Here is a 56,524-nt window from a genome sequence, read left to right on the forward strand (position 1 = left end):
CGGCCCGCCCACGTTCCGGCGCCCGCCGCCGCCCGGCTCACGCGCCGGAGAAGCCGCCCGCGAGCCGTTCGCGCAGGTGCCGCACGAGCGCGCGCACCGCGCTCGGCACGACCGGACTGTATGGGCGGATCGCGAAAATATGGTCGCCGAACGCGCCCGACGGCCGCCAGCCGTCGAGCAGCGCGACGAGCCGGCCGGCATCGAGATCGCGCCGCGCGCTGAAATCGGGCAGCAGCGCGATGCCGAGCCCGCCGAGCGCGGCCTCGCGCATCGCCTCGCTGTTGTTCGCCGCGAAACTGCCGCGCACCGGCACGCTCACGCGCTGGCGCCGGCGGCCGTCCGGCTCGAAGCTCCACGCGGCCGGCTCGTGCTCGCGCAGGTAGCACAGGCAGCTGTGATCGACGAGTTCGCTCGGGTGGCGCGGCGCGCCGCGCGTGTCGAGATAGTCGCGGCTCGCGACCAGCAGCGAACGCGTGTCGCACAGCTTCCATGCGACATGGGTCTGCGGCGCGGTGGTCGTATGGCGGATCGCGAGATCGAAGCCCTCCTGCGTCAGCGAATGCAGGCGGTCGGACAGGTCGAGCTCGATCTGTACGCCCGGATGCTGACGCAGGAAATCGGGCAGGTGCGGCACGATCTGCTGGCGCCCGAGCGCGACCGGCACCGTGAGGCGCAACAGCCCGCGCGGCTCGCCGGCGAGATCCTTCACGCGCGCGAAATGCTGGCCGATCGACTCGAACGCGTCGCGCGTGCTGTCGACGAGCGTCTGGCCCGCATCGGTGAGCCGCACGCTGCGCGTGGTGCGCCGCACGAGCGGCACGCCGGCCGCCTTTTCGAGATCGGCGATGCGCTGGCTCATCGCGGCCTTGCTGATGCCGAGCCGCTGCGCGGCAGCCGTGAAACTGCCGGCCGCGGCCAGCACCGTCAGCGAATGGATGTGCGGCCAGAGCGCCTGGACATTTTGCTGATTCATCCACTGATTATTCAGAATTCTGAACAGTGAATCAAGTTTCGCGGCCTTCTCCGGCCCTGCCGGTTTCCCTAGACTAGGTGCTGTTCCCCCTCATCCCCAGGAGACACGATGAATCAGGTTCCCGCGTACACGTCCGACGCCGACGTCGGCCACTATGTCGACGGCGCGCCCGTCGCCGGCCGCAGCGGCCGTTTCCAGGACGTCCTCAACCCGGCGCTCGGCCGCGCGGTGCGCCGCGTGGCGCTGGCCGACGGCAGCGAAGTGCAGCAGGCCGTCGCCTCCGCCCACGCCGCGTTCCCGGCCTGGGCCGCGACGCCGCCGATCCGCCGCGCGCGCGTGCTGCACCGCTTCCTGCAACTGATGAACGAGCACCGCGACACGCTCGCGGCGATCATCACCGCCGAACACGGCAAGGTGTTCTCGGACGCGCAGGGCGAAGTCGCGCGCGGCATCGACATCGTCGAATTCGCGTGCGGCGTGCCGCAACTGCTGAAGGGCGATTTCACCGACCAGGTCAGCACCGGCATCGACAACTGGACGATGCGTCAGCCGCTCGGCGTCGTCGCGGGCATCACGCCGTTCAACTTCCCGTGCATGGTGCCGTGCTGGATGTTCCCGGTCGCGATCGCGACGGGCAACACGTTCGTGCTGAAGCCGAGCGAGCGCGACCCGTCGGCCGCGCTGTTCATCGCCGACCTGCTCACGCAGGCCGGCCTGCCCGCCGGCGTGTTCAACGTCGTGCAGGGCGACAAGGGCGCGGTCGATGCGCTCCTCGATCATCCGGACGTGCAGGCCGTCAGCTTCGTCGGCTCGACGCCGATCGCGGCGTACGTGCAGCAGCGCGCGGTGCAGTCGGGCAAGCGCGTGCAGGCGCTCGGCGGCGCGAAGAACCACCTCGTCGTGATGCCCGACGCGAACATCGATCAGGCCGTCGACGCGCTGATCGGCGCCGCATACGGCTCCGCGGGCGAGCGCTGCATGGCGATCAGCATCGCGGTGCTGGTCGGCGACGTGGCCGACCGAATCGTGCCGGCCGTGGCCGAGCGCGCGCGCAAGCTGGTGATCGGCGACGGCATGTCGCCGGAAGTCGAGATGGGTCCGATCGTCACCGGCGAAGCGTTGAAGCGCATCGAAGGCTATATCGAGCAAGGCGTGAACGAAGGCGCGCAACTGGTGGTCGACGGGCGCGGGCTGCGCGTGCCGGGCCGCGAAGCCGGCTTCTTCACCGGCGGCACGCTGTTCGATCACGTGCGCCCCGACATGCGGATCTACAAGGAAGAGATCTTCGGGCCGGTGCTCGGCTGCGTGCGCGTGAAGGATTTCGGCGAGGCGGTCGACCTGATCAACGCGCACGAGTTCGGCAACGGCGTGTCGTGCTTCACGAGCGACGGCGGGATCGCACGCGAATTCGCGCGGCGCATCCAGGTGGGCATGGTCGGCATCAACGTGCCGATCCCGGTGCCGATGGCGTGGCACGGCTTCGGCGGCTGGAAGAAGAGCCTATTCGGCGACATGCACGCGTACGGCGAGGAAGGCGTGCGCTTCTACACGCGCCAGAAGTCGGTGATGCAGCGCTGGTCGTCGAGCATCGGCAAGGGCGCCGAATTCGCGATGCCGACCGCGAAGTAAGCCGGCCGGTGCGCCGCCCGTCTGCCGGTCAGGCGGGCGGCGCGCCGGCAGAAGCTTCGTCGCGTTCCTTGCGCCCGGCCCTTCTGGTGGCCAGCGCAAGCCCGTGATTGGCGGGAACGGCCCTAGCCGGCCTTCGTGCCGTGCGCGCCGTCGGCGGTCGGCATATAGGACAGCTCGAGCCGGTACGCGAGCGCGACGAACAGGCTCTGCGCGAGGCCCATCGTGGCCGTCAGCGCACGAAAGCCGAACGTTGCACTGTCCTGCACCATCAGCGTCACTTCCGCGTCCCGCGCGAGCGGGCTCATCCGGCTGTCGGTGATCGCGATCAGTCGCGCGCCGCGCTGCGCAGCCTGCTGCGCGACCTGCACGGTCTCGTCCGCATACGGCATGAACGAGATCGCGATCATCACGTCGCCCTCGCGCACCGACCGGATCTGGCCGAGATGCATGCTGCCGAGCGCGCTGAACAGGCCGATCCGCTTGTCGGTGTGCTGCAGCGCATAGTCGAGATACACGGCGATCGGAAACGCGCGCCGCGACCCGGCGATCCAGATCGCCTGCGTATCGGCGAGCAAATCCACGGCCTGCGCAAGCGCCTGCGAATCGAGCGTCTGCCGCAACTGCTGCATCCCGGCAATGCTGCCCTTGATGAATTCGTCGGCGATCTGTTCGGGCTGCAGGCTCGACGAGCCGGCCTCGATCACGTCGCGCAGCCGCAGGTTGTACGCGCGCCCCGGCGCGATCTGCTGCGCGAGCCCCTCGCGGAACAGCCGCTGCATCTCGGAGAAGCCGGAGAAGCCGAAGTGCTTCGCGAAGCGCACGACGGCCGACGGCTGGACGCCGCATGCCTCCGCGAGCGACTGGATGCCTTCCAGCCCAAGCTGGTCCCGATGCGTTTCCACGTGGCGCGCAATCACCTTCAGGCGATTGCTGAGGCCGTCGTACTCCTGCGTCAGGTGCTGCAGGAACTGCTCGACGGTGGCGGGAGGTTTCTCGGATGAACTCATCGGATAGCGCGAAGTTGACGGCCCCGATGCGCGCGCGATGCTGGCGCACGCGGCCCGGGGCTCGACTGGATACATGCATGAAGGGCGAATTTAATCACGTTTGCGGCCCGGCCCGCGCCGCCTGCTCGCTCCCACGCGCTCGATCATCACTTGCACACGCTCCACGGCACGACTGGAAGCGATTGTCCAACGGGCTCGCGGCGTCGTAAAGATTAGGGCGTCTACCGAGGCCGGCTGTCGCGACGAAGCCCGACGACGCATGGCGCCGCCCGCCTGCCCTCCCGTTCAACGATAGTCGACCCACACGCTGCCCGCATCGGCCGAACGCACGCAATTCTCGACCCAGCGCACGCCCTCGACGCCCGCGTGGACGTCCGGAAAGCGGATGGCCTTCAACGCCGCGGCGTCGCCGCGATCGGCCGCATCCATCGCGAGCGCGAAGCGCGCGTACAGGTTCGACCATGCCTCGAACAGCCCCTCCGGATGCCCGGCGCCGATCCGATCCTCGCGCAGCGCCCGCGGATGCAGATAGCCCATCCCGCGATCGAGCACCTGCGCGGGCTGCCCCTGGATTTCGTAGCGCAACTGGTTCGGATGCTCGTCCCACCATTCGATGCTGGCCTTCGAGCCGATCACGCGTACCTTCTGCCCGTGCATCGAGCCGGCGTTCACCGCGCTCGACCACACGTAGCCGATCGCCCCGGTGTCGTATTCCATGATCGTGAACGCGTTGTCCTCGAGCGGCGCGCGGCTCTTCACGAAGCTTTGCCGCGAACACATCAGCCGCCGGATCTTCAGTTCCGGCGCCATCACCTCGGAGATGTACAGCGGATGCGTGCCGATGTCGCCGAGCACGTAGCTCGGGCCCGCGAATGTCGGATCGACGCGCCAGCGCGCGGCCGCGCTCGCGGCCTCGACGCCTTCGCTGTGGAAGCCGTGCGCGAACTGCATCTGCACGATGCGGATCTCGCCGAGGTCGCCGCGCGCGATCATCTCGCGCGCCTGCTCGATCATCTGGTGTCCCGAGTAGCCGTACGCGACGCCGACGACCCGGTTCTTCTCGATCGACAGCCGCTGCAGCGCCTCGGCCTCTTCGGTCGTGAAGCACAGCGGCTTCTCGCAGACGACGTGCAGCCCCGCGTTCAGCGCGGCGCGGCAGATCTCGAAGTGCGTGTTGTTCGGCGTCGCGATCGACACCGCGCGGATGCCGTCCGGGCGACGCGCTTCGGCGTCGAACATCGTCGCGTAATCGGGATAGCAGCGCTCGGCCGCGACGCCGAGCTTCACGCCGAACTGGCGGCCGCGTTCGGGATCGAGGTCGAATGCGCCGGCAAGCAGCTGGAAGCTGCCGTCGCGCAGCGCGGCCGACCGGTGGCTGTAACCGATCTGGCTGCCGAGCCCGCCGCCGACCATGCCCCAGCGAATCGAATGTCCAAGCAGAATCTGTCCGTCAATCATGATGGTGGTGTTCCCGGTGCGTGTTCAGGATGTCATGCAAAACCGGCCGACGCGAGAAACGCGCGGCTCGCGGCGACGTCGCGCAGGCTCGTGCCGGCGTTGCGCGGGTCGCGCTCCTGCTCGATCGTGATGGCGCCCGCGTAGCCGATGTCGTCGAGCGCCTGGCGGATCGCGCGGTAGTCGAGCACGCCGGTTCCGATCGGGCACATCACGCCGCGCGCGCATGCGGCGAAAAACGCGATGTGCTCGCCCATCACCGCGTCGTACACGGCCGCGTCGATATCCTTGAAATGGACGTAGTCGAGACGCGCCGCATGGCGGCGCAGCCACGTTTCGGGATCCATGCCCGAGTAATGCAGGTGGCCGGTGTCGAGACACAGGCCCGCCGTATCGGCCGGAACATCGGCCACGATCCGGTCGATCTCGTCCGAGAACTCGATGTAGCCGCCCGCATGCGGATGAATCACCGCGCGCACGCCGAACTCGTCGCGCGCGATCGTCGCGATCTGCCGGATATGGTCGACCATCCGCGCCCAGCGCTCGTCGGACAGCCGCGGCGCGCGATCGCCGTGACCGGCCGCGTAATCGCGTTCCTCGTGGCCCCAGTCCATCACGACCAGGTACGGCGCCGCGTAGCGCTGGCCGTCCTGCGTCGGCGGCGTCGGCAGCCGCGTGATCAGCGCGCAGATGTCGCGCGTCTGGCGCAGCAGGTTCGGCAGGTTCTCCGGCGACACGAGATCGTCGAAGATCGTGCCGGCCGTGATGCTCAGGCGGTGCCGCTCGAGCTCGGCGCTCACCACGTCGGGCTCGAGCGGGATGTAGCCGTACGGCCCGAGCTCGATGCCCGAGTAGCCGGCCTGCGCGGCCTCGGCAAGCACGTGCCGCCACGGCGGCAGGTGCGGGTTCTTCACGTCGTCGACGCCCCAGCAGCACGGCGCGCAGCCAATCTTCATCGTCATGTCGGTCGGTCCGGTAAGCGACGAGCAGCCGCGGGTCAGCCGCGATAGAACGCGGGACGGTCGGCCATCGCGATCGGTTCGACCGCGCCGCTCTTCTGCGCCCGCACGCATGCGTCGGCCGCGACCGCCGCTGCGTAGCCGTCCCATGCGGACGGCCCGGTCAGCCCGCCCTGCCGCACGCCGTCGATGAACGCCTGCAGTTCGACGTCGTACGACGCGATGAAGCGCTCCTTCCAGTCGGTCATGATCTCGATCGACTGCCGCGCCGCGTGCTTGATCCCGACGGCCGGCGGATCCGGCAGCTTCGCGATGCCCTGCTCGCCCACCACTTCGCACTGGATGTCGTAGCCGTACTGGCAGTTCACGAAAATCTCGACGTCGATGCGCACGCCGCTCGCGGTTTCGAGCAGCACGATCTGCGGATCGGCGAGGTGTGCCGACGCGTGGCGCGTCTTCCTCGGATAGACGACCTGCGCGCTCGCATAGTCCTCGCCGAGCAGCCAGCGCAACACGTCGAGTTCGTGGATCAGCGTATCGGTGATCGCCATGTCGGTCGTGTAGCGCTCGCCGACCGACTGGTTGCGGTGCGCGCAGTGCAGCATCAGCGGCGCACCGATTGCGCCGCTGTCGATCACGCGCTTGAGCGCACGATAGCCTTCGTCGTACGGCCGCATGAAGCCGACCTGCACGAGCCGCTTGCCGTGCGCGACTTCGGCTTCGACGATCCGCATACAGCCGTCGGCCGTGACGGCCAGCGGCTTCTCGCAGAACACCGGCTTGCCGTGCGCGATCGCATCGAGCACGAACGCTTCGTGCGTCGGCCCCCACGACGTGACGAGCACGGCCTGCACGTCGGCGGCCGCGACCACTTCGTGGCCATCGCCGTAGACCTCGGCGTCGAGCCCGTATTTCGTCACCGCGTCGCGCGCCTGCCGCGGATCGATGTCGTTGACGGCCACGACGCGCGCGCCGGACAGCGTGCGGGTCAGTCTGCGGATGTGGTCCTGGCCGATCGCGCCGCAGCCGATCACGCCGATTTGCAAGGTCATGCAGGTGTCTCCAGTGGTTCGTTCATCAGCGGCGCGGCCCGTGCCGCGCCGGTCATCAATCGGTCAGCGCGCGGCGCGATCGAAATGGCGATCGACGTAGCGCTGGATGGTGTCGCGCATGTAGCGCGACGAGGCTTCCGCGCGGTCCTCCCACGCGAACACGCACGACGACATCACGCCGTCGAAGCCGGCCGCGCCGAGCGCGCGGAAAAACACGTCCCAGTCGATCTCGCCCTGCCCGATGTCGAGATGCTGGTGCACGCGGATCTGGTTCGAGCCCGGCGGGTTCACGATGTAGCGCAACTGGCTGCTCTTGCGGTGGTCGAACGTGTCGGCCACGCGCACGTGCGCGAGAATCGGTGCGGCCTGCGCGATCATCGCGGCCATGTCGTCGCCGTAGTAGAACGTGTGCGGCGCGATGTACGACAGCTTCAGTGCGGGCGAACCGAGATTCGTGACGATGTCGATCGCCGGTTGCAGCTGCTCGATCCAGCCCTCCGGATGCGGCTCGACCGACAGCACGATGCGTTCGCGCTCGAGGATCGGCAGCAGCACGTCCATCGAGCGGAACCACGCGGCTTCGCACAGCTCCTTCGGGTTGGCGCCCGGCCGCTCGCCGACCGAACGCTCGGGCGACGCGCCGCGCCCGAACTCGGACACCATCAACGGGCACTCCATCTCGACCGCGACCTCGATCGCCTTCTGCCAGCAGCGCACGGCCCATTGCCGCTCGTCCTCGAACGGGCTCGCCCAGCGGTACATCGGCTGCAGCGACGCGAGACCGACGCCGCTCGCGCGCATCGCCTGGCGGAACGCGGCCATGCGTGCGGAGGTCGCGCGCGGCATCACCCACCAGTCGAGAAAATCGCTGCGCGGCGACAGCTCGATCTGGTCGTAGCCGAGTTCGGCGACCGCGTGCGGCAGCCGGTCGAGCGGCAGGTGGCGAATCATGTAGGGATCCAGAGCGATCTTCATCTTCTTCCCGGACGGTTCCACGGCTTCGGCAGTGTCGAAATCGGTCAGCGGCGCGACTTCTTGTTGCGGTACTGGTCGGCGATCACGGCCGCGACGATGATCGCGCCCTTCACCATCTCCTGGTAATACGCATCGATGCGGATGAACGTGAAGCCCGACGTCATCACGCCGAGGATCAGCACGCCGATCACGGTGCCCGTCACGCGCCCGAGGCCGCCCGACAGCGACGTGCCGCCGATCACGACGGCCGCGATCGCATCGAGCTCGTACATCACGCCCATGCCCGACTGGCCGGAAATCGCGCGCGCGGCCGTCACGGTGCCGGCGATCCCGCTCAGGAGGCCCGCAATCGCATAGACGAAGATCAGGTGCCGCGTGACGTTGATGCCCGACACGACGGCCGCGTGGCGGTTCGCGCCGATCGCATAGGTGTATTTGCCGAAGCGCGTGTAGCGCAGCACGACGTGGAAGATCGCGGCGACCACGAGAAAGATGATCACCGGATTGGCGCCCGCGCCGATCGCCGCGAACGGGTCGGTCAGCATCGACACCGGCATCCCGTTGGTGAACCACTTCGCGAAGCCGCGCGCGGCGACCATCGTGCCGAGCGTCGCGATGAACGGCGGGATGCCCGTCATCGCGATCAGCGTGCCGTTCAGCAGGCCGACCAGCAGCCCGACGCACACGCCGGCCAGCACCGGCCAGATGATCGGCAGGTCGGTGAGATGCGGAAACACCGCGCGCGGAAAGTCGGACACCTGCGCGAGGCTCGCCGACACGACGGCGGCCGCTGCGACCACGGACCCCGACGACAGGTCGATCCCGCTGGTGATGATCACGAGGTTCACGCCGACCGCGATGATGCCGATCACGGCCATCTGCAGCACGATGATCTCGAGCCGCTCGGCATTGAACAGGAAGCTCTGGCCGACGACGATCCAGCCGACGATCTCGAAGAACAGGCTGATGCCGACCAGCACGAGGAAGATGCTCAGTTCCGGCGGCCACTTCGTATGCCGCGACTTGAGCGTCATGGTCTGCGCATCCGCGACCGGGTTCAGGTTGCCCATTTCAGTTGTCTCCAATCTTGTTGCGGCTCAGCGCGACGCGAGATCCATGATGCGGACCTGGTCGGCGTCCTTGCGATCGACGATGCCGGTCATGCGCCCTTCGTGCATCACCATCACGCGATCGCTCATCCCCAGCACTTCCGGCATTTCCGACGAGATCATCAGCACCGCGACGCCCTTGCCGGCAAGCGCGCTGACGAGCCGGTGGATCTCGGCCTTCGCGCCGACGTCGATGCCGCGCGTCGGTTCGTCGAGGATCAGGATGCGCGGCTGCGTGAGCAGCCAGCGGCCGATCAGCACCTTCTGCTGGTTGCCGCCCGACAGGTTCTGGATTTCCTCGTGCAGCCCGGGCGACTTCACGCGCAGCATCCGGCTCATTTCCTCGCAGTCGCGCTTCAACTGCGCCTGCTGCACGAAATTGAACTTCACGTAGCGGCGGCTCAGCACCGCCGCCTCCATGTTCGCGAGCAGGTCGAGATTCAGGAAGCAGCCGGAATCCTTGCGGTCCTCGGTGAGGAACGCCATCCCGTGCTTCATCGCCTGCGCGGGCGTCGCGATCCGCACCGGCTTGCCGTCGATGCGGATCTCGCCCGACGTGGCCGGCACGACGCCGAACAGCGCCTCCGCGACGTTCGAGCGCCCCGAGCCGACGAGGCCCGCGACGCCGAGGATCTCGCCCGCGCGCAGCTCGAAGCTCACGTCGCGGAACACGCCGTCGACGCAGAGATCCTTCACCGACAGCACGACGTCGCCGATCGGCACGTCCTCCTTCGGGAACATCTGCGTGATCTCGCGCCCGACCATCATGCGGATGATGTCGTCGCGGGTGACGTCGCTCGACGCATGCGTGCCGATGTACTTGCCGTCGCGGAACACCGAGAACTCGTCGGCGATCTCGAACAGCTCGTTCATCTTGTGCGTGATGTAGACGATGCCCTTGCCCTGCTCGCGCAGCTGGCGAATGATCCGGAACAGGTGCGTGACTTCCTTGTCGGTCAGCGCGGAGGTCGGTTCGTCCATGATCAGCACGTCCGAGTCGAACGACACGGCCTTCGCGATCTCGACCATCTGGCGGCTCGCGACCGTCAGCGTGCGCACGTCGGTTTCCGGATCGATGTCGATCGACAGCCGCTCGAACAGCGCGGCCGTGCGGCGGCGCAGCTCGGCGTGATCGATCAGGCCGAAGCGGTTCTTCGGTTCGCGGCGGATCCAGATGTTCTCCGCGACCGTCATGTACGGCATCAGGTTGAGCTCCTGATGGATCATCGCGATGCCGCGGTCGAGCGCATCGAGCGGGCCGTTCAGCACGACCGGTTCGCCGTTGATCAGGATTTCGCCCTGGTCGGGCGTGTAGACGCCCGCGATGATCTTCATCAGCGTGGACTTGCCGGCGCCGTTCTCGCCCATCAGCGCATGAACGGTGCCGCGGCGCACGCGGAACTGCACGCCGTCGAGCGCGACGACGCCGGGAAAGGACTTGCCGACGCCGCGCACCTCGAGCACGCAGTCGGCCGCGGAAGGAGGCGGCGAACCGGACGAGCCGGCCGCCCCGGACGAAGCGGCCGGCGCGTCGCCGCCGGCCATCGGGCGCGCGATCCTGGCTGTAAACATGGACGTTCCTCGACAAGTCGCGCGCGAACCCGGCCGTGCCGGGCCCGCGCAGTTCAACGGGACAACCGGTCAGTGCTTCGCGTACTGGTTCATGTTGTCGGGCGTCACGAGCTCGAACGGCACGTTCACGTAGCGGTCGACCGGCTGCTTCTTCGCAAGCTTGAGCGCCGCGGCCACCGCCTGCGCGCCCTGCCCGGACGCGTTCTGGTACACGGACACCTTCAACTCGCCGGCCTTCATCGCAGCAAGCCCGTCCGGCGTCGCGTCGATGCCGGCGACGACCGTCTTCGGCGTCAGCTTGCGCGCGGCCTTCAGCGCGTTGATCGCGCCGATCGCCATTTCGTCGTTGTTCGACACGATCGCGTCGAACCTGGTCCCGGAGCTCAGCCAGTTCATCGTGATGTCCTGGCCCTGCGTGCGGCTCCACTTGCCTTCGCGCTTGTCGACGATCTTCATGCCCGCGCAATCCTTGGTCGCGATCACGTCCTCGATGTCCTTGGTGCGGGCGCGCGCCGATTCGTTGGACAGCTCGCCCATCAGCACGAGGATGTCGCCCTTGCCGCCGAGCAGCTTGCACACCTGGCGCGCCTGCAGCGTGCCCGACTGCTTTTCGTCGGATGCGACGACCGCGACGCCGGCCGGCAGCTTGTCGAAATCGACCGGCTTGCGGTTGACGTAGACGAGCGGGATCTTCGCCGCGGTCACCATCTTCGTGATCTTCGGCGTCGCGTCGGTATCGACCGCGTTCACGATGATCGCGTCGACCTTCTGCGCGATCATGTTCTGGACCTGGCTCAACTGCTTGCCGACGTCATTGCCGCCGTCCTCGATCTGCACCGTCGCGCCGTCCTTCTTCGCGGAATCGGCGATGCTGTTGCGCAGGATGGTCAGGAACGTGTCGTCGAACGATGCCATCGTCACGCCGATCTTTTCGGCATGCGCGAGCGGCGCAGCCAGGATCGCGGCGGCCGCGACGGCCATCAGCTTGGTCTTCATGATCAATCTGTCTCCTCATCTCCGGGGGCGGAAGACGGCGCGTTGCGCGCCGCCGGGCCGAGTCCCGTCTGGTCCGATCGGGACTGAAGCATCCGGATGAAACTGTAGATCACTTCCTCGAAAATTTGGAAATTTATTTCTACGTGATTTCACCTAGGGAACTGGATTTCCAAAAAGTCTAGACTGCGTCCGTAGCCCGAATCCTGACGGCAGGCAGCCTCGCGTCGTGCAGCATCCGCTGCCGATAGCCGCCCCGGATTCGGTCCCCTAATCTGCCGGCAGCGCCGAACGCCGGCCGCGAGCGTGACACGTGATATGAGCCTGCTGAACTTTCCGAGTGACCGTCCCATCGATCTCGCCTGCCTCGGCCGCGTGGCCGTGGATCTCTATGCGCAGCAGTACGGCAGCCGCCTCGAAGACGCGCGCAGCTTCCAGATGTATCTCGGCGGCTCGTCGGGCAACGTCGCGTTCGGCGTCGCGCGGCTCGGGCTGAAGACCGCGATGATTTCGCGCGTCGGCGACGAGCAGATGGGCCGCTTCCTGCGCGAGACGCTCGAGCGCGAAGGCTGCGACACGAGCCAGTTGCAGACCGATCGCGAGCGCCTCACCGCGCTGGTGCTGCTCGGGCTGAAGGATCGCGATACGTTCCCGCTGCTGTTCGTGCGCGAGAACTGCGCGGACATGGCCGTGCGCGCCGACGAGATCAGCGAGGACTTCATCGCCGGTTGCCGCGCGCTGGCGATCACCGGCACGCATCTGTCGACGCCGGGCACGCGCGAGGCGTCGCTGACGGCGTTGGCGTATGCGCGCCGGCACGGTGCCGTGCGCATCCTGGACATCGACTACCGGCCGGTGCTGTGGGGGCTGACAGCACGCGGCGCCGGCGAGAACCGCTACGTACCCGACGCGCAGGTGACGCGGCAACTGCAGCAGGTGCTCGGCGAATTCGACCTGCTGGTCGGCACCGAGGAGGAATTCCTGATCGCGGGCGGCGTGCCGCACGACCTGATCGCGTCGTTGCAGGCGGTGCGCGCGATCACGACCGCGACGCTGGTGGTCAAGCGCGGCGCGCTCGGCTGCTGCGTGATCGAAGGCGACGTTCCCGTGCGCATCGACGATGCGCCGACCTTCGTCGGCGAGCGCGTCGAGGTGCTCAACGTGCTCGGCGCGGGCGACGCGTTCCTGTCGGGCCTGCTGTCGGGGCTGCTGCGCGGGCGCGACTGGGCCGAATCGACGCGCATCGCGAACGCGTGCGGCGCGATCGTCGTGTCGCGTCATGCATGCTCGGCCGCGATGCCGACCCCGGCCGAACTCGCGCATTGGTTCGACGGCAGCCGCAATCCGGCGGTCGATGCCGACCGCACGCTCGCGCACCTGCATCGCGTGACGGTGCCGCGCCGCGAATGGGACGACCTGTGCGTGATGGCGTTCGACCATCGCAGCCAGTTCTACGAACTCGCGGTGCAGGCCGGCGCGGACGAAGCGCGGATCAAGACGTTGAAGCGCCTGCTCGTGCGCGCGGTCGAACAGGTCGAACGCGATCGCGGCATCGCCGGCCACGTCGGCGTGCTGATCGATGGCGGCGCGTACGGCAGCGACGCGCTCGCGTCGGCCACCGGCCGCGGCTGGTGGGTCGGGCGCCCGGTCGAGCTGCCGGGCTCGCGGCCGCTGCGGTTCGACGAGACGCGCTCGGTCGGCTCGTCGCTCACGCACTGGCCGACCGAACAGGTCGTGAAGTGCCTCGTTCACTATCACCCCGACGACCATGTCGACCTGCGCGTCGAGCAGGAGCAGCGCGTGCTGGAACTGTGGGAAGCCACGCGGGCGAGCGGCAACGAGCTGCTGCTGGAAATGATTCCGCCGCGCGCGGTCACGCCGGCCGGCACCGAGGACGACGCGGTGCTGCGCACGGTCGCGCGCTTCTACAATCTCGGCGTGAAGCCCGAATGGTGGAAGCTCACGCCGTTGAGCGCCGACGGCTGGGCGCGGCTCGCCGCGCTGATCGCGGAGCGCGATCCGCACTGCCGCGGCGCGGTGATCCTCGGGCTGAACCAGCCGCTGCAATACCTCGTCGACAGCTTCCGCTCGGCGACCGACCCGATCGTCAAGGGCTTCATGGTCGGGCGCACGCTGTGGGCCGATGCGTCGCTGAACTGGTTCGCGGGCCGGATCGACGACCAGGCGCTGATCGACGAAGTGGCCGGCAACTTCGCGCAACTGGTCGACGCGTGGCTGGGCCGGCGGGCCGCCGCGCGCGCCGCGGCGGCAGCCTGATGCCCGTGTTCGTGACGACCATCCGACTTCTCTCTATCGACCGACGATGACCACTACCGTAAGACTGACCGTCAGCCAGGCGCTCGTGCGCTACCTGGCCGCCCTGCGCGCCGAAGTCGTCCAGCCTGACGGCCGCACCGAGATCCTGCCGTACTGCGGCGGCGTGTTCGCGATCTTCGGCCACGGCAACGTGGCCGGGCTCGGCGAGGCGCTGCATGCCGAGAAGGACCGGCTGCCGACGTTTCGCGCGCACAACGAGCAAGGGATGGCCAATGCGGCCGTCGCGTTCGCGAAAGCGAATTTCCGCCAGCGGATGATGGCCGCGACGTCGAGCATCGGCCCCGGCGCGACCAACATGCTCACCTCTGCCGCGCTCGCGCACGTCGGCCGCTTGCCGCTGCTGCTGCTGCCCGGCGACGTGTTCGTGTCGCGGCTGCCCGACCCGGTACTGCAGCAGGTCGAGGATTTCGAACAGGGCGACGTCAGCGCGAACGACTGTTTCCGGCCCGTGACGCGCTACTTCGACCGCATCACGTCGCCCGAGCAACTGCTCGTCGCGCTGCCGCGCGCGATCCAGGTGATGACCGATCCCGCGCAGTGCGGCCCCGTGTGCCTCGCGCTGCCGCAGGACGTGCAGACCTTCGCGTACGACTGGCCCGAGGATTTCTTCGCGCCGCCGGTGATCCGGATGCGCCGGCCGCCGGCCGACGCGCTCGAACTCGCCGATGCGCTCGACGTGCTGAAGGCCGCGAAGAAGCCGCTGATCGTCGCCGGCGGCGGCGTGCTGTACAGCCAGGCGTGGGACGCGCTGCGCGCGTTCGCCGACATGCACGGCGTGCCCGTGGCCGAATCGCAGGCCGGCAAGGGCAGCCTCGCGTGGGACCACCCGCTGAACCTCGGATCGATCGGCGTGACGGGCTCCCCCGCCGCCAACCGCGCGGCCGCGCAGGCCGACGTCGTGTTCGCGGTCGGCACGCGGCTGCAGGATTTCACGACCGGCTCGCACGCGCTCTACGGCGACGCGACGCTGCTGAGCCTGAACGTGCAGCCGTTCGACGCGGGCAAGAAACGCGGCCGGCAACTGGTTGCCGATGCGCGTACGGGCCTCGGCCAGTTGTCGGCCGCGCTGGCCGGCTGGCGTGCCGACGCGGCGTGGACGGCCGCCAACCGCGACCAGGCCGCCGCATGGAACGCGCGCGTGACGGAGCTGACCATACGGATTCCGAAGGACACGCTGCCGTACGACGCGGACGTGATCGGCGCGGTGCGCGACTCCGCGGCCGATGCGGGGCGCGACAGCGCGCGCGACGATCTCGTCGTCTGCGCGGCCGGCACGCTGCCGGCCGAACTGCACAAGCTGTGGCGCAGCGGCGTGCCGGGCAACTACCACATGGACTATGCGTATTCGTGCATGGGCTACGAGGTCGCGGGCGGCCTCGGCGCGAAGCTTGCACGCCCCGAGCGCGAAGTGATCGTGATCGTCGGCGACGGCTCGTACATGATGCTCAACGCGGAGCTCGCGACCTCCGTGATGCTCGGCCGCAAGCTGATCGTCGTGATCCTCGACAACCGCGGCTACGGCTGCATCGAGCGGTTGCAACTCAATTGCGGCGGCGCGAGCTTCAACAACATGCTCGACGACTGCGTGCCCGAGGGCGGCGAACGCTCGACGATCGACTTCGCGATGCATGCGCGCGCGATGGGTGCGGACGCCGTGCACGTGGGCGACATCGGCGAGCTGCGCCGCGAAATGAAACGCGCGCGTGCGGCGACGAAGAGCCAGGTGCTCGTGATCGACACCACGCACCGTCGCACCACCGACGACGGCGGCGCATGGTGGGAAGTCGCGGTGCCGCAGGTATCCGAACGCGCCGGTGTCGAGGACGCACACCGCGCGTATCTCGATGCGAAAACCCGGCAGCGGCGCTGATTGCGCACGCTGCGCCACGAACACGCCTGCCCCACATCATCCGAATCAAGGAAGCAAGTCATGAGCTGGAACGTCCGCATCGGTATCAATCCCCTGTCGTGGATGAACGACGACCTGCCGTCGCTCGGCGGCGAGACGCCGCTCGAGACGGCGCTGAAGGAAGGCGCCGAAATCGGCTATGCGGGCTTCGAGCTCGGCAACAAGTTTCCGAAAACGGGCCCCGAACTGAAGGCGAAGCTCGCCGAATTCGGGCTCGTGTGCGTGTCGGGCTGGTATTCGGGCTTCCTCGCGGAAGTCGCGCCGGGCATGACCGACGCCGATGCCGTCGCGGCGGAAATCGAGCGCTGCCGCGCGCACATGACGAAGCTGCAATTCAACGACGTGACGGTCGTCGTGTACGGCGAATGCGCGGGCACGATCCAGGGCAGCATCGACACGCCGGTCGCGAAGCGGCCGCGTTTCGTCGACGACGACGCCTGGCGGCGCTACGCCGCGCGCCTCGACGCGTTCGGCGCGCATCTGCTCGATACCTACGGGATCCGGCTCGCCTACCATCACCACATGGGCGCGTACGTCGAATCGCCGGACGACGTCGACCGGCTGATGGCGCTGACCGATCCCGCCAAGGTGTTCCTGCTGTTCGACACCGGCCACGCGTATTTCGGCGGCGCGGCCGACCCGGTGACGCTGCTGAAGAAGCACGTATCGCGCGTGGCGCACGTGCATTGCAAGGACGTGCGGCCGCAGGTCGTCAACCGGGCGCGCAACGACGGCTGGAGCTTCCTGAACGGCGTGATCAACGGCACCTTCACGGTGCCGGGCGACGGCGCACTCGACTACGACGCGACGCTGCGCACGCTGAAGGACGCCGGCTACGAAGGCTGGCTCGTCGTCGAGGCCGAGCAGGATCCGGCCGTCGCGCCGAGCTATGCGTATGCGAAGAAGGGCTATGAATCGCTGCGCGCGATCGTCGACCGGTTAAGCGCGTGAGCATGTGCGCAAACGCCCGAGCGCGCCGCCCTATCCTATTGCGGAGACCCATTTCATGACGATTTCTCCCCTGCTGGTCAAGGCATCCGCCGACCGCGAAATCTGCAACGTCACGCCCGAATCGGCCGGCTGGAAACACGTCGGCTTTCGCGCGCTGCGCCTGAAGGCCGGCGACACCGAGACGCTCGACACGGGCACGCGCGAACTGTGCGTCGTCGTGCTGACGGGCACGGTGCGCGCGGAGGTCGACGGCGAAACCTACGACGCGCTCGGCAAGCGCGACAGCGTGTTCGAGGACATGTCGCCGGACGCGCTGTACGTGCCAGGCGGCAAGCGTGTCACGCTGATCGCGACGCGCGATGCGGAAGTCGCGCTGTGCACCGCGCCGTACGTGAGCGGCGACAAGCCCGTGCGGCGCCTCGACGGCGAACGGATGCGCCGCTCGGCGCGCGGGCAAGGCACCAACACGCGCTACGTATGCGACATCCTGATGGGCGACAACCCGGCGGCCGAGCGCCTCCTCGTCGTCGAAGTCGTCACGCCGGCCAGCCATTCGAGCAGCTATCCGCCGCACAAGCACGACCGCGACGCGGCGCCCGACGAAACCTCGCTCGAGGAAACCTATTACCACCGGATCGATCCGCCGCAGGGCTTCGCGTTCCAGCGCGTGTACACCGACGACCGCAGCCTCGACGAGGCGTGCGCGGTCGAGAATCACGACGTCGTGATGGTGCCGCGCGGCTACCACCCGGTGGTCGCTCCGCACGGCTACAACCTGTACTACCTGAACGTGATGGCCGGGCCGAGCCGCGCGTGGGCGTTCAAGAACGATCCCGCGCACGAGTGGATGCTCGATGCGGCGCCGAAACGGTGAAGGCCGAGCGCATTGCCGCAGCCCCGCCTCTTCGATCGGCAGCGCGCCATCGCGGCGCCCGCATGTTCATTCGAGGCGGAACGCGAACGGAATCCGCACGGGCCGCAGCGTGTCGACGCTCACGCCGGCAAGTCCCGTTCGACCTCGTGCCAGCAGCGTATCGTCACGATAAACCTCTTGCTGGAATGCGATCCGAACGCGCGTGAGTTCGGTGAGCGTCGTCCTGATCGTCAACGATTCGTCGTGACGCGCCGGCGACAGAAACTCCGTCTCGATGCGACAGACGATGAGTCCGATGTGTTGCTCGGCCATCATGTTCGCGAGGTCGATACCGTTCGCGCGATACCATTCCGTCCTCGCCTGATCGAAATAGCGCAGATAGTTCGCGTGATAGACGACCCCGCCGAGGTCGACATCGGCGAACGGCACGCGGGTCGAAACGTGATGGACGCGATAGGCAGGGACGGAATGCATGTCGGGACCTCCAGGAAAGAAATCGACAGACCGTGAAAATACGATATGACGGCACGCAGGCTATTACATGCGCGCGCCTTATGCGCTCGTCATGACAAGCGTCGCATTGACGCCCCCGAAACCGAAGCTGTTCGTCATCACGGTCGTCAGCTTCCGCGGCGTGGTCGCCGTGACGATATCGAATCCGCACGCGCCATCGTCGAGTCGTTCGATGTTGACGCTTGGCGCAATGAACCCACCGTCCATCATCAGCAGCGCGTAAATAAATTCGTGCACGCCGGCAGCGCCTTGCGCGTGGCCGGTCATCGACTTGGTCGACGACAGCGGTGGAACCGCGTCGCCGAACACGTTGCGGATCGCATGCAGTTCGCGGATATCGCCGGCCGGCGTGGACGTGCCATGCGTGTTCAGATAGTCGATCGGCAGATCGACGTTGCGCAATGCCAGCCGCATGCTGCGCTCCGCGCCTTCACCGGAGGGCACGATCATGTCGACGCCGTCGGTCGTCGCGCCGTAGCCGATCACTTCCCCATATACGGGCGCCCCGCGCTCGAGTGCATGATTCATTTCCTCGACCACCACGATCCCCGCGCCGCCGGAGATCACGAGCCCGTCACGGTCCATGTCGTAGGGGCGGGACGCCCGCTCCGGCGTATCGTTGAAGCGGGTCGATAACGCACCGATCGCGTCGTACTGGCAAGCGATTTCCCAACCCAGCTCTTCGGCGCCACCGGCGAACACGATGTCCTGAGTGTCGGCCCGAATCAGCTCGACGGCATGGCCGATGCACTGCGCCGAGGCGGCGCAGGCGCCACAGATCGCGTAGCTGACGCCACGCACGCCGAATGCAACGGCAAGGCAGGCGGCGTGCAAGGACGGCATCGAATGAATGAGGTCATATGCACCGACGCCGCGCAGGCCGCGCGTGCGCATCGCGTCGACTGCGTGCACGTGGCCGAGCGGCACGCCGCACGCGTTGCCGACGACGACGCCCGTGCGCTCGTTCGATACCAGCCGCGGCGGCAGCCGCGCGTCGTCGATCGCTTGCTGCATGCACGCGAAAGCCTGTAGCGCGGATGGGGTCATCAATTTCAGGTGGCGGCGGTCGACGCGGTCCGCGGACGGCATCTCGGTGGGGGCCCATACATGGCTGCGCAATCCGGCATCCCTGAGCAATTCGGAAAACACGACGGCGCTGCGGCCGGCACGCAACGCGTCACGCACGGTCCGAACATCGCTACCGATGCTCGATGCGACGCCGATTCCCGTAATGACCGCACGTCTCATGTTCCGCTTCCCCCGAAAACGAACCATGCCAGCGTCGACGGCATGCAGCGGCGCACCCCGGCGACCGCTCATTTCGATCAGCCGAGGGTGCGCCTACCGCCGCATCCGAATGTACCGGGTCAGGCAACCCGGGTTGGGCACCGAAGAATTAAATATCGCATTCCGTTATTGCGCAAGCATGAACAAGCACGCGATATCACACCGGCGCCGAAGGCAAGCAAAAGCAAAAGCAAAAGCAAAACCGTAATCGCAATACGAACGCCGCGGCCTCGGTTTAGTTCAACCCGCCGCTCACGACGAGATGCTCGCCGGTCATCCAGCGCGCATCGTCCGAGGCGAGGAACACGGCGACCGACGCGATGTCGTTCGGCTCGCCGAGGCGGCCCAGCGGCGTCTGGCCGAGCACCTGCGCTTCGAGATCGGAACCGATGATGCCCGCGCTGTGCGTGCCTTCGGTCACGACCATCCCCGGGTTGATCGCGTTCACGCGGATCTTGCGCGGGCCGAGTTCGAGCGCGAGCACACCGGTGATCGCGTCGACCGCGCCCTTCGTGCCGCTGTACACGGCGCTGGCGGGCGGCGTGATGCTGGTCACCACCGAGCTGATGTTGATGATGCTCGCGCCTTCGCCGAGATGCTTGACCGCCGCCTGCGTCGTCAGCAGCACGCCGAACACGTTCGTGTCGAACTGCCGGCGGTAGTGTTCCTCGGTGATCGCTTCGATCGGCGCGAATTCGTACACGCCGGAGTTGTTGACGAGTACGTCGAGACGACCGTACGTTTCGATGGCGGTATCGACGATGCGCTGCGCATCGGCGGCCTTCGACACGTCGCCGCCGACCGCGACCGCGCGGCCGCCCGCTTCCGTGATCGCGCTCACGACCGCGTCCGCGCCCGCCTTGCTGCTCGCGTAGTTGACGACGACCGATGCACCTTCGTCGGCCAGTGCCTTCGCGATTGCCGCGCCGATGCCCTTCGATGCGCCCGTGACGATCGCTACCTTGCCTGCCAGCTTGCTCATGATTTCATTCCTCTGTTCGAAGACCTTCGATGGATGGCGCCGGTTGCCGCGACGATGCGTCGATGCGTTTCAATGGCGACCGGCCTGACTGGCAATGTAAGGTGCGGCACCGCAGCGATAAAGCGGCTCGAAGCGAATTGACTGGCGGAGTTTGCCGAACAATCGAGCGGGCGTCGTCAGCCGGCGCTCAGCCAGGCGTGCGCGACCTCGCCGCCGAGGCCGTCGAGCCCGCCGTCGTAGACGATCCGTCCGCGCCCCATTACCGCCGCGCGTCGCGCGAGCCGCGGCGCAAGCTGCAGCCGCTGCTCGATCAGCACGATCGAAACGCCGTCGGCCTGCAGCGCGGCGAGGCACGCGCCGACTTCGTCGACCGCGAGCGGCGCGAGCCCTTCGGCCGGTTCGTCGACGATCAGCACGCGCGGCCGGCCGGCGAGTGCGCGCACCAGCGCGAGCACCTGCTGCTCGCCGCCCGACAGCCGCCCGGCTTTCACGTCCGCGCGCGCGGCCAGCAGTGGAAAACGGTCGAACAGGCGGTCGAGCGCCGAGCGTTCGGTTGCGCCGCTTGCGCCGCGCAAACCGAGCCGCAGGTTGTCGCGCACGGTCAGCAGCGGGAACACGTCGCGGCTTTCAGCCACGTAAGCGACGCCGCGCCGCGCGATCTCGAACGTGCGCGCGCCCACGCATTCGGCGCCGGCGATGCGCACCGAGCCGGCGGTACGCACGAGCCCCATCACGGCCTTCGCGAGCGTGGAGCGCCCCGAGCCGTTGCGCCCGAGCAGCGCGAGCGTCTCGCCCGGCGCGAGCGCGAGATCGACGCCGTCGAGCACGGGCCGTATCCCGTACCACGCGCGCAGCCCGCGAATGTCGAGCACGGCGCTCATGCCGCGCCCTCGCCCAGATAGGCGGCCCGCACGCGCGGATCGGCGCGGATCGCGTCGGGCGCGCCGGTCGCGACCACCGTGCCACGCACGAGCACCGTGATGCGTTCGGCGAAACCGAACACCGCATCCATGTCGTGCTCGATCATCAGCACGGTGCGGCCCTGCGTCGTCGCGCGGATCAGCGCGATCATCCGCGCCGCCTGCGCGCGGCTCATACCGGCCGTCGGCTCGTCGAGCAGCAGCGTACGCGCACCGCTCGCCAGCGCGATGCCGAGATCGAGCGCGCGCTGCTCCGCATAGCTCAGCTCGGCGGCCGGCGTGTCGCGTCGCGCGTCGAGCCCGATGTCGTGCAGCACGCGCGCCGCCGCGACATCGACCGACGCCGATTCGCGCAGCCGGTTCCACCAGCGCCGCCGTTCGGCCGGCGCATGCAGTGCCGCGCAGCGCAGGTTGTCGAACACGGTCAGGCGCGCGAACGCACTCGTCTGCTGGAAACTGCGGCCGATGCCGAGCCGGCTCGCGACGACCGGCCCGCGCCCGCGCAGCTCGACGCCGTGCAGCACGACGCGCCCACGCGTCGGCCGCGTCGCCCCGGCGATCACGCCGAACAGCGTCGACTTGCCCGCGCCGTTCGGCCCGATCAGCGCGTGGCGCTCGCCGGCCGCGATGCTCAAGTCGACACCGTCGAGCACCGTCTGCGCGCCGAAGCGCTGCACGACGCCGTGAAGCGCGATCGCGTTGCCGTTCATCGCGCGTCCTCCGGCGTGGCCGCCGCCGCGCGATGCCCGAGCCGCGCGCGCCAGCTCCACAGCAGCGTGCCGATGCCGGCCGCCGAGCACGCGACGGCCCAGCCGGCCGGCGTATCGGCGTCGATGCCCCATGCGCCGAACGCGAGGCCCGTGCCGTCGTCCTGCGCGAAGCGCCACGCATAGCCGAGCTCGGCCGCGCAGACGATCGCGACGCCCCAGAACGCGCACGCGCCGACACCGCACAGCGCGCGCCACCGCTCGACCGCCGGCGCGCCGCGCCTGAGCGCATGCGCGAGCGCCCGGGCAATGCCCGCGATCCCGCCGGGCGCGGCCACGACGATCGCGACGAACAGCACGCCGAGATACAGCGCCCACGCACGCGACACGCCCGCGACGACGACACTCAGCGCGGTCAGCACGGCCGCGCCGGCCGCGGGCCCGAAGAACGCGCCGGTGCCGCCGATCACCGCGGCGATCAGCACGGTCGCCGAGCGCGCCATCGACACGCTGTCGGGTGTCGCGATCTCGACGTCGATCAGCGTCAGCGTACCGGCGACGCCCGCGAAGAACGATGCGCAGGTGACCATCGCGAGCCGCACGCGGCGCGGATCGGTGCCGAGCGCGGCGACCCGCTCGGGGTTGTCGCGCACCGCGTTCGCGAGCCGCGCCAGCGGCGTGCGCGTCAGCGCATGCATGGCCCATGCCGACACGACGCACCACGCGGCGATCAACGCATACGCATGCGCCGGCGCGCCGAAATGCCCGTTGCCCCACGACGCGCCGCTCGCACGGTCGATCGGCACGCCGCCGAGGCCGCCGAACCACGCGGGCACGCTCCACGCGGCGGCCGCGACGCATTCGCCGAGCCCGAGCGTGATCATCGCGAACGCGGTGCCGGAACGACGCGTCGCCAGCAGCCCGGCAACGAACCCGAAGCCCGCGCCGGCCACGCCGCCGACGAGCGGCAACAGCGGCAGCGGCGCGCCGATGCGGTTGAACCAGTGGGCGGCCGCGAACGCGCCGAGGCCCGCGAATGCCGCATGCCCGAACGACAGCAGCCCGGTCGTGCCGAGCTGCAGGTTGTACGACAGCGCGAGCACGACGAGCGCGGCCGTCTGCGCGAGATAGCCCAGCACCGCGCCATGCGGCCACAGCCAAGCGGGCAGCGCGACGCACGCGACGAACGGCGCCCAGCGCGCGAGGCCGGCGAGCGCGCGACTACGCATCGGCACGCTCGCCGAACAGCCCGCGCGGCCGCGCGACCAGGACCGCGACGAGCAGCAGGTACGGCACCAGCGGCGCCAGTTGCGCGATCGACACCGCGGCGACGCTGTCGGGCAGCGCGATGCCCGTCCATTGCGCGAGGTCGCGCAGCGACGTGTCGCTCGCGGCCGCGAAGGTCTGCGCGAAACCGACCGCGAGCGACGCGACGAACGCGCCGCCGAGCGAGCCCAGGCCGCCGATCACGACGACCGCGAACACGACCGACCCGACCGTCTCGGCGAGCGCGGGTTCGATCACCGCGAGCGGCGCGCCGATCACGCCGGCCAGCGCCGCGAGCGCGGTCCCCGCGCCGAACAGCGCCGTCATCACACGCGGCACGTCGTAGCCGAGCGCCTCGACGGCCGCGCGATGCGTGAGCGCCGCGCGCACGACGAGCCCGATGCGCGATGCACGCAGCAGCCCGCCGAGCGCGACCAGCATCGTCGCGGACATCGCCATCATGAACAGCCGGTAACGCGGCAATGCGAGACCGAACACGCTCGCGGGCGCGCCGTCGAACAGCGGCGGCACGGGCGCCGGCAGCGGCGCGAGGCCCCACGCGAGTTTCGCGCCCTCGCCGATCAGGTACGCGAGACCGAAGGTCAGCAGCAGTTCGCTCGTATGGCCGCGCGCCTGCACGCGGCGCAGCAGCGCGCGTTCGCAGCCGGCGCCGAGCAGCCCGACCGCGAGCGGCGCGAGCACGAGCGCGGGCCAGAAGCCCGCCCAGGCCGCGATGCTGTAGCCGACATACGCACCGAGCATGTAGAAGCTCGCATGCGCGAAGTTGAGCACGCCCTGCACGCTGAAGATCAGCGTGAGGCCGGCCGACAGCATGAACAGCAGCAAGCCGTAGCTGAGACCGTTGAAGGCCTGGAGCGCGAACGCGTGCACCGCGTACCGTCAGGCGGCGAGCGGTTCGAGCGCGGCGCGCAGCGCGTCGGGCAGCGGCAGCGGGCGGCGCGTGCCGCGATCGACGTACACATGCACGAAATGCCCCTGCGCGGCGGGCGATGCATCGCCCTGTGCGAACAGCCCGACTTCATAGCGCACGCTCGACGTGCCGAGCTTCACGACGCGCAGGCCCGCGTCGACCGATTGCGGAAACACGAGCGGCGCGAAGTAGTTGCACTGCGTCTCGACGACCAGCCCGATCGTCTGCCCATGCTCGACGTCGAGCACGCCCGCGCGGATCAGATACTCGTTCACGACGGTGTCGAAGTAGCTGTAGTAGACGACGTTGTTCACGTGCCCGTAGACGTCGTTGTCCATCCAGCGGGTCGTGATCGGCAGGAAGTGGCGATAGGCGTCGCGCGGACGCGGCTGCGGCTTGTCGGACATGGCGATGGCGGTCAGGACGATGGAAGCGAAGGGAACGACGGGAACAACGAGGACGACGCGTGACGGTCGCACGACGCGGCGCGCCGGCCGGCAACGAAGCGCCGCGTCGCGATCGCGCGCGCCACGGCGGATGACACGCTGCGGGCAGGCCGGCCCGTCACTGCCCCGGCCGGTCGACGAATTCGAAATCGAGGCCGCGCGCGCGCATCCAGTCGGCGAGTGCGACGCCCGTGCCGGCGCGCCACGGGCGCAGCAGCGGCGGATCGATGAGCTTGTATTCGAGCAGCTCCTGCGACAGCGACACCGTGCCCGACGCCCGCACGTGATACGCGATGATCAGTTCGTTCTTGCGCATGAACTCGTACACGCCGACGAGCGATACGTGCTCGGCCTTCAGCGCGGTTTCCTCGAATACCTCGCGCGCGATGCCGTCCTCGGGCGTCTCGCCGTTTTCGAGGAAACCGGTGATCAGCGCGAACATCCCTTCGGGCCAGGCCGCGTTGCGCGCGAGCAGGATCTTGCCGTCGAGTTCGACGATCGCGGCGACGACGGGCAGCGGGTTGTTCCAGTGCACGTAGCCGCAGGTGTCGTCGGGGCAGGCCTGGCGAATGCGGCCGCCCTCATGGTCGGGATCGGCACGCTCGGTCAGCGGGCTCGCGCAGCGCGGGCAAAAGCGGTAGTCGGCGGTGGTCATCGATGGAAGTCTGGCGAGCGCCGGACGGCCGACTGCCGGCTGCCCGCGCACCCGCTCGGCGCGGGAAAGGCTTCATTCTAGCGAGTTTGCCCGCGCCCGATACGATCCGGCCCCACCGGCGTCAGGACGACCGGCGAGCGTGTGCGGCGGTCGCCGCGAAGCCGCCGGCGCCGATCAGCAGCGCGGCCACCGCGACCCACAGCGCGGGCGTAAACGACCCGAAGCGAGCGGCCAGCGGCGCCGCGACGAGCGGCCCGAGTATCTGCCCGACGCCGTAGGACGCAGTCGCATAGCCCATCAGCCCGGCCGCACGCTCGCCGTGCAGGCGCCGTGCCTCGCGCATCGCGAACAGCGTGATCGCGGTGAACGGCAGGCCGAGCAGCGCGCTGCCGATCGAGAAACCGGCCGCGTTCGGCCACACGATTCCGGCCGCGATGCCGAGCGCCTGCGTCGCGCAGCCGGCCGCGAGCAGCAGCCGGTTGTCCCAGTGCCCGGGCAGCCGCGCGGCGGTGATCGCGCCGACGATCAGCGCCGCGCCGAACATCGGCCAGAAGAGGTCGGGCCACGGTGAACCGGCCGGCATTGCGGCGCGCGCGATCACCGGCAGGAACGTCGCGGTGATGATGTAGCCGAAGCCCGGTGCGCCGTACAGCACGACGAGCCAAGCGGCGTCCGCGCGATGGCGGCGCGTGCCGGCCCGCGCCGCCGGCGTGGCGGGTGCGCCACTGCCCGCATGCGGTGCGGCGGGCGGCGGCGCTGCCTGCGCGTGCGCCGAGGCCGGCGCCGCACCGAACGTGCGCCAGATCGCGACCGACAGGACGGCCGACAACGCCGCGAAACCGAGCCAGCCCACCGCCGCACGCTGGCCCGCCAGCGCACTGCCGATCAACCCCGTCATGACGATGCCGACGCCCGGCCCCGCGTAGATCACCCCGCTCCATTCGGGCGCGATCAACTCGGCCAGGCGCCGCAATCCCCATTGCGACATGAACACGAATGTCCATGCGCTGACGACGCCCGCGACGAAACGCACGACGAGCCACGCCGGCAGCCAGTGGCCGACGCCCATCGCGGCGGTCAGCAACACGGTCGCGACGAACCCGAAACGCACCATCCGCGCGGGCGCGACGCGCAGCGCCGCGCAACTGACCGCGCCGACGAAGTAGCCCGCGTAGTTTGCCGACGCGAGCCAGCCGCCTGCTTTCAGGCCGATCGAGCCGTCCGCGAGCATCAGCGGCAACAGCGGCGTGAACGCGAAACGGCCGACACCGAGCACGATGGCCAGGCCGATCATGCAGGCGAGCGCGGCCGCGCGGGCACGGCGGTCGGCCTGGTCGGACGAAAGCACGCGGGCGGTCGGAGCATCGAAGCGGGACATGGCGGCATGGGCCGACGCGTCGCGCGCCGGCCGGATCGGGAATCGGAATGCGTCCATCCTAGCTTGACCAAACGTTCTTGAAAAATGAATAATTGAGAATCGACTCATCCCCTGGAGAGAATCATGGACCTGGCGGCGCTGGCGATCTTCCGGGCGGTCGTGCGCGAGAACGGCGTCACGCGCGCGGCGGCCAAGCTCAATCGCGTGCAGTCGAACGTCACGACGCGCATCAAGCAGCTGGAGGAAGAACTCGGCGCGGCGCTGTTCGTGCGCGACGGCCGCCGGCTCGTGTTGACGCCGGCCGGGCATACGCTGCTGCCGTATGCGGAGCGCCTGCTCGCGCTCGCCGACGAGGCGCGCGACGCGGTGCGCGAGGACACGCCGCGCGGCCGGCTGCGGCTCGGCACGATGGAAAGCACGGCGGCGAGCCGGCTGCCGACCATCCTCGCGCGCTACCACCACGCATGGCCCGACGTATCGCTCGAACTGCTGACGGGCACGACGGGCTGTCTGATCGACCGCGTGCGCGACTTCGAAATCGACGCCGCGCTGTTCGCGCGCCCGCCCGAGCCGGACACGCTGCCCGACACGTTCGAGACGGTGCCGATCTTCCGCGAGGATCTCGTGCTGCTCACCCCGCGCGGCCATCCGCCGGTGCGCACGCCGCGCGACGTGCTCCTGCCGACGCTGATCGCGTTCGAGCGCGGCTGCACGTATCGCAAGTACGTCGAGCGGTGGTACGCGGCGCACGGCGTGAAGCCGGCGCGCGTGCTCGAGCTCGGCTCGTATCACGCGATCGTCGCGTGCGTCGCGGCCGGCGCGGGCATCGCGGTCGCGCCGCGTTCGGTGCTCGATCTGCAGCCCGAGAGCGGCAACATCACCGCGCACACGATTCCCGAACTGGAAGGCATCGACACGCTGCTCGCGTGGCGGCAGGGTTATGCGTCGGCGGCGCTCGCCGCGCTGCGCGATGCGCTCACCGACGCCGTGCGGCAGCCTGGCGACGCAACGGAGCCGGCCGCGACCGTGCCGGCCTGATCCGGACGTGCACGTCGCCGCATCGAGCGACGTGCACGTCCGGCACAAACAAAACGACCCGACCGGCGCCTGCCGATCGGGTCGTTTTTCGATTCACGCGATGCCGTCGGTGCGACGACATCGCATCGGTCGTGCAACGATCAGAGCCGTTCCTCGACCCAGCCCTTCACGCCGGCCAGCGCGCCCGGCAGGTTCGCCGGGTCGGTGCCGCCTGCCTGCGCCATGTCCGGACGGCCGCCGCCCTTGCCGCCGACCTGCTGCGCGACGAAGTTCACGAGTTCGCCGGCCTTGACCTTCTTGCTTGCATCCGGCGTGACGCCCGCGATCAGGCTGACCTTGCCGCCTTCGACGGCCGCCAGCACGATCGCCGCGCTCTTGAGCTTGTCCTTCAGCTTGTCGACCGTTTCGCGCAGCGTCTTCGCGTCGGCGCCGTCGAGCGTCGCGGCCAGCACGTACACGCCGCCGATTTCGACGGCCTGCTGTGCGAGCTCGTCGCCCTGGCTCGATGCGAGCTTCGACTTCAGCGCGCCCAGCTCCTTCTCGAGCGACTTCACCTGGTCCTGCACCTGCGCGATGCGCTGCGTCAGCTCCGACGGCTGCGCCTTCAGCGCCGCTGCCGCTTCGTTCATACGCGCGTCGAGCTCCTGCACGTAGCGCACCGCGTTGTCGCCGGTGATCGCCTCGACGCGGCGGATGCCGGCCGCGACGCCGCCTTCGACGACGATCTTGAACAGGCCGATGTCGCCGGTGCGGTGCACGTGCGTGCCGCCGCACAGTTCGCGCGAGAAGCCGAGGTCGAGCACGCGCACTTCATCGCCGTACTTCTCGCCGAACAGCGCCATCGCGCCGCCCTTCACCGCTTCGTCGTACGGCATCACGCGCACGATGCCCGGCGCGTTCGCGAGGATTTCGTTGTTGACGATCTGCTCGACGCGACGGATTTCGTCGTCGGTCATCGGCGCATTGTGCGCGAAGTCGAAACGGGTCTTGTCGGCATCGACGAGCGACCCCTTCTGCTGCACGTGCGCGCCGAGCACTTCACGCAGCGCCTTGTGCATCAGGTGGGTGGCCGAGTGGTTGCGCTGCGTGCGGGCGCGGCGATGCGCGTCGATTTCCGCGCGCAGCACGTCGCCGACCTTGAGCGTGCCCTGCTCCAGCGTGCCGTGGTGGCCGACCACGTCGGCCTGCACCTTCAGCGTGTCGGCCACCGCGAAGCGCGTCGCGGCGTTCGCGAGCACGCCCTGGTCGCCGACCTGGCCGCCCGATTCCGCGTAGAACGGCGTGTGGTCGAGCACGACGACCGCATCCTGGCCGGCCTTCACTTCGTTGACGGCCGAACCGTCGACGTACAGCGCGACGACCTTCGCGTCGTCGAACGCGATTTCCTCGTAACCGTGGAACGTGGTCTTCGCGCCCGAGTATTCGAGGCCCTGCGTCGCCTTGAACTTGCCGGCCGCGCGCGCCTGCTCGCGCTGGCGCGCCATCGCGTCGTCGAATGCCGGCTCGTCGACCGTCATCCCGCGCTCGCGGCACACGTCGGCCGTCAGATCCAGCGGGAAGCCGTAGGTGTCGTGCAGCTTGAACGCGAGTTCGCCGTCGAGCACCTTGCCGCCCTTCGCGTCGACGTCGGCCAGTGCGGCTTCGAGGATCGACATGCCGTGCTCGATCGTTTCGAAGAAGCGCTCCTCTTCCTGGCGCAGCACGTCGGTCACGCGCTGTTCGGCTTCCTTCAGCTCCGGATAGGCCGTGCCCATCTCGGCGACGAGGTCGGCCACCAGCTTGTGGAAGAACGCGCCCTTGCGGCCCAGCTTGTAGCCGTGGCGGATCGCGCGGCGCACGATCCGGCGCAGCACGTAGCCGCGGCCTTCGTTGCCGGGGATCACGCCGTCGACGATCAGGAACGAGCACGCGCGGATGTGATCGGCGATCACCTTCAGCGAGTTGTTCGTGAGGTCGCTGATCTCGGTCACGCGCGCGGCGGCCTTGATCAGGTTCTGGAACAGGTCGATCTCGTAGTTGCTGTGCACGTGCTGCAGCACCGCGGCCAGGCGCTCGAGGCCCATGCCGGTGTCGACCGACTGCTTCGGCAGGCGCGTCATGTTGCCCTGCGCGTCGCGGTTGAACTGCATGAACACGAGGTTCCAGATCTCGATGTAGCGGTCGCCGTCTTCTTCGGGCGACCCCGGCGGGCCGCCCCACACGTCCGGGCCGTGGTCGTAGAAGATTTCGGTACACGGGCCGCACGGGCCGGTGTCGCCCATCGTCCAGAAGTTGTCCGATGCGTAGCGCGCGCCCTTGTTGTCACCGATCCGGATGATCCGCTCGGTCGGCACGCCGACTTCCTTCGCCCAGATGTCGTACGCTTCGTCGTCTTCCTGGTAGACGGTGACCCACAGCTTGTCCTTCGGCAACTGATAGACCGTGGTCAACAGCTCCCACGCGAACTTGATCGCGTCGTGCTTGAAGTAGTCGCCGAACGAGAAGTTGCCGAGCATCTCGAAGAACGTGTGGTGGCGCGCCGTGTAGCCGACGTTCTCGAGATCGTTGTGCTTGCCGCCCGCGCGCACGCTGCGCTGCGCCGTGGTGGCGCGCGAGTACGGGCGCGGATCCGTGCCGAGGAAGACGTCCTTGAACTGGACCATGCCCGAGTTCGTGAACATCAGCGTGGGGTCGTTACCGGGCACGAGGCTCGACGAGCGGACGATCGTGTGGCCCTTCGATTCGAAGAATTTGAGGAATTTCTCGCGGATTTCGGCAGCTTTCATGGCGTGCGGGGACAGTCTGGCAAAGACGGCTTCAAACGCCGGCGCCCCAGGCGGGGCGCGCGGCGGCATGGATTCGGAAACGATCGATTATACGATACAGACCGCCCGCCCAAGCGGCAGCGGCCCGCTGCGCCGGACGACCCGCCTGGGCCACCGGCACGGCCGATTCGCCTTAAGATGCTCGGCATGCCAATCGGCCGTGCCCGGCCGGGCAGGCCAGCGATGAAAGGAGACGATTCGACGATGGGTGCCCTGAGCCATATCCGCGTGCTGGACCTCACCCGCGTGCTCGCGGGTCCGTGGTGCGCGCAGACCCTTGCCGATTTCGGCGCGGACGTGATCAAGGTCGAGCGCCCGGGCGCCGGCGACGACACGCGCCACTGGGGGCCGCCGTACCTGAAGGACGCGGACGGCGCGGACACCGCCGAGGCCGCGTACTACCTCGCGGCGAACCGCAACAAGCGCTCGGTGACGATCGACATCGCGACGCCGGAGGGCCAGCAAATCGTGCGCGAGCTCGCCGCGCAAAGCGACGTCGTGCTCGAGAACTACAAGGTCGGCCAGTTGAAGAAATACGGGCTCGACTACGACTCGCTGCGCGCGGTGAAGCCCGATCTCGTCTACTGCTCGGTCACCGGCTTCGGCCAGACCGGCCCGTATGCCCATCGCGCGGGCTACGACTTCATCGTGCAGGGGATCGGCGGCTTCATGAGCATCACCGGCGAACGCGACGGCGAGCCGGGCGGCGGCCCGCAGAAGGCCGGCGTCGCGATCGCCGATCTCGCGACCGGCCTCTATTCGACCGTCGCCGTGCTCGCCGCGCTCGCGCACCGCGACCGCACGGGCGAAGGCCAGTACATCGACATGGCGCTGCTCGACGTGCAGGTCGCGCTGCTCGCGAACATGAACACCAACTTTCTCGCGAGCGGCAAGCCGCCGGTGCGCTGGGGCAACGCGCATCCGAACATCGTGCCGTACCAGACGTTCCAGACGAGCGACGGCTGGATCATCGTCGCGGTCGGCAACGACGGGCAGTTCCGCAAGTTCGTCGAGGCCGGCGGGCGGCCCGAGCTGGCCGACGACGAGCGCTTCGCGACGAACCCGTCGCGCGTGCGTCACCGCGACACGCTGGTGCCGATCCTCGCGGAGATGGTGAAGGCGCGCGACAAGGCCGACTGGATCGGCGCGCTCGAGGCGGCCGGCGTGCCGTGCGGGCCGATCAACGATCTCGACGAGGTGTTCGACAACGAGCAGGTGGTCGCGCGCGGGATGCAGGTGTCGCTGCCGCACCCGTGCGGCGCGGACGTAAAGCTCGTGCGCAACCCGATCCGGATGAGCGCGACCCCGCCCGACGCGCGCACGGCCCCGCCGCTGCTCGGCGCGCAGACGGACGACGTGCTGCGCGACATGCTCGGCTACGACGATGTGCGGATCGCGGCGTTGAAGGCGAAGCAGGCGATTTGAGCGGCGCGGCGGCGGGCCGGAACGGGGGCGCCCGCCGTCCGGTCAGCGCCGGGCCAGCGTATCGCAGCCGCCGGCCAGCGCCGCAAGCGCCGCGCGCAATGGCGAACGCACGACTGCCGCGTAACCACCGTGCCCGGCCGACAGACTGTCGACGGTGAGGGCGACCGCGTCCGAATCCGCCGCGGCCAGGAAGACGAGCGACGGCGGCGGCTCGGCCGCGATGCGATCACGGATGTCCAGCCGCCCGATTTGCCGCGGAAATTCGCGCGCGAGATCGGCCAGATCGACCTGTCGTTGCGCGACGATCGTCGAAAGGGGCCCAAGATGCGCGGCCAGATCCGCCGACGCCACGCATTGCCGGGGGGCACGACCGTCAGCATAAGTCACCTGCACGGCGAACCGCGCCGCGGGCTGTGAGCGCTGCGCGGTCAGTGTCAGCGCGGCGGTCGTATAGGTCAGCGACATCACCTCGTCGGGCAGCACGCTGAGCAAGTCGGTGCCGGGATCGATCCGGATGGGGCTGTCGGTCCAGTCGGCGAGACTGCGCCAGCCGAAGCCGGCGAGCACACCGACCAGCATCGCCAGACACGGGATGGCGAATCGCGTTGCCGATGCGATCTTCACGATACCTGCACCACGGTTCCCATCGGGGCCCAGTCGTACAGTCGTTTCGCATCGGCCTCGGCCAGGCGTACGCAGCCGTGCGATCCGAACCAGTCGCTGACGGTATTGCGCGCCATTCTCACAAGCGACAGCGGCATCGGCCCGTGGTACTGATGAAGCGCTTTGCCGTCTCCCGTGAAGAACATTGCGTGATCCATTTGCACGTTATAGGCACGACTGCGATAAGTCGGGTATTTCCGCATGATGCGGAAGGCACCACGATCGGTCGGATGCTCACTGTCTCCAGTCACACAATCGAAGCGGAACACCCTCGCTGCCCCCTCAAACGCCTCCACGCTCTGACCTGAGAGGTCGACGACGATTCTTTTCGCCGCCGACGATTTTTTTCCACCGACCTGCTGATTCCGCCTTGAGCCGCTCGACATGGCCCCCTCCTTCCGATCGAATTGAACCGGCCGTCACTGTACCGGCCTGACCGATCAAAAAGTCATGGGGTTCGTCACACAATGCAGTCGGTTGCGCGTCGCGCCCAAGCCAATCGTACGGGCAGCAAGGCGCACGTCGCGCCGCGACGCACCGCATGAAATTCGCACTTGGTTAAAAAAGGTGTCCGATTCGGTGAACCACGACCGGCAGTCAGTCCGTCGTCTCCATCGCCTGGAGCCAGCCGCGCGCTTGCGGCCAGTCGCCGAGCCCGCTGTCCGCGTTGATGTGGCCGCGCGGGCCGAGGTCATGGAACGTGCTGCCCCACGCGCGCGCGCAGCCGCGCGCGAATGCGATCGAGCCGTACGGATCGTCGCTGCTTGCGACGACGCAGGTCGGAAACGGCAGCCGCTCGTGCGGCACGGGCCCGAAGCCGTGCGCGTCGGCGGGAAACGCCGGCCCGGCGGGATCGGGCAACGCGACCAGCAGCGCGCCGCGCACTTTCGCGAGCGCGGCCGGCCGCGCGTAGCGGGTCGCCCACCACGCGGCGGTCAGCGTACCGAGGCTGTGGCCGGCGATCAGCACCGGCCCGCGCGCGGCTTCGACCGCCCGGTCGAGCGCGAGACACCAGCCGTTGCGGAATGCCCGCTCCCAGTCGGGCATCGCCACGCGCACGAAGCGCGCGTCGGCGCGCTCCCAGCGGCTTTGCCAGTGGAACGGACCGGAGTTGCCGTAGCCCGGCAGCACGAATACGAGGGGGTCGCTCATGAAAGGATTCGTCGACGAATGAAGTCGTTATGTGGCGTCGACGAAGTGTCGCACACCCGTTCCTCCCTGATGCTGCCTGTCGAAAAATGGAAGGGGTGTGCGGGCGGGCCGTCACGCGTACGCAACGGCATCACGCCCGGCCGGCGATCGCGCGAGCACACCGAGGCCCGCGCACGCCGGCGTGAATCAGCGTACGCCTGCGCCGACCAGGCCGCCTGCCGCCGCGCCGGCGACCGTGCCGACCGGCCCGCCCGTGATCAGGTAGCCGAGTGCGCCGCCCGCGGCCGCGCCGATACCGGCATTGCGCTGCGTATGCGTCATCGCGCATGCGCCGAGTTGCGAGAGAGCCGCGACGATCACCGCGGTACGAACGAGAAAAGTGGTCTTCTTCATCATGATTATTGGCTTCCTCCCGCCACGCAAAAATTGCGAATGGCGGCATTGAATCGGTAAAGCCATCATAGGAAAAGCCGAACGGCGCCGGCAATCCGATTTACGTCGTGTTACAGCCGACACACACTCGATATATTGCGGTACGCATCGCGAACGCACGCCGCCCGACCGGCAGGCCGCGCGGGACGGACCCCGGTCAGGTAGAATTACAGGATTAAACCGGCGCGACGCGCCGACACAACCCTGACGCCAACCGCATGAGCACCGAACGCAACGACGCCCCCGCGGCTTCCAATTTCATCCGCAACATCATCGACGACGACAACCGCACCGGCAAATGGGGCGGCCGCGTCGAGACGCGCTTCCCGCCCGAGCCGAACGGCTATCTGCACATCGGTCACGCGAAGAGCATCTGCCTGAACTTCAGCGTCGCGCGCGACTACGGCGGCGTGTGCCACCTGCGCTTCGACGACACGAACCCGGAAAAGGAAAGCGTCGAATACGTCGACTCGATCGTCGACGCGGTGCGCTGGCTCGGTTTCGACTGGCGCAAGGACGCGGTCGATCATCAGTATTTCGCGAGCGACTACTACGACAAGCTGTACGAATTCGCCGAGTTGCTGATCCAGCGCGGCAAGGCGTACGTCGACAGCCAGAGCGCCGACGAAATGCGCGCGAACCGCGGCTCGCTGACCGAAGGCGGCAAGCCGTCGCCGTTCCGCGACCGCTCGCCCGAGGAAAACCTCGACCTGTTCCGCCGCATGAAGGCCGGCGAGTTCAAGGAAGGCGAGCACGTGCTGCGCGCGAAGATCGACATGGCTTCGCCGAACATGAACATGCGCGACCCGGTGATCTACCGGATCCGCTACGCGCACCACTACCGCACCGGCGACGCATGGTGCGTGTATCCGATGTACGACTACACGCACTGCATCTCGGATGCGCTCGAAGGCATCACGCATTCGCTGTGCACGCTCGAGTTCGAGGATCACCGCCCGCTGTACGACTGGGTGCTGAACGAGCTCGCGGAAGCCGGCGTGTTCACGCGCCCGCTGCCGCAACAGATCGAATTCTCGCGGCTGAACCTCACGTACGCGATCACCAGCAAGCGCAAGCTGCTGCAGCTCGTCACCGAAGGCCACGTCGACGGCTGGGACGACCCGCGCATGCCGACAATCGTCGGCATTCGCCGCCGCGGTTTCACGCCGGAGAGCATTCGCCTGTTCTGCGAGCGGATCGGCGTGACGAAGATCGATTCGTGGATCGACATGAGCATCTTCGAAGGCGCGCTGCGCGACGACCTCGACGAGAAGGCCGCGCGTACGGTCGCGGTGCTCGATCCGCTGAAGCTCGTGATCGACAACTATCCGGAAGACCTCGAGGAAGCCTGCACGGCGCCCGTGCATCCGCATCATCCGGACCGCGGCGTGCGCACGTTCCCGATCTCGCGCGAACTGTGGATCGAGCGCGAGGATTTCGTCGAGAATCCGCCGAAGGGCTATTTCCGCCTGTTCCCGGGCAACAAGGTGCGCCTGCGCTATGGCTACGTGATCGAGTGCACGGGCTTCGACAAGGACGCCGACGGCAACGTGACGGCCGTGCACTGCAATTACTTCCCGGACAGCAAGTCGGGCACCGAAGGCGCGAACACGTACAAGGTCAAGGGCAACATCCACTGGGTCAGCGCGAAGCACGCGCAGCCGGCCGAAGTGCGGATCTACGATCGCCTGTTCAAGGAGCCGCACCCGGACGCGGGCGGCGCGAACTTCCTCGAAGCGCTGAACCCCGATTCGAAGAAGATCGTGCAGGCGTACGTCGAGCCGGGCAACGGCGACGTCGCGCCGGAAACGCGCCTGCAGTTCGAGCGCCACGGCTACTTCGTTGCAGACCGTGTCGATTCGAAGCCGGGCCAACCGGTGTTCAACCGGATCGTCGGGCTGCGCGACAGCTGGGGCAAGCCGGCCTGACGGCCCCTGCTCCGCGCGGGCGGCGTGCGGCTTCGCGAGCCGCCGCTGCCTGCCCATGAAAAAAACCGGCTCCAGGGCCGGTTTTTTTCATGGACGTGCGCCGAACGACGACAGGCGGCAGCGCAAGCCGCAACGCCCGTTCACGCGCCCGACAGCCGCCGATGCAGCTCCACCAGCGACAGCTTCGTGCGAAACAGTCGCGCGAGACTGCGGCTCGCATAGGTGTCGATGTCGCCCGGCACGGTCCAGCGGTACGCATCCATCTCGGGAATCATCGAGCCGTCGCGACGGCTCGGAAACAGCGACGTACACGTGCAGTGCGCGGGATCGATCTCGCCTTCGGCCACCTGCACCGCGAACAGGTGCAGATCCTTGTCGTGCCGGTATGCGAAGCGGCCTAGATCGAGCAACCGTGCCGGCGCGAACTCGATGCCGGTTTCCTCGAGCAGTTCGCGCAGCGCGGCGTCAGTCGGCGTCTCGCCCGGTTCGCCCTGCCCCTTCGGGATGTCCCAGTGCGTGGTGTCCGTCGCGTGCGCGAGAAACACGCGGCCGGCCGCATCGAGGATCACGACGCCGCACGACACCGTGCGCGGCGCGTCGCCCCGCTTCGTCATGCGCGTGCTCAGCGCTTCTGCAGCTGCCACTTGCCCGCGGCCGTCTTGCAGTAGACGGGCTTGAGCGTCATCGTCTGGCCCTTCGCGGTGATTTCGGTCGCGACTTCGCGGCAGGTCTTGCCGTCCGTATCGGTCGTGCTCGGCGTGAGCTTCGCGTCGATCTGCGTGCCGCGGCCGCTGCTCTGCCACGTCGTGGTTTCGCCGTCCTTGCCTTCGTCGCGCGCCTGCACGACCGCCTTGGAGAGCGACGCGCGGTCGGTCTTGCTGAAATAGCTGATCGGCGTGTCGTTCAGGAAGTTCAGGTTGTTCTGTGCATGGGCGGGCAGCATCGCGGCTGCACACGCGGCGCCGGCCAGCACACGCGTGACGAAGGAAAGGGATGCACGCATCGACATGTTTTTCTCCTTGGATGTTCGATCGAACGGTGCGGCGCATGCCGGCAAACCGGGGCCGGCCCTCCGGCACGCGCCACGCCCGTCAGCGAGCGAGCATAGCATGCGTGCCGCAAGGGCCGTCGTCTAGCGCGCGGCCGACGTTGCCGCCGGTTGATATCCGTCGGTCAGCGTGCCGAGGAACGCGATGACGTCCTTGATCTCGGCCGCGTTCAGCGCCGGCTGCTCGCCGCGCTTGCGGTCGAACGGCGGCTCGCGGTTGATGTTCGGCCAGTAGCGCTTCGGTAAATCGTCGTAGATCTGCACCTTGCCGTGCACGACCGGGTAGAACTTCTCCGGATGGATGTCGCGTTCGACGTAGAAGCGCATCACGTCCTCGAGCGAGTGATACACGCCGTTGTGAAAGAACGTCTTGCGCAACGCGACGTTGCGCAGCGACGGCGTGCGGAACAGCCCGCAGAATTCGTCGCGCCCCTTCAGGTCGGTGCGTTCGGGGCCGCATGCGCCGAGATCGTGGAAGCGCGGATCGCGATTGACAGGCAGCGCGCGGTTGCGCGGCACCGCGATCGCGATCAGCCCGAAATCGCTGAACTGCGGCGGCCCGCCTTCGAGCGTGCGCTGGCTGATGTGGCAGCTCGCGCAGTTGCCCTTCTTCTCGTCGTTGAACAACTGCAGCCCGTGCAACTCCGCGGGTGTGAGCTGCGCGTGGCCGGCCAGATACGCGTCGTATTTGCTCGTGTACGGATCGAACAGCGCGGGCTGCTGCTGGAATGCATCGAGCGCGCGCAGCACCGCACCGAACGTCGCCTGGTCGTCGCCGAGCACCTGGTCGCCGAAGGCCTTGCGGAATGCGTCGACATACGGGGCGGCGCGAACCGCCTTCGCGACCCGCGCGGGCGAACTGCTCATCTCGAACGGCGACGTGAGCGGAATGCGCGCCTGCGCATCGCGCGTATCGACGCGACCGTCCCAGGTCAGCCCGCCGGTCGGACCCGCGTCGATGCTTTCGTCACCTTCGTCCGGCGAATCGTGGAAGTGCTCGCTGAACGGCGGGATGCCGCGCAGATACTTCAGCGACGGTACCGCGCGAAAGCCGGTCCGGTGCATGTCGTCGCCGCCCAGCTGCACCGACAGCGCGTTCGGCGGCCCGAACGCATGCTCGGCGCTATGGCACGACGCGCAAGCGAGCTTGCCGGACCCGGACAGCGACGGATCGAAGAACAGCTGCTTGCCGAGTGCCGTCATCTGCTTCACGCCCTCGAACACCTGCGCGCGCGTCTGCGGCTGGCCGGCCGGCGCGACCGCCGGAGCAGCCGGGGTAGCCGGAGCGGCCTGAGCCGCCGGTACGACGGACGCGGCCGACGCGTTCGTGCCGGGCCGCGCATCGCAACCGGCGAGCGCCGCGAGCGCGCCGGCCACTGCGAGCGCCGCCACGGCGGGGATCAGCGATCGCGCGGACGCGAAGGATTTCAGAAGGGTGTGCATCGTCGTTGTTCTAGTAGCGGTGGGCAATCGGCCGGAGCTTATGTCAGTTCCGTGACCGTTGAATGACGTTCGACCGACAGTCAATTGAAAGCGCCCCTACACCCGGCTGTCAAATCGGTTCCAGATAATGCGCGCAGCCGGGCGGTACCGCGAGGTTCGTGCGCCGGCCCTCCCGCCACCCGGTTCCCACACGCGACCAACGACGAAAGAGAGAGAACATCGCATGAAGAAGCACGCCTGGATTCGCTGCACGCCGATCGCCCTTGCGGCCGCGCTCAGCCTGACCGCCTGCGGCGGCGACGACGTCACGCAGCAGGGCCTGTCGGCCGTCAAGAACGTGGTCGTGATCTACGCTGAAAACCGCAGCTTCGACAACCTGTACGGCAACTTCCCGGGCGCGAACGGTCTGCAGAACGCGACGGCCGCGAACTCGGTGCAGAAGGATCGCGACGGCTCGACGATGGCGACGCTGCCGAAGATCTGGGGCGGCCTGACCGCGACCGGCATCACGCCGGCGGTGACCGAGGCGATGACGGCGAACCTGCCGAACGCGCCGTTCGCGATCGACGATCCGAAGGGCTTCAATCAGTCGATGAGCATCGCGACGCGCGACATCGTGCATCGTTTCTATCAGGACCAGATGCAGATCAACGGCGGCAAGAACGACATGTACGCCGCATGGACCGACGCTGGCGGCCTGACGATGGGCCACTACACGGCCGATCCGTCGAAGCTGCCGCTGTGGAAAATCGCGCAGCAGTACGTGCTCGCGGACAACTTCTTCATGGGCGCGTTCGGCGGGTCGTTCCTGAACCACCAGTACCTGATCTGCGCGTGCGCACCGTACTACCCGAACGCCGACAAGAGCCCGGCGGCCGGCAAGATTGCCGTGCTGAACGCCGACGGCAAGTCGCTGAAGGTCGCGACGAACTCGCCGGCTTCCGCGCTGAGCGGCCCGCCGAAGTTCGTCAACGACGGCGCGCTCACGCCCGACTTCTACGGCATCAACACGATGCAGCCGGCGTATCAGCCGAGCGGCAACAAGGCGGCCACGGGCGGCGACCCGCTGCTCGCCGATCCGGCCAATGCATCGACGATGCCGCCGCAGACGGCGACCAACATCGGCGACCTGATGACCAATGCGGGCGTGTCGTGGGCATGGTATGGCGGCGCATGGGGCCAGGCGCTGCAGGCGAGCCAGAACGGCACGTCGAACGTGATCTACGGCGCCGACCTGTCGACGCCGAACTTCCAGCCGCACCACCAGCCGTTCAACTACTTCGCGAACCAGGCGCCGGGCACCGCGAGCCGCGCGCAACACCTGCTCGACGGCGGCGCGAACGGCGCCGAGTTCATCAAGGCGATCGATGCGGGCACGCTGCCGCAGGTCGCGTTCTACAAGCCGCAAGGCAACCTGAACGAGCACCCGGGTTACACGGACGTCACGTCCGGCGACCAGCACATCGCCGACGTGATCGCGCACCTGCAGGCCAGCCCGCAGTGGAAGAACATGGTCGTGGTCGTCACGTACGACGAAAACGGCGGCTTCTGGGATCACGCCACGCCGCCGAATGCCGACCGCTGGGGCCCGGGCACGCGCATTCCGGCGCTGATCGTGTCGCCGTATGCGAAGAAGGGCTTCGTGGATCACACGCAGTACGACACGGGTTCGATCCTGCGCTTCATCACGCGCCGCTTCTCGCTGCCGCGCCTCGCGGGCCTGCAGCAGCGCGACGACGCGCTGAAGGCGAACGGCGCGCAGCCGATGGGCGACCTGACGAACGCGCTCGCGCTGTCGCCGAACCTGTAATCGCGTCGCGATCGCGAACGGACCGGGCACGCTGCCGGCCCGTTCGAACGAAGAGCGGCCCCTCGGGGCCGCTCTTTTTTCATGCGCGCACGATGCCGCGTGGCTGCGTCACCATCCGTACTTCAGCTCGACGCCGACGTAGTCGGCGTTGTGTCCGCCCGCCTGCCGGATCGCGTCGCCGACCTGGAAATGCACGGCCTCGACCGCGCCGATCAGGTTCGCGGCGATCGTCCAGTCCGCGCGCAGCTGTACGTACATGCCCGTCCACAAGCCGCCCTTGCCTGCCGTGCCCGGCACCGGGATGTTCGGCTGCTGATAGACGGCGTCGTCGGTCGTCTCGCGCCACTGGAAACCCAGTGCGCCGAGCAGCGACAGGTTCGGCGACGGCTTCAGCGTCACGGACGGCTTCACGTGAATCAGGTTCGCGTAACTCGTATAACCGGCCAGCGTGAAGTAATAGCCGTTCGGAAACAGCGGATTGAAGGTGCCGACGCGTCCGTCGTGCGGATGCCGGTCGCCCGATGCCGCGTCGACCTGCAGCGCGATGCGCGGCGACCACGGCGCGTCGAGCTTGTAGCCGGCAATCGAACCGACGGCCCACGCGCCGATCGTGGCGTTGCCGACCGTGCCGGTCTGCAGCATCGTTTCGAGATCCCAGTCGAAGCGGCCCTGCGTGCCCGTGTAGCGCACATCCCACACGTCGCGATGCTCGGGGCCGCTCGCATCGAGGAAACGCGCGCTGCCGCGGTTGTAGCGCGACCAGTAGCCGGACAGATCGCCGGGCCCGACCGACTGCCGCTCGAAGCGCACGCCGCTGAACGTGAGATCGCGATTCGACACGTCGTCGAAATCGGACGCGTTGCGGTTCTGCACCGGCTGCGTCGCATAGCCGATGAAGCGCCACTTTCCGTATTCGTAATCGGCCCAGACCGCATCGAACGCCAGCCGCACGTTCGGGCCGTCACGCGTGGCGATGAAGCGCTGCAGGTCGAACGCCATCTCCTGACGGCCGACGCGGAACTTGACCGTGCCGCCGCCGAGCGCACCCGTGTAGGTCGCGAACGCCTGTTCGAGATCGAGCGGGTTTCTGTCGACCGGCGACACCGCGTTCTTGCCGAACGCGCGTGCGTCCTGCAATTGCGCGAAGAACTGCCAGTGCCGGCCGAGATGCGCATCGGCATGCACTTCGACCCGCTGGATCAGGTACGTATCCGATTGTGCGGAGCCGATGCCGAACAGCGGCGCGTCGTTGGTCTCCAGACGGTCGCGCAGGTTTACGCCGAGCGACAGATAGGAGGCCGGCTCGTTGCCGAGCGGGATGTACTTCAACCCGTCGAGCGGCGCACGCGGCACGCAGGGATTCGCGAGCACGGACCAGTCTTCCTGCCAGCGGTTGAACAGCACCGTCGGCCGCTTGGCGGTGCACGTCGATGCGGGGGTGGCTGCGGACGTCGGGACCGGCGTCGAAGCCGATGACGCGGTCGACGCCGGCGCCGGTTCTTGCGCCTGTTCTTGCGCCGAACCCGGAGTCGAAGCCGGAGTCGAAGCCGAGGTCGACGCGGCTGCCGTTTCCGCGAACGCGGTCTCGGCACCCGCGAACAGCAGTCCCGCGACGACCGACACGCGCGCGGCCCGCTCGAAGCGGCGGCCGCGGCGTCTCCTCCGTCGCTCGATCATGCGCGCTCCTGCGTGGTTGCACCGGCCGCTTGCGCGGCGCACAGCGCAAGCGCGGCGAGCGCGCCGACGGGAACCAGCAGCGCCAGGAATCCGACATGGCGGAACCCGAGCGCCCCGCACGCCGCGCCGAGCGCGAACGCGACGATCGCCGGCAGCATCTTCGCGAAGCGTGCGCGCGCGGTTGCGCGCACGCTGTCCGCCGTGCCGGGCGACAGCATGTCGACGGCATCCAGGATCGCCTGCGTGACGTTGCCGGTCATCACCGTATTCGGCACGCCGCCCGCGCGCGCGATCACGCGCGGATGCGCGTTCTGCACGCCCATCGCGAACGTGCCCACGATGCCGGCCACCAGCGCCGCGAGGCTGTCGGGCTGCGTGACGGGCGTCGCCCACACGCCGGCCGCGCAGAAGCCGAGCAGCAGCACGGCCTGCACCGCGTGCAGCACGCGCGTGCCCTGCCACGCCGGCCGCGCGGACATCGACCGCGCGATCAGGCTGCTCGCGATCACGCCGCACACGAACGCCGGAAACACGCTGAGCTTGAGCACGACGCCCTGGCCGAAACCCGCGATGCCCGCGCCGATCAGTACGAAGTTGCCGGTCACGTGCGCGGTGAACAGCCCGAACAGCGCGACGAAGCTCAGCGTGTCGACGAAGCCGGCCACCGCGGCAAGGATCGTGTCCTCGTGCTTCATCGCGCCGCACTCGCGTGAATCTCGGCGACGTAGCCGCCCGGGAACTGCACGAGTGCCGCATCGCGGCCGTCCGACTTGAACGGCGGCACGAGCACCGTCACGCCCGCGGCTTCGGCCTGCTTCAGCGTCGCGGCGAGATCGGGCACTGCGTAGCCGGTCATCTCGCGGCCGAACGGGTAAGGCAGATGACCATCCGTCACCAGCACGGTCATCTTGCCGAAGCCCGATTCGATGCGAATGCGGCGATAGGTATCGTCCGGCCGGCCGATCTCGATACCCGGCGCCTTCAGGTTGTCGGACACCACCTTGCCTTTCGAGAACTTGACGAAGTCGTGTACAAACTTGCGTACGCTTTGCGGCGAGACGTACACGCGGTTCTCGGGGATGGTCTGCAGCGCGTCGTAATTCGGCGCCTGCGTGTGCCAGTACAGCTGCATGTTCACGCCGCCCGCCCACGTGACGATCGCGTCGCGGCCGATCGGATCGGGAAACGTGTCGACGATCACGTCGGCACCGTGCTCGCGAGCCGACTTCACGGCAACATCCATGTCGGTCACGAGATAGCCGGTGCGCTCCGCGCAGAACGGATACGGAATCGGCGTCTTGAAGCCGAACACCGAGATCGTGCCGACCGGCGTCAGCACGAGCTGCGACATCGTCTGGCTCGGCGTCGGCGTGACCTGGAACACGCCCTGCTTCGACTTCTTGCCGCCGAAGGTCGCGACGAAGCTGTCGGTGAAGCGGTCGAAGTCGTCCGGCGCGACGCACACGTGGGTGGTGTCGTACTGCGGGCCGACCGCCACAGTCGGCACCACCGCGGGCGGCGCCGGCGGTTTCGCGAACGTCACGGGGGCGACGGCGAGGCCGCCCGCGAGCATCGCGGCGAGCAGCACTGAACGGAGGGATTTCATCACGGGATGTCCTGATTGTTGCATCGTCATCGAATGGAACGGCCATCATCGGCCGGTTGCCGCGCATCGTCGAGCACGGTCGCGAGCACGAGTGCCGCGATCAGCCCGAGATGCTCGAAAAAGCTGTTGAGCGCCATGAAGTGCTCGGCGCCCGAACGGTTCCAGAAATCGTTCGCCACGAACATCGCGACGAGCGTCAGCATGCCGAGGCTGCCGGCGCCGAGCCACGTGAAGCGGCGAAACACCACGCATAGCGAGCCGACGATCTCGACCGCGATCGCGAGCGCCGCCCACAGCGCGGCCGGCTGCAGGCCGAAATGCGTCTGCTCCGCGACCGCGCCGTTGAAGTCGAGCGCCTTCGCGACGCCGCCGAGCAGATAGGCGGACACCAGCGCGAGGCGCGCGAGCGGCAGGACCCACGGCTGCGACAGCAGCATGCGGATCCACGCGGGGGCGCCGTAAGCGATGCGCGTCGTCATGTCAGACCGCCCAGCACGAACAGCCGAACGCGCCCCAGAAGCCCTTCGCATCCGACGTCGGCAACGCACGGCCCCACGCACTCGCGTGCGCATGCCCGTGCACGTTGCATGCGCTCGAACAGCCGCATGCCGCGGCGGCCGCCGCCGCGCGTTGCAGCGGCGCACCGTTGCGCTGCGCCGCGCCCCAGCCGCCGTAACCGCCGTACTCGCGCACCGGCGACCAGTCCGGCATCGCCGGCGGAATCGGCGCGTCGTGCGACGCGAACGGCCCCGCGCCCCACACGATCTTGCCGCCGACCACCGTCAGCAACGCGCTCGTGTCGACGATATCGTCCTCCGCGCACGTGAAGAAATCGCGATCCGGGACCATCAGGTCGGCAAGCTGCCCGACCGCAATGCGCCCTTTCTTGCCTTCTTCGTTCGAGAACCACGTCACGTACTCGGTCCACATCCGCAGCGCGGTTTCGCGATCGAGCAGATTGCGCTGCGGATACAGGCGCAAACCGCCGACCGTCTTGCCCGTCACGAGCCATGCGAGCGATACCCACGGGTTGTACGACGCGACGCGCGTCGCGTCGGTGCCGGCCGACACCTTGAGCCCCTTGCCGAGCATCTTCGCCACCGGCGGCGTCGCTTCCGCGGCTTGCGCGCCGTAACGCTCGACGAAGTATTCGCCCTGGTACGCCATGCGGTGCTGCACCGCGACGCCGCCGCCGAGCGCGGCGATCCGATCCATCGATTTCTCGGAGATCGTTTCCGCGTGATCGAAGAACCAGTTCAGCCCTTCAAGCGGGACGTCCGCGTTGACCTTCTCGAACACGTCGAGCGCGCGGCTGATCGTTTCGTCGTAGGTCGCATGCATGCGCCACGGCCAGCGATTCTGCGCGAGCACGCGCACGACGCCTTCGAGATCGTCTTCCATCTGGGCGGGCAGATCCGGGCGCGCGACGCGGAAGTCCTCAAAGTCGGCCGCGGAGAATACCAGCATTTCGCCCGCGCCGTTATTGCGGAAATAGTCGGTGCCGTCGTGGTACTTGACGCTCCTGGTCCAGTTCACGAAGTCTTCCTTCTCGGCATTCGGCTTCTGCGTGAACAGGTTGTAGGCGATGCGCACCGTCATCTCGCCCGCATCGTGCAGCTTGCGGATCACTTCGTAATCGTCGGGATAATTCTGCGACCCGCCGCCCGCATCGATCACGCCGGTCACGCCGAGCCGGTTCAGCTCGCGCATGAAGTGGCGCGTCGAGTTGTACTGATACTCGAACGGCAGCTTCGGGCCCTTCGCGAGCGTCGCGTAGAGGATCGTCGCGTTGGGGTTCGCGAGCAGCAGCCCGGTCGGGTTGCCCGCGCCATCGCGCAGGATCGTGCCGCCCGGCGGCTCGGGCGTGTCCTTCGTGTAGCCGACCACCCGCAGCGCCGCCGCGTTCAGCAACGCGCGATCGTACAGGTGCAGGATGAACACGGGCGTGTCCGGCGCGACTGCATTGAGTTCGTCGATCGTCGGCAGCCGCTTCTCGGCGAACTGGTGTTCGGTGAAGCCTCCGACCACGCGCACCCACTGCGGCGCGGGCGTGATCGCGACCTGGCGCTTCAGCATCTCCATTGCGACCGCGAGCGAGCGCACGCCGTCCCAGCGCAGCTCCAGGTTGTAGTTCAGGCCGCCGCGAATCACGTGCGTATGGTTGTCGATCAGGCCCGGCAGCACGACGCGGCCGTCGAGGTCGACGACCTTCGTCGCGCGGCCCGCGAGCGGCACGATCTCCGCGTTGCCGCCGACCGCGACGAAGCGGCCGTCCTTGATCGCGACGGCGGTCGCGACCGGATTCGCACGATCGAGCGTCGTGATGCGCCCGTTGTGCAGGATGAGATCGGGTTGGGTATCGGTTGCGCTCATGAAATGTCCTCGATGCGGTCAGAAGCCGAGCCAGTGACGAACCGGCGCGATGGCCTGCGCGCCGACCAGCATGCCGGCGAGGCCCACCAGCGCGATCAGCGGCGGCGCCGGCGAACGCACCCTGATCACGCTGTACACGACGCCGATCAGCATACCGGCGCCCAATGAAAGTAAATAAGATTCCATAACGTTTTTTCTCCCGGCCGGATTAGAATCACCCGCATCGCGAGGCCGCGTGCGCGGCGCATCGCACCCGTTTCGCTTCCCTGCCATCCCGTCCGACCATGCAACACCTTCCTGATCTCGAAGCCTGGGCCATCTTCGCGCGCGTCGCCGAGACGGGTTCGTTCGCGAAAGCCGCCGAGCTGCTCGGCGTATCGCAACCCACCGTGTCGAAAGCGATCGCGCGCCTCGAAAAGCGCCTCGGCGCGATGCTGCTGTACCGCACGTCGCGCAAGCTGTCGCTCACGCCGACCGGCGAACTCTTGCGCGATCGCGCGATCCGCCTGCTCGCCGATGCGGAGCTGATCGAAAACGAAGCGACCGCGCAGGCGCTCGAACCGCACGGCCTCGTGCGCGTGAATGCGCCGATGTCGTTCGGGGTGCACCATCTGTCGCCAGTGCTGCCCACGTTTCTCGAGCGCTATCCGCGCGTCGACATCGATCTCGTGCTCACCGATCACCTCGTCGACATCGTGTCGGGCGGCTTCGACGTCGCGATCCGCATCGCCGAGCTGAGCGATTCGACGCTGCGCTCGCGCCGCCTCTGCGCGGTGCGCCGGCCGCTCGTCGCGTCGCCCGCGTATCTCGACCGGCGCGGCCGCCCCACGCATCCGCGCGACATCGAACAGCACGTGTGCCTCACGTACACGAACCTGCCCACGCCCGAGCACTGGCGCTTCCGTCATTCGGCGTCGGGCGACGAAGTCGGCGTATCCGTACACGGGCGCATCCGCACCAACAACGCGGACGTGATCCTCCCCGCGCTCGTCGGCGGTCACGGTCTGGCGCTGCAACCCGAGTTCCTCGTCTGGGACGCGATGCAGCGCGGCGAGCTCGAGGAAGTGATGAGCGACTGGAAGATCGCGGACATCAACGTGAATCTCGTTACGCCGCCCGGCATGCTGCGCGCCGCGCGCGTGACGGTGCTGCTCGACTTCCTCGCGGAACACTTCGCGCGCGCGCCCTGGGCGCTGCCCGTGGCCTGAACGCGCCATGGTCGATGGCGCACGACCGCCGCATCCCGCGCGGCGATCGCGGCCAACGGCCCGTTACCCGTTACTTCGCCGGCACGGCCGGGATCGACTCGTGCGGCGTCGCGGTACGCTGCGGTGCCTTGTGGACCATCGTGTACGCGTAGTCGACGCCCATCCCGTATGCGCCCGAATGCTCCTTCGCGATAGCCATCACCGCGTCGTACGAGTCGCGGCGCGCCCAGTCACGCTGCCATTCGAGCAGGACTTGCTGCCACGTGACCGGCACCACGCCGGCCTGCACCATGCGCTGCATCGCGAAATCGTGCGCGGCCTGCGACGTGCCGCCCGATGCGTCGGCGACCATGTAGATTTCGTAGTCGCCTTCCAGCATCGCGCACAGCGCGAACGTCGTATTGCAGACTTCGGTCCACAGGCCCGACACGACCACCTTCTTGCGGCCGTTCGCGGCGAGCGCGTCGCGCACCTTCTGGTCGTCCCACGAATTCATCGACGTGCGCTCGAGCGTCTTCTGGTTCGGGAACACGTCGAGCAGCTCGGGATAGGTGTGGCCCGAGAAGCTCTCGCTTTCGACCGTCGTGATCGTGGTCGGGATGTTGAAGACCTTCGCGGCCTTCGCGAGCCCGACGACGTTGTTCTTCAGCGTCTGGCGATCGATCGACTGCACGCCGAACGCCATCTGCGGCTGCTGGTCGATGAAGATCAACTGGCTGTTCTGCGGCGTCAGTACTTCAAGCTTCGGGTTGCTCATGGCGGATGGAGTCCTGTGAACGAAAAAAGGCGGGCCTGCCTCGACCGTGAAAACGGGAGGAGCCCGGAATGCGTCGGCGCCGGAGATCGTCATCCGGGCCCGAGTATTTAAGCCGCAAACGCGCGGCGCGAACACCCAAGAAACGGAATCGATCCGATTCCCGGATGGATGCCCGTTCGGGGCCGCCCGCCCTTTTTTTCTTCACGCAAACCCGATACGCTTTCAGGACTTTGACGGTGCCGTTCCGGCGCCGCTCGGCCATCACGAGGCGCCCCACCATGAAACCGTATGTCTTGTCGCTGCTCGCCGGCATCCTCGCCGGCGTCATTTACGGCGCGCTCGGCCTGAATTCGCCCGCGCCGCCGATCATCGCGCTCGCCGGCCTGCTCGGCATGCTGGCCGGCGAACAGATTCTGCCGGTCGCGCGCCGCATGCTGTCCGGCCATCGGCTGAACACCGCATGGCGCGACGCGCGGTGCAGCCAGCACATGTTCGGCGCGCTGCCGGGCGGCGCCGCCAACGACCGCAAGCCTTCGTGATCCACCCCGTCGCCCCCGTCCGCGCATGACCAACGTCGAGCTGTTCCATTACCTGCTGCTGTTGATCTGCGGCGCGGGCGCCCTCACGTGGCTCGCCGAGCGGATCTCGATTCCGCCGGCCGTCGTCCTGCTGCTCGGCGGCTGCGTGGTCGCAGTCGCCGGCAAGCGCGTGCCCGACATGGACCCGGCGCTGCTGCTCGCGGCCGTGCTGCCGCCGCTCCTGATGTCGAGCGGCTTCTACACCGCCTGGAAGGAATTCAGGCAGGAGCTCGCGTCGATCGCGTCGCTCGCGCTCGGGGCCGTGGCGTTCACGACCGTCGCGGTCGCGCTCGCCGTGCATGCGGCGAATCCGGCGCTGCCGTGGGCCGCGTGCTTCACGCTCGGCGCGATCGTGTCGCCGCCCGACGCGGTCGCCGCGAAGGCGATCCTGCAGCGCCACCCGCTGCCCGCGCGGCTCGTCGCGGTGCTCGAAGGCGAAAGCCTCGTCAACGATGCGTCGGGCCTGCTGCTGTACCAGATGGCCGTGTCGGCCGCGCTCGCCGTGTCGATCACGACGGCGAGCGCCACCGGCCTGTTCTTTTCGCTCACGCTGATCGGCATCGCGGTCGGCCTCGCGTGCGGCCATGCGATGTGCTGGGTGCTGCAACGCCTGCGCGAGCCGATGCTCGGCATCGTCGTGACCTTCGCGATGGCATGGGGCAGCTACGGGATCGCGGAGGCCGTCGACGGCTCGGGCGTGCTGTCGGTCGTCACCTGCGGCCTCGTGCTCGGCGTGCGCCAGCATCGCGTGTTCGACGCCGACATGCGGATCAAGGCGAAGGCGACGTGGGAAGCGATCGTGTTCGTGCTCGACGCGCTCGTGTTCATCCTGATCGGCCTCGCGCTGCACGCGATCCTCGCGCGCGTGAACCACGAAGGCGCGGTGCTGATGGCCGGCCTGCGGGTCGCGCTGCCGGCGACGGCCGCCGCGATCGGCGCACGCGTGGTGTGGGTGTTCGTCGCGATGTGGCTGCCAGGCCGCCTGCGCGCCCGGCGTGCGGGCCACGCGCCATGGTCGTGGCGCGAGGCCGTCGTGCTCGGCTGGTCGGGCATGCGCGGCGTCGTGAGCCTCGCGGCCGCGATCGCGCTGCCTGCCGACTTCCCCGGCCGCGACCTGATCCTGTTCAGCACGTTCCTCCTGATCATCGCGACGCTCGTCGTGCAGGGCGGCACGCTCGCGCCGCTGATCCGCGTGCTGAAGCTGCGCCCGGCCGCGCGCCGCACGATGTCCGAACACGCGGTGCGTGCGCACACGTTCGGCGCGGCGCTCGCCGAGCTCGATGCGCGCGAGCAGCGCGGCGCCGGCCTCGAACGTGCATCGCTCGACCGGCTGCTGACCGAATACCGCAACCGCGTCGCGTTCAACGAGCACGCGCACCGCGACGGAGCGGAGCCGGCGGACGTGCGCGCGCGGATGCTGCGCGTCGAGCTCGAGCTGGTCGGCGTGTCGCGCGACGCGCTGCTCGACCTGCATCGCGACGGCAAGGTCGACGATGCGGTGCTGCACCGCATAGAATCGGAGCTCGATTTCGAGGAGCTGCGGCTGCAGCGCCTGCTGGAACCGTAACGCCCGGCCGCGCCGCCGGCCCGTCCCCTTTCCCAACTGGAACTTCAATGAGCGAACTGTCCGTCGAAGCGAGCATCGGCCCGCTCGATTATCTCGTCCACTTCAGCGATGGCGTCCACCAGTGGCGCGCCGACGAACCCGCGTCGCTCGGCGGCGGCGATGCGGCGCCGACGCCCGTCGCGCTGCTGCTGTCGAGTCTCGGCGCGTGCACCGCGATCACGCTGAAGATGTATGCGCAACGAAAAGGCTGGCCGCTCGACGAAGTGCACGTGAAGCTCGCGCACGAATCGGGCAGCGCGGGCAGCACGATCGTGCGCCGCATCACGCTCGACGGCGACCTCTCGGGCGAACAGCGCGAACGCCTGCTGCAGATCGCGAATGCCTGCCCGGTGCACAAGGTCCTCACGCATCCGATCGCGATCGACACGGCGATCGCCTGAGCACTTCCCGCCACCGTCACGAGATTCCCGTCATGTCCGCCTCGATCAAGACCCTGCTCACGCCGCGCGAAAGCGATATCGGCAACCTCGTCGTGCGGCGCGTGCTGCCCGCGCGCGCCGCGCGCCTCGTCGGCCCGTTCATTTTCTTCGATGAGATGGGGCCGGCCGTGTTGCCGCCCGGCCGCGGCATCGACGTGCTGCCGCATCCGCACATCGGGCTCGCGACCGTCACCTACCTGTTCGACGGCTCGCTGATGCATCACGACAGCCTCGGCTTCCGGCAGAAGATCGTGCCGGGCGACGTGAACTGGATGACGGCCGGCCGCGGCATCGTGCATTCGGAGCGCTCGCCCGACGAGGATCGGCCGCGCGAGCAGCCGGTACACGGGATCCAGACCTGGGTCGCGCTGCCGGTCGAGCATGAAAACACCGCACCCGCGTTCGCTCACCACGCGGCCGACACGCTGCCGTCGTTCACGCGCGACGGCGTGACCGTGCGCGTGATCGCGGGCACCGCGTTCGGGCTCGCGTCGCCGGTCGCCGTGTTCTCGCCGACGCTCTATGCGGTTGCCGAATTCGCGTCGGGCGGCCAGCTCGCGCTCGATGCGGAGCACGACGAGCGCGGCGTGTATCTCGTCGACGGCGACCTCACCGTCGACGGCACGCCGCTCGCGAGCGCGACGATGGCCGTGCTCGAACCGGGCGCGACCGTCGCGCTCGCGAGCGCGCACGGCGCACGCGTGATGTTGCTCGGCGGCGCACACCTGCCGGGCGAACGATTCATCGAATGGAATTTCGTGTCGAGCGCGCGAGCGAAAATCGACGCGGCGCGTGCCGCGTGGGCCGATCAGACGTTCGGCAAGGTGCCGGGCGAAGAAAGCGAATGGACGCGCCAGCCGGAACGCAAGACGCAATAAGCGGCGCGTCCCCACGAACCGACGACGGCCGACAGCCATGCCGGCCGTCGTACGTTTACCGCTTCAACCCCATCAGCTTCGCGAGCGTCGGCCAGCGATCGAGCGACGCGTCGAACGCGCGGCGCGCCTGTTCGTCGACGTAGCGCTCGGGATCGAGCGCGGGCAGATGCCGCGCGAGGCCGATCACGTCGTTCGGTTGCGACAGGCGATCGTCGTCGCCTTCGCCGGCAATCGTTACTGTTCGTCGATCCATACGCCATCCGGAGTTTTCACCGCGTAACCCGCGGCCGTCTGCATCGTCACCGTGCCCTCGTTCTCGCCGATCATCCGCGTGCGCGGCAAATCGGCCGCGTATTGCGCGAGCGTCGTGCCCGGCTTGAACGGGCTGTTCGACACGAGGTTCGACAGCAGTTGCGCAAGCGCGAGGAAGCTGGTCGGCTGCTCGATCACGGTCGTCGCGCCGTGATTGCCGGCGAAGCCGACGAGCCGCACGCCGACCGGCCCGTGCACGATGCGCGGCGTCGGAATTTCGCGCAGCCCCGCCACCTGGTTCTTGTCGCCGCGCAACGCGGCGCCGTGCTCAGGCACGAACACGATCACCGCGCGGCGGCCCGATTGCGCGATCAGGTCGGCGAGACGGTCGAAGTCGGTCATCAGCTTCGTCGCGCGCTGCGGATACGAGTCGATGCTCGTCAGCGCGCTGCCGACGACGCGGTTGCCGTCGTGCAGGCTGATCGTGTTGTAGTACAGCGCGACCGGCCCCGGCACCGCCGCGCGCTGCGCGTACCAGTTCGCGAGCGTCGCATAGTCGTCCTTGATCGCCGAGCCGTCGAACGCGTGCATCGCGACCGGCGCGGCCGCGTTCGAGATCATCGGCGCATCGGCCACACCGATGTTGTCGTGGATCACCTGCAGGAAGTTGTCGAAATGGCCGTCGTGGTTCAGCAGCGACTGCACCGTGTAGCCGGCGCCCGCCAGTTGCGAAAACAGGTGGCACTGCTGCGGCGCGGGCTTGTACAGGTCCGCATGCACTTCCTGCCCGCAGCTCGCGCGCAGCACGCGGATCGCGGCCGGGCCGCTGTAGCTCGCGGCCGTGCTGAAGTTCGTGAACAGGTAGTCGAAGTGGCTCAGCATCGGATGGTTGCGCACCTTCGCCGCATCGAGGTCGTCCCACGACAGCGAGCAGATGTGCAGCACGATCACGTCGAACTGCGCGGCCGGATCGTTGCCGAGATGGCCGAACGCGACCTGCCGCTGCGACTCCTGCGTGCGGAACGTCGCGAGCGCCGCGTTGTGATCCTCGGGCTGGTCGACGCGGGTGGTGCCCGCGACGGCCGCCTGCGGCTGGGCCGGCGCGGCGACGCGCGCCATCAGCCCGCTGCCGGCCTGCCACAGCGGCATCACGACCAGCACGGCCACCACGAACGTCGCGACGCGCAGCCAGCGATTGACGATGAAATAGACGATCAGCACGCCGACGATCGTCAGCGCCAGCACGGGCGGCAACAGGCGCGGCAACAGCTCCATCCAGTAGTCGAGGCGGAACGTGCTGACCTCGCGCGCGGCCTCCGCGAGACGGGCGAGCGACGGCGCATGCAGCTCGCGCGCGAGCAGCGGCACCGCGATCGCGATCGCCGCGACCTGCCGGACGATGCGCCACGCGCGCGACCGGAGCGGCGCGCTCGCCACCAGCGCCACCGCGAACGCGAGGTTCGCGAGCCAGAACGGCTGCAGGTGCCCGGTCGCGAACAGCGCGAACTTCAGGATGAAATACAGATTCCAGAACGTCATCTAACCCACTCCATGATGCGCGCCGCGTCAGTCGCGCGCGCGATCGAGTTTCGGCGCGAGCATGGCCTGCAGGCCGCGCGCCGCACCCTTCCACATCCGTACATAACCATCCAGCCCGATCCGCAGCACTTCCTTGAGCCCGCCGAGCGGCGTGTCGGGCCGCGCGCCTTCGTGCCAGTCGAGCCATGCATCCGCGCGGCCGAACGTGCATTGCACGAGCTGGCGCTCCTGCTCGAGCGTCAGTTCCTCGAAGCTCACGCCGACATGGGTCGGCGTCGCACGGGTCACGCGCACCGGGAACGGAAACGCGCGGTCGCCGCGCGTCACGCACACCGTCAGCGTGTCGCCGACGGCGAGCGGGAGCCCCGGCACCGCTTCGAGGCCGAGGCCGCCGGTCGAGTAGTCGCTCGTGAAGCATGCGGCGGTCGAGCCGTCGGCAAGCAGCAGCATCGCCGGCACGCGCATCGCGATCCGGTGCGTGACGCGCACCTGCTTCGTCTCGCGCGCGACGGCCAGCGCCGCGCCGAGCATCGCGAGGTTGTACACGGTCCAGCCGAGCGTGATCAGGATCGTCGATGCCTCGTCGCCCTGCTCGGCCACGAGCCGCCACAGGCCGGCGACGATCGCGAGCACGTTCAGCGCGAACAGCACGAGATACGGCTTCGACGTCGACCAGTCGACGTAGCCCTCGTCGATCTTGCCGCCCTTGTCGGTCACGTTGAACTTGCCGTGCTTCGGGCTGAAGAACGCGACGGTGGTCGGCAGCGCGATGTACCACGCGAGCACCGATTCGTAGACCTCGGCCCAGAACGAATGCCGGTAGCGCCCCTGCATCCGCGAATTCGCGATGTTCGCGAGCACGAGGTACGGGATCACGTAGCTCGCGAGCGCGAGCGACGACGCGTTGATGAAGTACAGGTGGAAGAACAGGTACGCGAGCGGGATCGTCAGGAACACCAGCCGCGGAATCCCGTAGAAGAAATGCAGCATCGCGTTGCCGTAGCAGATCCGCTGGATCAGGCCGAGCCCGCGCCCGAGGAACGGGTTGTCGATGCGGAAGATCTGCGCCATCCCGCGCGCCCAGCGCGTGCGCTGCTTCACGTGGCCGGCAAGGCTTTCGGTCGCGAGGCCGGCCGCCTGCACGGTCGGCAGGTACGCCGACGTATAGCCGCGCCGATGCAGCTTGAGCGCCGTATGCGCATCCTCGGTCACGGTTTCGACCGCGACGCCGCCGACCTCCTCCAGCGCGCTGCGCTTGAGCACCGCGCACGATCCACAGAAGAACGTCGCGTTCCACAGGTCGTTGCCCGACTGCACGAGGCCGTAGAACAGGTTGCCCTCGTTCGGCACCTCGCGGAACGTGCCGAGGTTGCGCTCGAACGGATCGGGCGAGAAGAAATGGTGCGGCGTCTGCACGAGCGCGCACTTCGGGTCGCGCAGGAATACGCCCATCGTCGTCTGCAGGAACGAGCGGGTCGGCACGTGATCGCAGTCGAAGATCGCGATGTACTCGCCGTGCGTCTTCGGCAGCGCGCGGTTGATGTTGCCGGCCTTCGCGTGGCGGTTGTCGTCGCGCGTCAGGTAGTCGATGCCGGCCTCGGCCGCGAATGCCGCGAACTCCGGGCGCCGGCCGTCGTCGAGCAGGTACACGCGCAGCTTCGCGCTCGGCCAGTCGATGCTCTGCGCGGCGAACACCGTCGGCTTCACGACCGACAGCGGTTCGTTGTAGGTGGGGATATAAATGTCGACGGTCGGCCAGGTGTCCGGATCGTCGGGCAGCGGCACGATCGGCCGGTCGAGCGGCCACGCGGTCTGCACGAAGCCGAGCAGCAGGATCATCCACGTATAGGCTTCGGCGCCGTACAGCAGGTAGCCGGCGACGGCCTCGACCGGGCTGCGGAAGTCGAGCGTCTGGGTCGTGCGCCACCATACGTAGCGCACGGTCGCCAGCAGCGCGAGCGACGCGAGCGCGAGGGTCGGCAGGTGGCCGGGCAGCCGGCGCAGCGCGAGTGCGAGCACCGCGACGATCGCGAAGAATGCGAACTGCGCGCCGGGCATCAGCGGCGACATCCCGGCCGCGGCCCACAGCACCGCGCCGGCCACGAGCAGCAGCGGCGCGAGCCAGCGGCGCCGGCCGACGCCGTTCGCGCGCGCATCGAGCCAGCCGCCCCAGCGCGCCCACGGCAGACGCGCGAGCATCGCGTCGATGCGCCGGCCGACCGCGCGCAAGGCGACGTAGACGGGCACCACCAACGTGTCGAACCACGCGAGCGGATCGCGCGCGGGACGGCCGTCGGCCGCGCGCGGCGCGCGCACGATCGCGCGCCACAGCCACTCGCGCACGCTGAGCGGTTGCAGCACGCCCCAGTCTTGTGCGAGCCGCAGGAACGCGACGCGCACCCAGCGGCGCACTTGATCGGGCCGGCCTGGCGGCGGTGCGTGGAAGAACAGCCGCACGAGCCAGTCCAACCGCGTGCGTTCCGCCGGCAGCCCGATGCCGCGCGCGCACCAGTCGGCCGCTCGGCGGCCGAACCCGCGCAGTCGCGACGCGAACGCGGCCTTCATCGCACCGCTCCGGTACGGCCCGCGACGGCCGCCGTCAGCCACGCATCGACCCAGTTCGCGACGCCGTTCAGGTCGTGCGACGCCTGCGAATACGGTGCATCGTCGAAAATCCAGCTGCCGCGCGCGAGCGCCTCGGGCACCGCCGCGTCGACGTGGATGCGCTGCTCGAGCATCGATCCCGGGCCCGCGACCGCGCGCAGCATCGCCAGCGCATCGCGCTGCATGTCGCGCGCCGGGTTCAGCCGGTTCACGACGATCTGCAGTTCGCCACGGCCGGCCCGCAACGCGCCGAGCCGCGCGGCCGTCGTCGCGCAGGCGACCGGCTCCGGCGGCACGACGACGAGCGTCAGGTCCGCGCACCGGATCGCCTGCCCGGCCTGCGGCGACGGATAGCGGGCGGTGTCGACGAGCACGACGCCGTC

At 68.5% G+C, this 56,524-nt stretch carries 52 protein-coding genes (1 of these 52 cut by a window edge); 14 read left to right on the plus strand and 38 right to left on the minus strand.

Annotated features, from left to right (window positions below):
* Positions 1-37: 37 nt before the first annotated feature.
* Complete coding sequence (locus C4B30_RS28805; RefSeq protein WP_105133254.1) at positions 38-973, minus strand: LysR family transcriptional regulator; 936 nt, start codon at positions 971-973, stop codon at positions 38-40.
* 108 nt (positions 974-1,081) lie between these two features.
* On the opposite strand from C4B30_RS28805, the gene C4B30_RS28810 reads away from it, so the two are divergent.
* Positions 1,082-2,602 (plus strand): CoA-acylating methylmalonate-semialdehyde dehydrogenase, encoded by a 1,521-nt coding sequence (locus C4B30_RS28810; RefSeq protein WP_027784220.1) that lies wholly within the window; start codon positions 1,082-1,084, stop codon positions 2,600-2,602.
* A gap of 122 nt (positions 2,603-2,724) precedes the next feature.
* Here C4B30_RS28810 and C4B30_RS28815 read toward each other — a convergent pair whose 3' ends face one another.
* From C4B30_RS28815 to C4B30_RS28850, 8 genes are all read right to left on the minus strand, one after another.
* A complete protein-coding gene (locus C4B30_RS28815; protein WP_027784219.1) occupies positions 2,725-3,609 on the minus strand; it encodes a MurR/RpiR family transcriptional regulator in 885 nt (294 codons plus the stop codon).
* Between the two features lie 285 nt (positions 3,610-3,894).
* A complete protein-coding gene (locus C4B30_RS28820) occupies positions 3,895-5,067 on the minus strand; it encodes a Gfo/Idh/MocA family protein (RefSeq protein WP_105133255.1) in 1,173 nt (390 codons plus the stop codon).
* A 32-nt stretch (positions 5,068-5,099) separates the two neighbouring features.
* Positions 5,100-6,026, minus strand: a complete 927-nt coding sequence (locus tag C4B30_RS28825; protein WP_105133256.1) for a TIM barrel protein — start codon at positions 6,024-6,026, stop codon at positions 5,100-5,102.
* A 35-nt stretch (positions 6,027-6,061) separates the two neighbouring features.
* Entirely contained in the window at positions 6,062-7,075 is a 1,014-nt protein-coding gene (locus C4B30_RS28830; protein ID WP_105133257.1) for a Gfo/Idh/MocA family protein, read from the minus strand.
* A 63-nt stretch (positions 7,076-7,138) separates the two neighbouring features.
* Positions 7,139-8,050 (minus strand): sugar phosphate isomerase/epimerase family protein, encoded by a 912-nt coding sequence (locus C4B30_RS28835; RefSeq protein ID WP_105133302.1) that lies wholly within the window; start codon positions 8,048-8,050, stop codon positions 7,139-7,141.
* A 44-nt stretch (positions 8,051-8,094) separates the two neighbouring features.
* Complete coding sequence (locus tag C4B30_RS28840) at positions 8,095-9,120, minus strand: ABC transporter permease (protein ID WP_105133258.1); 1,026 nt, start codon at positions 9,118-9,120, stop codon at positions 8,095-8,097.
* 27 nt (positions 9,121-9,147) lie between these two features.
* Positions 9,148-10,731: a sugar ABC transporter ATP-binding protein gene (locus tag C4B30_RS28845; RefSeq protein WP_105133259.1), complete on the minus strand. Its 1,584-nt coding sequence runs from the start codon at positions 10,729-10,731 to the stop codon at positions 9,148-9,150.
* Between the two features lie 69 nt (positions 10,732-10,800).
* Complete coding sequence (locus C4B30_RS28850) at positions 10,801-11,727, minus strand: sugar ABC transporter substrate-binding protein (RefSeq protein WP_105133260.1); 927 nt, start codon at positions 11,725-11,727, stop codon at positions 10,801-10,803.
* A gap of 315 nt (positions 11,728-12,042) precedes the next feature.
* On the opposite strand from C4B30_RS28850, the gene C4B30_RS28855 reads away from it, so the two are divergent.
* Genes C4B30_RS28855 through iolB form a run of 4 tightly spaced genes read left to right on the plus strand, consistent with a single transcriptional unit; the run spans position 12,043 to position 17,795 of the window.
* On the plus strand, positions 12,043-14,001 hold the full coding sequence (locus C4B30_RS28855; protein ID WP_027784211.1) for a bifunctional 5-dehydro-2-deoxygluconokinase/5-dehydro-2-deoxyphosphogluconate aldolase: 1,959 nt from the start codon (positions 12,043-12,045) through the stop codon (positions 13,999-14,001).
* Between the two features lie 46 nt (positions 14,002-14,047).
* Positions 14,048-15,931 carry a 3D-(3,5/4)-trihydroxycyclohexane-1,2-dione acylhydrolase (decyclizing) gene (iolD, locus tag C4B30_RS28860; protein ID WP_105133261.1) on the plus strand — a complete coding sequence of 628 codons (1,884 nt, stop codon included), beginning with the start codon at positions 14,048-14,050 and terminating at the stop codon, positions 15,929-15,931.
* A gap of 60 nt (positions 15,932-15,991) precedes the next feature.
* A complete protein-coding gene (gene iolE / locus C4B30_RS28865; RefSeq protein WP_105133262.1) occupies positions 15,992-16,921 on the plus strand; it encodes a myo-inosose-2 dehydratase in 930 nt (309 codons plus the stop codon).
* Positions 16,922-16,976: 55 nt separating this feature from the next.
* On the plus strand, positions 16,977-17,795 hold the full coding sequence (iolB, locus tag C4B30_RS28870; RefSeq protein WP_105133263.1) for a 5-deoxy-glucuronate isomerase: 819 nt from the start codon (positions 16,977-16,979) through the stop codon (positions 17,793-17,795).
* Positions 17,796-17,861: 66 nt separating this feature from the next.
* Here the strand turns inward: iolB and C4B30_RS28875 are convergent, their stop codons facing one another.
* From C4B30_RS28875 to C4B30_RS28920, 10 genes are all read right to left on the minus strand, one after another.
* A complete protein-coding gene (locus C4B30_RS28875) occupies positions 17,862-18,269 on the minus strand; it encodes a YbgC/FadM family acyl-CoA thioesterase (RefSeq protein WP_105133264.1) in 408 nt (135 codons plus the stop codon).
* A 78-nt stretch (positions 18,270-18,347) separates the two neighbouring features.
* The gene (locus C4B30_RS28880) at positions 18,348-19,628 is read right to left on the minus strand and encodes a beta-ketoacyl synthase N-terminal-like domain-containing protein (protein WP_325047964.1); all 1,281 of its coding nucleotides are present in this window, start codon (positions 19,626-19,628) and stop codon (positions 18,348-18,350) included.
* Positions 19,629-19,830: 202 nt separating this feature from the next.
* A complete protein-coding gene (locus C4B30_RS28885; RefSeq protein ID WP_105133266.1) occupies positions 19,831-20,577 on the minus strand; it encodes an SDR family NAD(P)-dependent oxidoreductase in 747 nt (248 codons plus the stop codon).
* Between the two features lie 176 nt (positions 20,578-20,753).
* Positions 20,754-21,458 carry an ABC transporter ATP-binding protein gene (locus C4B30_RS28890; protein WP_027784205.1) on the minus strand — a complete coding sequence of 235 codons (705 nt, stop codon included), beginning with the start codon at positions 21,456-21,458 and terminating at the stop codon, positions 20,754-20,756.
* Positions 21,455-22,207, minus strand: coding sequence for an ABC transporter ATP-binding protein (locus tag C4B30_RS28895; protein WP_105133303.1), 753 nt, complete (start codon positions 22,205-22,207; stop codon positions 21,455-21,457). Before C4B30_RS28895 ends, C4B30_RS28890 begins: the two co-directional genes overlap by 4 nt.
* Complete coding sequence (locus tag C4B30_RS28900) at positions 22,204-23,433, minus strand: branched-chain amino acid ABC transporter permease (protein WP_105133267.1); 1,230 nt, start codon at positions 23,431-23,433, stop codon at positions 22,204-22,206. The genes C4B30_RS28895 and C4B30_RS28900 overlap by 4 nt, the downstream gene beginning before the upstream one ends.
* Positions 23,426-24,361 carry a branched-chain amino acid ABC transporter permease gene (locus C4B30_RS28905; RefSeq protein WP_027784202.1) on the minus strand — a complete coding sequence of 312 codons (936 nt, stop codon included), beginning with the start codon at positions 24,359-24,361 and terminating at the stop codon, positions 23,426-23,428. The genes C4B30_RS28900 and C4B30_RS28905 overlap by 8 nt, the downstream gene beginning before the upstream one ends.
* A 9-nt stretch (positions 24,362-24,370) precedes the next feature.
* Positions 24,371-24,808, minus strand: a complete 438-nt coding sequence (locus C4B30_RS28910; protein WP_105133268.1) for an acyl-CoA thioesterase — start codon at positions 24,806-24,808, stop codon at positions 24,371-24,373.
* 157 nt (positions 24,809-24,965) lie between these two features.
* Positions 24,966-25,502: an NUDIX domain-containing protein gene (locus C4B30_RS28915; protein WP_105133269.1), complete on the minus strand. Its 537-nt coding sequence runs from the start codon at positions 25,500-25,502 to the stop codon at positions 24,966-24,968.
* A 121-nt stretch (positions 25,503-25,623) separates the two neighbouring features.
* Positions 25,624-26,880 carry a YbfB/YjiJ family MFS transporter gene (locus C4B30_RS28920; protein ID WP_105133304.1) on the minus strand — a complete coding sequence of 419 codons (1,257 nt, stop codon included), beginning with the start codon at positions 26,878-26,880 and terminating at the stop codon, positions 25,624-25,626.
* Positions 26,881-27,003: 123 nt separating this feature from the next.
* Between C4B30_RS28920 and C4B30_RS28925 the strand changes: the two genes are divergently transcribed.
* Positions 27,004-27,918, plus strand: a complete 915-nt coding sequence (locus C4B30_RS28925; protein WP_027784198.1) for a LysR family transcriptional regulator — start codon at positions 27,004-27,006, stop codon at positions 27,916-27,918.
* Between the two features lie 140 nt (positions 27,919-28,058).
* Here C4B30_RS28925 and alaS read toward each other — a convergent pair whose 3' ends face one another.
* Positions 28,059-30,683, minus strand: a complete 2,625-nt coding sequence (alaS, locus tag C4B30_RS28930; protein WP_105133270.1) for an alanine--tRNA ligase — start codon at positions 30,681-30,683, stop codon at positions 28,059-28,061.
* A 243-nt stretch (positions 30,684-30,926) separates the two neighbouring features.
* On the opposite strand from alaS, the gene C4B30_RS28935 reads away from it, so the two are divergent.
* Entirely contained in the window at positions 30,927-32,147 is a 1,221-nt protein-coding gene (locus tag C4B30_RS28935) for a CaiB/BaiF CoA transferase family protein (RefSeq protein ID WP_105133271.1), read from the plus strand.
* Positions 32,148-32,189: 42 nt separating this feature from the next.
* Here the strand turns inward: C4B30_RS28935 and C4B30_RS28940 are convergent, their stop codons facing one another.
* The 4 genes from C4B30_RS28940 to C4B30_RS28955 form a co-directional block, all read right to left on the minus strand.
* Positions 32,190-32,771, minus strand: coding sequence for a hypothetical protein (locus C4B30_RS28940; protein ID WP_234015466.1), 582 nt, complete (start codon positions 32,769-32,771; stop codon positions 32,190-32,192).
* A complete protein-coding gene (locus C4B30_RS28945) occupies positions 32,768-33,196 on the minus strand; it encodes a L,D-transpeptidase (RefSeq protein ID WP_105133273.1) in 429 nt (142 codons plus the stop codon). Before C4B30_RS28945 ends, C4B30_RS28940 begins: the two co-directional genes overlap by 4 nt.
* Positions 33,197-33,407: 211 nt before the next feature.
* Complete coding sequence (locus tag C4B30_RS28950; protein WP_105133274.1) at positions 33,408-33,962, minus strand: RBBP9/YdeN family alpha/beta hydrolase; 555 nt, start codon at positions 33,960-33,962, stop codon at positions 33,408-33,410.
* Positions 33,963-34,148: 186 nt separating this feature from the next.
* On the minus strand, positions 34,149-34,358 hold the full coding sequence (locus C4B30_RS28955; protein WP_006497729.1) for an ornithine acetyltransferase: 210 nt from the start codon (positions 34,356-34,358) through the stop codon (positions 34,149-34,151).
* A gap of 254 nt (positions 34,359-34,612) precedes the next feature.
* Here C4B30_RS28955 and C4B30_RS28960 point away from each other — a divergent pair, with 254 nt between their 5' ends.
* On the plus strand, positions 34,613-36,322 hold the full coding sequence (locus tag C4B30_RS28960; RefSeq protein ID WP_105133275.1) for a glutamine--tRNA ligase/YqeY domain fusion protein: 1,710 nt from the start codon (positions 34,613-34,615) through the stop codon (positions 36,320-36,322).
* 140 nt (positions 36,323-36,462) lie between these two features.
* Here the strand turns inward: C4B30_RS28960 and C4B30_RS28965 are convergent, their stop codons facing one another.
* The 3 genes from C4B30_RS28965 to C4B30_RS28975 form a co-directional block, all read right to left on the minus strand.
* The gene (locus tag C4B30_RS28965) at positions 36,463-36,936 is read right to left on the minus strand and encodes an NUDIX hydrolase (protein ID WP_105133276.1); all 474 of its coding nucleotides are present in this window, start codon (positions 36,934-36,936) and stop codon (positions 36,463-36,465) included.
* 8 nt (positions 36,937-36,944) lie between these two features.
* Positions 36,945-37,331, minus strand: coding sequence for a hypothetical protein (locus C4B30_RS28970; RefSeq protein ID WP_105133277.1), 387 nt, complete (start codon positions 37,329-37,331; stop codon positions 36,945-36,947).
* Positions 37,332-37,454: 123 nt separating this feature from the next.
* Entirely contained in the window at positions 37,455-38,813 is a 1,359-nt protein-coding gene (locus C4B30_RS28975; RefSeq protein ID WP_105133278.1) for a cytochrome-c peroxidase, read from the minus strand.
* Between the two features lie 223 nt (positions 38,814-39,036).
* On the opposite strand from C4B30_RS28975, the gene C4B30_RS28980 reads away from it, so the two are divergent.
* Positions 39,037-40,623, plus strand: a complete 1,587-nt coding sequence (locus C4B30_RS28980; protein ID WP_027784190.1) for an acid phosphatase — start codon at positions 39,037-39,039, stop codon at positions 40,621-40,623.
* A gap of 108 nt (positions 40,624-40,731) precedes the next feature.
* On the opposite strand, the gene C4B30_RS28985 is transcribed toward C4B30_RS28980, so the two are convergent.
* Genes C4B30_RS28985 through C4B30_RS29010 form a run of 6 tightly spaced genes read right to left on the minus strand, consistent with a single transcriptional unit; the run spans position 40,732 to position 46,465 of the window.
* On the minus strand, positions 40,732-42,300 hold the full coding sequence (locus tag C4B30_RS28985) for an alginate export family protein (protein ID WP_105133279.1): 1,569 nt from the start codon (positions 42,298-42,300) through the stop codon (positions 40,732-40,734).
* Positions 42,297-42,995 (minus strand): YoaK family protein, encoded by a 699-nt coding sequence (locus C4B30_RS28990; protein ID WP_105133280.1) that lies wholly within the window; start codon positions 42,993-42,995, stop codon positions 42,297-42,299. Before C4B30_RS28990 ends, C4B30_RS28985 begins: the two co-directional genes overlap by 4 nt.
* Entirely contained in the window at positions 42,992-43,906 is a 915-nt protein-coding gene (locus tag C4B30_RS28995) for a VOC family protein (protein WP_105133281.1), read from the minus strand. The genes C4B30_RS28990 and C4B30_RS28995 overlap by 4 nt, the downstream gene beginning before the upstream one ends.
* A 26-nt stretch (positions 43,907-43,932) precedes the next feature.
* Positions 43,933-44,385, minus strand: a complete 453-nt coding sequence (locus C4B30_RS29000; RefSeq protein WP_105133282.1) for a DoxX family protein — start codon at positions 44,383-44,385, stop codon at positions 43,933-43,935.
* Position 44,386: 1 nt separating this feature from the next.
* Positions 44,387-46,279: an amidohydrolase gene (locus tag C4B30_RS29005; RefSeq protein WP_105133283.1), complete on the minus strand. Its 1,893-nt coding sequence runs from the start codon at positions 46,277-46,279 to the stop codon at positions 44,387-44,389.
* A gap of 18 nt (positions 46,280-46,297) precedes the next feature.
* Positions 46,298-46,465, minus strand: coding sequence for a DUF1427 family protein (locus C4B30_RS29010; protein WP_034185414.1), 168 nt, complete (start codon positions 46,463-46,465; stop codon positions 46,298-46,300).
* Positions 46,466-46,563: 98 nt separating this feature from the next.
* On the opposite strand from C4B30_RS29010, the gene C4B30_RS29015 reads away from it, so the two are divergent.
* A complete protein-coding gene (locus C4B30_RS29015) occupies positions 46,564-47,487 on the plus strand; it encodes a LysR family transcriptional regulator (protein ID WP_105133284.1) in 924 nt (307 codons plus the stop codon).
* Between the two features lie 70 nt (positions 47,488-47,557).
* Here the strand turns inward: C4B30_RS29015 and C4B30_RS29020 are convergent, their stop codons facing one another.
* A complete protein-coding gene (locus C4B30_RS29020) occupies positions 47,558-48,244 on the minus strand; it encodes a hydrolase (RefSeq protein WP_105133285.1) in 687 nt (228 codons plus the stop codon).
* A gap of 278 nt (positions 48,245-48,522) precedes the next feature.
* Here C4B30_RS29020 and C4B30_RS29025 point away from each other — a divergent pair, with 278 nt between their 5' ends.
* The 4 genes from C4B30_RS29025 to C4B30_RS29040 are packed head-to-tail and all read left to right on the plus strand — an operon-like array spanning position 48,523 to position 51,746.
* Positions 48,523-48,783 (plus strand): XapX domain-containing protein, encoded by a 261-nt coding sequence (locus tag C4B30_RS29025; RefSeq protein WP_027784182.1) that lies wholly within the window; start codon positions 48,523-48,525, stop codon positions 48,781-48,783.
* Between the two features lie 25 nt (positions 48,784-48,808).
* The gene (locus tag C4B30_RS29030; protein ID WP_105133286.1) at positions 48,809-50,389 is read left to right on the plus strand and encodes a cation:proton antiporter; all 1,581 of its coding nucleotides are present in this window, start codon (positions 48,809-48,811) and stop codon (positions 50,387-50,389) included.
* Between the two features lie 47 nt (positions 50,390-50,436).
* Complete coding sequence (locus tag C4B30_RS29035) at positions 50,437-50,829, plus strand: OsmC family protein (RefSeq protein WP_105133287.1); 393 nt, start codon at positions 50,437-50,439, stop codon at positions 50,827-50,829.
* A 32-nt stretch (positions 50,830-50,861) separates the two neighbouring features.
* Positions 50,862-51,746: a pirin family protein gene (locus tag C4B30_RS29040; protein WP_105133288.1), complete on the plus strand. Its 885-nt coding sequence runs from the start codon at positions 50,862-50,864 to the stop codon at positions 51,744-51,746.
* A 55-nt stretch (positions 51,747-51,801) separates the two neighbouring features.
* On the opposite strand, the gene C4B30_RS29045 is transcribed toward C4B30_RS29040, so the two are convergent.
* The 4 genes in view from C4B30_RS29045 to bcsQ are tightly spaced (at most 27 nt apart) and all read right to left on the minus strand, a layout consistent with a single transcriptional unit that may run on beyond the window.
* Entirely contained in the window at positions 51,802-51,999 is a 198-nt protein-coding gene (locus tag C4B30_RS29045; RefSeq protein WP_027784178.1) for a hypothetical protein, read from the minus strand.
* Positions 51,981-53,537 carry a cellulose biosynthesis protein BcsG gene (bcsG, locus tag C4B30_RS29050; RefSeq protein ID WP_105133289.1) on the minus strand — a complete coding sequence of 519 codons (1,557 nt, stop codon included), beginning with the start codon at positions 53,535-53,537 and terminating at the stop codon, positions 51,981-51,983. Before bcsG ends, C4B30_RS29045 begins: the two co-directional genes overlap by 19 nt.
* 27 nt (positions 53,538-53,564) lie before the next feature.
* Positions 53,565-56,102 (minus strand): UDP-forming cellulose synthase catalytic subunit, encoded by a 2,538-nt coding sequence (gene bcsA / locus C4B30_RS29055; RefSeq protein ID WP_105133290.1) that lies wholly within the window; start codon positions 56,100-56,102, stop codon positions 53,565-53,567.
* Positions 56,099-56,524 carry the 3' portion of a cellulose biosynthesis protein BcsQ gene (bcsQ, locus tag C4B30_RS29060; protein WP_105133291.1) on the minus strand. 354 nt of this gene lie beyond the right edge of the window, so the window shows 426 of its 780 coding nt (coding positions 355-780); the start codon falls outside the window, past its right edge — the gene reads right to left on this strand; it ends in the stop codon at positions 56,099-56,101. The genes bcsA and bcsQ overlap by 4 nt, the downstream gene beginning before the upstream one ends.

Origin of the sequence: Burkholderia sp. BE12 (assembly GCF_002959955.1) — a bacterium.
In the GTDB taxonomy this organism is placed as follows: domain Bacteria; phylum Pseudomonadota; class Gammaproteobacteria; order Burkholderiales; family Burkholderiaceae; genus Burkholderia.

Coding starts and splice junctions, on each gene's coding strand:
- C4B30_RS28805 (WP_105133254.1), bottom strand. CDS start 973: ATGAATCAGCAAAATGTCCAGGCGCTCTGGCCGCACATCCATTCGCTG.
- C4B30_RS28810 (WP_027784220.1), top strand. CDS start 1,082: ATGAATCAGGTTCCCGCGTACACGTCCGACGCCGACGTCGGCCACTAT.
- C4B30_RS28815 (WP_027784219.1), bottom strand. CDS start 3,609: ATGAGTTCATCCGAGAAACCTCCCGCCACCGTCGAGCAGTTCCTGCAG.
- C4B30_RS28820 (WP_105133255.1), bottom strand. CDS start 5,067: ATGATTGACGGACAGATTCTGCTTGGACATTCGATTCGCTGGGGCATG.
- C4B30_RS28825 (WP_105133256.1), bottom strand. CDS start 6,026: ATGACGATGAAGATTGGCTGCGCGCCGTGCTGCTGGGGCGTCGACGAC.
- C4B30_RS28830 (WP_105133257.1), bottom strand. CDS start 7,075: ATGACCTTGCAAATCGGCGTGATCGGCTGCGGCGCGATCGGCCAGGAC.
- C4B30_RS28835 (WP_105133302.1), bottom strand. CDS start 8,050: ATGAAGATCGCTCTGGATCCCTACATGATTCGCCACCTGCCGCTCGAC.
- C4B30_RS28840 (WP_105133258.1), bottom strand. CDS start 9,120: ATGGGCAACCTGAACCCGGTCGCGGATGCGCAGACCATGACGCTCAAG.
- C4B30_RS28845 (WP_105133259.1), bottom strand. CDS start 10,731: ATGTTTACAGCCAGGATCGCGCGCCCGATGGCCGGCGGCGACGCGCCG.
- C4B30_RS28850 (WP_105133260.1), bottom strand. CDS start 11,727: ATGAAGACCAAGCTGATGGCCGTCGCGGCCGCCGCGATCCTGGCTGCG.
- C4B30_RS28855 (WP_027784211.1), top strand. CDS start 12,043: ATGAGCCTGCTGAACTTTCCGAGTGACCGTCCCATCGATCTCGCCTGC.
- iolD (WP_105133261.1), top strand. CDS start 14,048: ATGACCACTACCGTAAGACTGACCGTCAGCCAGGCGCTCGTGCGCTAC.
- iolE (WP_105133262.1), top strand. CDS start 15,992: ATGAGCTGGAACGTCCGCATCGGTATCAATCCCCTGTCGTGGATGAAC.
- iolB (WP_105133263.1), top strand. CDS start 16,977: ATGACGATTTCTCCCCTGCTGGTCAAGGCATCCGCCGACCGCGAAATC.
- C4B30_RS28875 (WP_105133264.1), bottom strand. CDS start 18,269: ATGCATTCCGTCCCTGCCTATCGCGTCCATCACGTTTCGACCCGCGTG.
- C4B30_RS28880 (WP_325047964.1), bottom strand. CDS start 19,628: ATGAGCGGTCGCCGGGGTGCGCCGCTGCATGCCGTCGACGCTGGCATG.
- C4B30_RS28885 (WP_105133266.1), bottom strand. CDS start 20,577: ATGAGCAAGCTGGCAGGCAAGGTAGCGATCGTCACGGGCGCATCGAAG.
- C4B30_RS28890 (WP_027784205.1), bottom strand. CDS start 21,458: ATGAGCGCCGTGCTCGACATTCGCGGGCTGCGCGCGTGGTACGGGATA.
- C4B30_RS28895 (WP_105133303.1), bottom strand. CDS start 22,207: ATGAACGGCAACGCGATCGCGCTTCACGGCGTCGTGCAGCGCTTCGGC.
- C4B30_RS28900 (WP_105133267.1), bottom strand. CDS start 23,433: ATGCGTAGTCGCGCGCTCGCCGGCCTCGCGCGCTGGGCGCCGTTCGTC.
- C4B30_RS28910 (WP_105133268.1), bottom strand. CDS start 24,808: ATGTCCGACAAGCCGCAGCCGCGTCCGCGCGACGCCTATCGCCACTTC.
- C4B30_RS28915 (WP_105133269.1), bottom strand. CDS start 25,502: ATGACCACCGCCGACTACCGCTTTTGCCCGCGCTGCGCGAGCCCGCTG.
- C4B30_RS28920 (WP_105133304.1), bottom strand. CDS start 26,880: ATGTCCCGCTTCGATGCTCCGACCGCCCGCGTGCTTTCGTCCGACCAG.
- C4B30_RS28925 (WP_027784198.1), top strand. CDS start 27,004: ATGGACCTGGCGGCGCTGGCGATCTTCCGGGCGGTCGTGCGCGAGAAC.
- alaS (WP_105133270.1), bottom strand. CDS start 30,683: ATGAAAGCTGCCGAAATCCGCGAGAAATTCCTCAAATTCTTCGAATCG.
- C4B30_RS28935 (WP_105133271.1), top strand. CDS start 30,927: ATGGGTGCCCTGAGCCATATCCGCGTGCTGGACCTCACCCGCGTGCTC.
- C4B30_RS28945 (WP_105133273.1), bottom strand. CDS start 33,196: ATGTCGAGCGGCTCAAGGCGGAATCAGCAGGTCGGTGGAAAAAAATCG.
- C4B30_RS28950 (WP_105133274.1), bottom strand. CDS start 33,962: ATGAGCGACCCCCTCGTATTCGTGCTGCCGGGCTACGGCAACTCCGGT.
- C4B30_RS28955 (WP_006497729.1), bottom strand. CDS start 34,358: ATGATGAAGAAGACCACTTTTCTCGTTCGTACCGCGGTGATCGTCGCG.
- C4B30_RS28960 (WP_105133275.1), top strand. CDS start 34,613: ATGAGCACCGAACGCAACGACGCCCCCGCGGCTTCCAATTTCATCCGC.
- C4B30_RS28965 (WP_105133276.1), bottom strand. CDS start 36,936: ATGACGAAGCGGGGCGACGCGCCGCGCACGGTGTCGTGCGGCGTCGTG.
- C4B30_RS28970 (WP_105133277.1), bottom strand. CDS start 37,331: ATGTCGATGCGTGCATCCCTTTCCTTCGTCACGCGTGTGCTGGCCGGC.
- C4B30_RS28975 (WP_105133278.1), bottom strand. CDS start 38,813: ATGCACACCCTTCTGAAATCCTTCGCGTCCGCGCGATCGCTGATCCCC.
- C4B30_RS28980 (WP_027784190.1), top strand. CDS start 39,037: ATGAAGAAGCACGCCTGGATTCGCTGCACGCCGATCGCCCTTGCGGCC.
- C4B30_RS28985 (WP_105133279.1), bottom strand. CDS start 42,300: ATGATCGAGCGACGGAGGAGACGCCGCGGCCGCCGCTTCGAGCGGGCC.
- C4B30_RS28990 (WP_105133280.1), bottom strand. CDS start 42,995: ATGAAGCACGAGGACACGATCCTTGCCGCGGTGGCCGGCTTCGTCGAC.
- C4B30_RS28995 (WP_105133281.1), bottom strand. CDS start 43,906: ATGAAATCCCTCCGTTCAGTGCTGCTCGCCGCGATGCTCGCGGGCGGC.
- C4B30_RS29000 (WP_105133282.1), bottom strand. CDS start 44,385: ATGACGACGCGCATCGCTTACGGCGCCCCCGCGTGGATCCGCATGCTG.
- C4B30_RS29005 (WP_105133283.1), bottom strand. CDS start 46,279: ATGAGCGCAACCGATACCCAACCCGATCTCATCCTGCACAACGGGCGC.
- C4B30_RS29010 (WP_034185414.1), bottom strand. CDS start 46,465: ATGGAATCTTATTTACTTTCATTGGGCGCCGGTATGCTGATCGGCGTC.
- C4B30_RS29015 (WP_105133284.1), top strand. CDS start 46,564: ATGCAACACCTTCCTGATCTCGAAGCCTGGGCCATCTTCGCGCGCGTC.
- C4B30_RS29020 (WP_105133285.1), bottom strand. CDS start 48,244: ATGAGCAACCCGAAGCTTGAAGTACTGACGCCGCAGAACAGCCAGTTG.
- C4B30_RS29025 (WP_027784182.1), top strand. CDS start 48,523: ATGAAACCGTATGTCTTGTCGCTGCTCGCCGGCATCCTCGCCGGCGTC.
- C4B30_RS29030 (WP_105133286.1), top strand. CDS start 48,809: ATGACCAACGTCGAGCTGTTCCATTACCTGCTGCTGTTGATCTGCGGC.
- C4B30_RS29035 (WP_105133287.1), top strand. CDS start 50,437: ATGAGCGAACTGTCCGTCGAAGCGAGCATCGGCCCGCTCGATTATCTC.
- C4B30_RS29040 (WP_105133288.1), top strand. CDS start 50,862: ATGTCCGCCTCGATCAAGACCCTGCTCACGCCGCGCGAAAGCGATATC.
- C4B30_RS29045 (WP_027784178.1), bottom strand. CDS start 51,999: ATGGATCGACGAACAGTAACGATTGCCGGCGAAGGCGACGACGATCGC.
- bcsG (WP_105133289.1), bottom strand. CDS start 53,537: ATGACGTTCTGGAATCTGTATTTCATCCTGAAGTTCGCGCTGTTCGCG.
- bcsA (WP_105133290.1), bottom strand. CDS start 56,102: ATGAAGGCCGCGTTCGCGTCGCGACTGCGCGGGTTCGGCCGCCGAGCG.